Source organism: Novosphingobium sediminicola (assembly GCF_014196525.1).
GTDB lineage: Bacteria > Pseudomonadota > Alphaproteobacteria > Sphingomonadales > Sphingomonadaceae > Novosphingobium > Novosphingobium sediminicola.
In genome coordinates this window covers 230,687-274,954 of the sequence record NZ_JACIDX010000007.1, presented here as the reverse complement: position 1 = coordinate 274,954, position 44,268 = coordinate 230,687, and the positions used below count along the sequence as shown (strand labels likewise).

Annotated in this window: 41 protein-coding genes (1 of these 41 running past the window's edge); 20 read left to right on the top strand and 21 right to left on the bottom strand. The window is 63.7% G+C overall.

What is annotated here, in order from left to right; genetic code table 11:
- Positions 1 to 902, bottom strand: a 902-nt coding sequence (gene hisD, locus GGR38_RS11110) for a histidinol dehydrogenase (protein ID WP_183625447.1), incomplete at its 3' end; no start/stop codon positions are given.
- 33 nt (positions 903 to 935) lie between these two features.
- Positions 936 to 1,955, bottom strand: a complete 1,020-nt coding sequence (locus GGR38_RS11105) for a VOC family protein (protein ID WP_183625445.1) — start codon at positions 1,953 to 1,955, stop codon at positions 936 to 938.
- 235 nt (positions 1,956 to 2,190) lie between these two features.
- Here GGR38_RS11105 and GGR38_RS11100 point away from each other — a divergent pair, with 235 nt between their 5' ends.
- Positions 2,191 to 3,447 carry an MFS transporter gene (locus GGR38_RS11100; RefSeq protein WP_183625443.1) on the top strand — a complete coding sequence of 419 codons (1,257 nt, stop codon included), beginning with the start codon at positions 2,191 to 2,193 and terminating at the stop codon, positions 3,445 to 3,447.
- Between the two features lie 39 nt (positions 3,448 to 3,486).
- Here the strand turns inward: GGR38_RS11100 and GGR38_RS11095 are convergent, their stop codons facing one another.
- From GGR38_RS11095 to GGR38_RS11065, 7 genes are read right to left on the bottom strand one after another with little or no spacing between them, the layout of a single operon-like run.
- Positions 3,487 to 4,098, bottom strand: coding sequence for a nuclear transport factor 2 family protein (locus tag GGR38_RS11095; RefSeq protein WP_183625441.1), 612 nt, complete (start codon positions 4,096 to 4,098; stop codon positions 3,487 to 3,489).
- Complete coding sequence (locus GGR38_RS11090; protein WP_183625439.1) at positions 4,095 to 5,171, bottom strand: amidohydrolase family protein; 1,077 nt, start codon at positions 5,169 to 5,171, stop codon at positions 4,095 to 4,097. The genes GGR38_RS11095 and GGR38_RS11090 overlap by 4 nt, the downstream gene beginning before the upstream one ends.
- A gap of 5 nt (positions 5,172 to 5,176) precedes the next feature.
- Complete coding sequence (locus GGR38_RS11085; protein ID WP_183625436.1) at positions 5,177 to 6,016, bottom strand: acetoacetate decarboxylase family protein; 840 nt, start codon at positions 6,014 to 6,016, stop codon at positions 5,177 to 5,179.
- Between the two features lie 19 nt (positions 6,017 to 6,035).
- The gene (locus tag GGR38_RS11080) at positions 6,036 to 6,590 is read right to left on the bottom strand and encodes a cupin domain-containing protein (RefSeq protein ID WP_183625433.1); all 555 of its coding nucleotides are present in this window, start codon (positions 6,588 to 6,590) and stop codon (positions 6,036 to 6,038) included.
- A 12-nt stretch (positions 6,591 to 6,602) separates the two neighbouring features.
- Positions 6,603 to 7,454, bottom strand: coding sequence for an amidohydrolase family protein (locus tag GGR38_RS11075; protein WP_183625431.1), 852 nt, complete (start codon positions 7,452 to 7,454; stop codon positions 6,603 to 6,605).
- 4 nt (positions 7,455 to 7,458) lie between these two features.
- Positions 7,459 to 8,232 carry an SDR family NAD(P)-dependent oxidoreductase gene (locus GGR38_RS11070; RefSeq protein ID WP_183625430.1) on the bottom strand — a complete coding sequence of 258 codons (774 nt, stop codon included), beginning with the start codon at positions 8,230 to 8,232 and terminating at the stop codon, positions 7,459 to 7,461.
- Positions 8,233 to 8,245: 13 nt separating this feature from the next.
- Entirely contained in the window at positions 8,246 to 9,694 is a 1,449-nt protein-coding gene (locus tag GGR38_RS11065) for an NAD-dependent succinate-semialdehyde dehydrogenase (RefSeq protein ID WP_183625428.1), read from the bottom strand.
- Between the two features lie 191 nt (positions 9,695 to 9,885).
- Between GGR38_RS11065 and GGR38_RS11060 the strand changes: the two genes are divergently transcribed.
- Together GGR38_RS11060 and GGR38_RS11055 are read left to right on the top strand one after the other, a co-directional pair.
- The gene (locus GGR38_RS11060) at positions 9,886 to 10,857 is read left to right on the top strand and encodes a fumarylacetoacetate hydrolase family protein (protein WP_183625427.1); all 972 of its coding nucleotides are present in this window, start codon (positions 9,886 to 9,888) and stop codon (positions 10,855 to 10,857) included.
- A complete protein-coding gene (locus GGR38_RS11055; protein WP_183625425.1) occupies positions 10,854 to 11,396 on the top strand; it encodes a DUF4286 family protein in 543 nt (180 codons plus the stop codon). Before GGR38_RS11060 ends, GGR38_RS11055 begins: the two co-directional genes overlap by 4 nt.
- Here the strand turns inward: GGR38_RS11055 and GGR38_RS11050 are convergent.
- Positions 11,393 to 12,073 (bottom strand): hypothetical protein, encoded by a 681-nt coding sequence (locus GGR38_RS11050; protein ID WP_183625423.1) that lies wholly within the window; start codon positions 12,071 to 12,073, stop codon positions 11,393 to 11,395. The genes GGR38_RS11055 and GGR38_RS11050 overlap by 4 nt on opposite strands.
- Positions 12,074 to 12,155: 82 nt before the next feature.
- Between GGR38_RS11050 and GGR38_RS11045 the strand changes: the two genes are divergently transcribed.
- Positions 12,156 to 12,743, top strand: a complete 588-nt coding sequence (locus GGR38_RS11045; protein WP_221227071.1) for a carboxymuconolactone decarboxylase family protein — start codon at positions 12,156 to 12,158, stop codon at positions 12,741 to 12,743.
- A gap of 32 nt (positions 12,744 to 12,775) precedes the next feature.
- Here GGR38_RS11045 and GGR38_RS11040 read toward each other — a convergent pair whose 3' ends face one another.
- The 3 genes from GGR38_RS11040 to GGR38_RS11030 all read right to left on the bottom strand — a co-directional run bounded on the left by GGR38_RS11040 (position 12,776) and on the right by GGR38_RS11030 (position 15,441).
- A complete protein-coding gene (locus tag GGR38_RS11040) occupies positions 12,776 to 13,213 on the bottom strand; it encodes a VOC family protein (protein ID WP_183625421.1) in 438 nt (145 codons plus the stop codon).
- Entirely contained in the window at positions 13,213 to 14,334 is a 1,122-nt protein-coding gene (locus GGR38_RS11035; RefSeq protein WP_183625419.1) for an FAD-dependent monooxygenase, read from the bottom strand. Before GGR38_RS11035 ends, GGR38_RS11040 begins: the two co-directional genes overlap by 1 nt.
- 168 nt (positions 14,335 to 14,502) lie before the next feature.
- Positions 14,503 to 15,441 (bottom strand): LysR family transcriptional regulator, encoded by a 939-nt coding sequence (locus GGR38_RS11030; RefSeq protein ID WP_183625417.1) that lies wholly within the window; start codon positions 15,439 to 15,441, stop codon positions 14,503 to 14,505.
- 206 nt (positions 15,442 to 15,647) lie between these two features.
- Here GGR38_RS11030 and GGR38_RS11025 point away from each other — a divergent pair, with 206 nt between their 5' ends.
- The 6 genes from GGR38_RS11025 to GGR38_RS11000 all read left to right on the top strand — a co-directional run bounded on the left by GGR38_RS11025 (position 15,648) and on the right by GGR38_RS11000 (position 20,000).
- Positions 15,648 to 16,274 (top strand): cytochrome b/b6 domain-containing protein, encoded by a 627-nt coding sequence (locus tag GGR38_RS11025; RefSeq protein ID WP_183625415.1) that lies wholly within the window; start codon positions 15,648 to 15,650, stop codon positions 16,272 to 16,274.
- A 24-nt stretch (positions 16,275 to 16,298) separates the two neighbouring features.
- Positions 16,299 to 17,144 carry a dioxygenase family protein gene (locus GGR38_RS11020; RefSeq protein WP_183625413.1) on the top strand — a complete coding sequence of 282 codons (846 nt, stop codon included), beginning with the start codon at positions 16,299 to 16,301 and terminating at the stop codon, positions 17,142 to 17,144.
- 11 nt (positions 17,145 to 17,155) lie between these two features.
- Positions 17,156 to 18,052 carry an MBL fold metallo-hydrolase gene (locus GGR38_RS11015; RefSeq protein WP_183625411.1) on the top strand — a complete coding sequence of 299 codons (897 nt, stop codon included), beginning with the start codon at positions 17,156 to 17,158 and terminating at the stop codon, positions 18,050 to 18,052.
- A gap of 104 nt (positions 18,053 to 18,156) precedes the next feature.
- The gene (locus GGR38_RS11010) at positions 18,157 to 18,645 is read left to right on the top strand and encodes a hypothetical protein (protein ID WP_183625409.1); all 489 of its coding nucleotides are present in this window, start codon (positions 18,157 to 18,159) and stop codon (positions 18,643 to 18,645) included.
- 9 nt (positions 18,646 to 18,654) lie between these two features.
- Positions 18,655 to 19,143, top strand: coding sequence for a DUF6644 family protein (locus GGR38_RS11005; protein ID WP_183625407.1), 489 nt, complete (start codon positions 18,655 to 18,657; stop codon positions 19,141 to 19,143).
- Complete coding sequence (locus tag GGR38_RS11000; RefSeq protein WP_183625405.1) at positions 19,140 to 20,000, top strand: alpha/beta fold hydrolase; 861 nt, start codon at positions 19,140 to 19,142, stop codon at positions 19,998 to 20,000. The genes GGR38_RS11005 and GGR38_RS11000 overlap by 4 nt, the downstream gene beginning before the upstream one ends.
- 49 nt (positions 20,001 to 20,049) lie before the next feature.
- Here GGR38_RS11000 and GGR38_RS10995 read toward each other — a convergent pair whose 3' ends face one another.
- The 4 genes from GGR38_RS10995 to GGR38_RS10980 form a co-directional block, all read right to left on the bottom strand.
- Positions 20,050 to 20,724, bottom strand: coding sequence for a hypothetical protein (locus GGR38_RS10995; protein WP_183625403.1), 675 nt, complete (start codon positions 20,722 to 20,724; stop codon positions 20,050 to 20,052).
- The gene (locus GGR38_RS10990) at positions 20,721 to 21,509 is read right to left on the bottom strand and encodes a hypothetical protein (RefSeq protein ID WP_183625401.1); all 789 of its coding nucleotides are present in this window, start codon (positions 21,507 to 21,509) and stop codon (positions 20,721 to 20,723) included. The genes GGR38_RS10995 and GGR38_RS10990 overlap by 4 nt, the downstream gene beginning before the upstream one ends.
- 26 nt (positions 21,510 to 21,535) lie before the next feature.
- Positions 21,536 to 21,916: a DUF6152 family protein gene (locus tag GGR38_RS10985; protein ID WP_183625399.1), complete on the bottom strand. Its 381-nt coding sequence runs from the start codon at positions 21,914 to 21,916 to the stop codon at positions 21,536 to 21,538.
- A 96-nt stretch (positions 21,917 to 22,012) separates the two neighbouring features.
- Positions 22,013 to 22,807: a nuclear transport factor 2 family protein gene (locus GGR38_RS10980; RefSeq protein WP_183625397.1), complete on the bottom strand. Its 795-nt coding sequence runs from the start codon at positions 22,805 to 22,807 to the stop codon at positions 22,013 to 22,015.
- Positions 22,808 to 23,069: 262 nt separating this feature from the next.
- Between GGR38_RS10980 and GGR38_RS10975 the strand changes: the two genes are divergently transcribed.
- Both GGR38_RS10975 and GGR38_RS10970 read left to right on the top strand, forming a co-directional pair.
- Complete coding sequence (locus GGR38_RS10975) at positions 23,070 to 23,837, top strand: phosphatase PAP2 family protein (RefSeq protein WP_183625395.1); 768 nt, start codon at positions 23,070 to 23,072, stop codon at positions 23,835 to 23,837.
- Between the two features lie 142 nt (positions 23,838 to 23,979).
- On the top strand, positions 23,980 to 26,847 hold the full coding sequence (locus GGR38_RS10970) for a TonB-dependent receptor plug domain-containing protein (protein ID WP_183625393.1): 2,868 nt from the start codon (positions 23,980 to 23,982) through the stop codon (positions 26,845 to 26,847).
- Between the two features lie 69 nt (positions 26,848 to 26,916).
- Here the strand turns inward: GGR38_RS10970 and GGR38_RS10965 are convergent, their stop codons facing one another.
- Positions 26,917 to 27,276 carry a c-type cytochrome gene (locus GGR38_RS10965; protein ID WP_221227070.1) on the bottom strand — a complete coding sequence of 120 codons (360 nt, stop codon included), beginning with the start codon at positions 27,274 to 27,276 and terminating at the stop codon, positions 26,917 to 26,919.
- Between the two features lie 142 nt (positions 27,277 to 27,418).
- Here GGR38_RS10965 and GGR38_RS10960 point away from each other — a divergent pair, with 142 nt between their 5' ends.
- On the top strand, positions 27,419 to 28,918 hold the full coding sequence (locus tag GGR38_RS10960; protein WP_183625391.1) for an FAD-binding oxidoreductase: 1,500 nt from the start codon (positions 27,419 to 27,421) through the stop codon (positions 28,916 to 28,918).
- Positions 28,919 to 28,937: 19 nt separating this feature from the next.
- Here the strand turns inward: GGR38_RS10960 and GGR38_RS10955 are convergent, their stop codons facing one another.
- Together GGR38_RS10955 and GGR38_RS10950 are read right to left on the bottom strand one after the other, a co-directional pair.
- On the bottom strand, positions 28,938 to 30,140 hold the full coding sequence (locus GGR38_RS10955) for a multidrug effflux MFS transporter (protein ID WP_183625389.1): 1,203 nt from the start codon (positions 30,138 to 30,140) through the stop codon (positions 28,938 to 28,940).
- Positions 30,141 to 30,238: 98 nt separating this feature from the next.
- A complete protein-coding gene (locus GGR38_RS10950; RefSeq protein ID WP_183625387.1) occupies positions 30,239 to 32,635 on the bottom strand; it encodes a TonB-dependent receptor in 2,397 nt (798 codons plus the stop codon).
- A 294-nt stretch (positions 32,636 to 32,929) separates the two neighbouring features.
- Here GGR38_RS10950 and GGR38_RS10945 point away from each other — a divergent pair, with 294 nt between their 5' ends.
- Entirely contained in the window at positions 32,930 to 35,524 is a 2,595-nt protein-coding gene (locus tag GGR38_RS10945) for a TonB-dependent receptor (protein WP_183625385.1), read from the top strand.
- On the opposite strand, the gene GGR38_RS10940 is transcribed toward GGR38_RS10945, so the two are convergent.
- A complete protein-coding gene (locus GGR38_RS10940) occupies positions 35,525 to 36,403 on the bottom strand; it encodes a LysR substrate-binding domain-containing protein (RefSeq protein WP_183625383.1) in 879 nt (292 codons plus the stop codon).
- 75 nt (positions 36,404 to 36,478) lie between these two features.
- Between GGR38_RS10940 and GGR38_RS10935 the strand changes: the two genes are divergently transcribed.
- The 6 genes from GGR38_RS10935 to GGR38_RS10910 all read left to right on the top strand — a co-directional run.
- Positions 36,479 to 37,459, top strand: a complete 981-nt coding sequence (locus GGR38_RS10935) for a YeiH family protein (RefSeq protein ID WP_183625381.1) — start codon at positions 36,479 to 36,481, stop codon at positions 37,457 to 37,459.
- 48 nt (positions 37,460 to 37,507) lie between these two features.
- Complete coding sequence (locus GGR38_RS10930) at positions 37,508 to 38,185, top strand: response regulator transcription factor (RefSeq protein ID WP_183625379.1); 678 nt, start codon at positions 37,508 to 37,510, stop codon at positions 38,183 to 38,185.
- Positions 38,186 to 38,187: 2 nt separating this feature from the next.
- Positions 38,188 to 39,549 carry a sensor histidine kinase gene (locus tag GGR38_RS10925; protein ID WP_183625377.1) on the top strand — a complete coding sequence of 454 codons (1,362 nt, stop codon included), beginning with the start codon at positions 38,188 to 38,190 and terminating at the stop codon, positions 39,547 to 39,549.
- Between the two features lie 102 nt (positions 39,550 to 39,651).
- Positions 39,652 to 42,843 carry an efflux RND transporter permease subunit gene (locus tag GGR38_RS10920; RefSeq protein WP_183625375.1) on the top strand — a complete coding sequence of 1,064 codons (3,192 nt, stop codon included), beginning with the start codon at positions 39,652 to 39,654 and terminating at the stop codon, positions 42,841 to 42,843.
- A complete protein-coding gene (locus GGR38_RS10915) occupies positions 42,836 to 43,993 on the top strand; it encodes an efflux RND transporter periplasmic adaptor subunit (RefSeq protein WP_183625373.1) in 1,158 nt (385 codons plus the stop codon). The genes GGR38_RS10920 and GGR38_RS10915 overlap by 8 nt, the downstream gene beginning before the upstream one ends.
- Positions 43,977 to 44,268 carry the 5' portion of an efflux transporter outer membrane subunit gene (locus tag GGR38_RS10910; RefSeq protein WP_183625371.1) on the top strand. The gene runs 1,112 nt beyond the window's last position, so the window shows 292 of its 1,404 coding nt (coding positions 1-292); its start codon is at positions 43,977 to 43,979; its stop codon lies beyond the right edge, outside the window. The genes GGR38_RS10915 and GGR38_RS10910 overlap by 17 nt, the downstream gene beginning before the upstream one ends.

The following is a 44,268-nucleotide window of genomic DNA, read 5'->3' as shown; positions in this document are numbered from 1 at the left end:
ATCACCTCGCCAAACGTCTCCCACGCCTTGCGGGCATGGTCGGCGGTCGGCAGGATTTCCAGCAGGCGCTCGATTTCCTTCATCGTCGCGCGGGCAAAGGCTTCGCTGTTGGTCAGCAGCACGCCGGGGCTGTCCGGCCCATGCTCGACCTGACCCAGAATATCGGTCGCGGCCATTTCCGGGTCGCAGCCGATCTCGTCGGCGATGATCAGCGTTTCGGTCGGGCCGGCAAACAGGTCGATGCCCACGCGGCCAAACAATTGGCGCTTGGCCTCGGCTACGAAAGCATTGCCGGGCCCGACAAGAATATCAACCGGATCAATGGTCTGCGTGCCGATAGCCATGGCGCCGATCGCCTGAATGCCGCCCAGCGCATAGATCGCATCGGCACCCGCCAGAGCCTGGGCTGCGACAATCGCGCGCGCGGGCTTGCCCTGAAACGGCGGGGCACAGGTGATCACGCGCGGCACGCCCGCCACCTTGGCGGTGATCACGCTCATATGCGCGCTGGCCAGCAGCGGATATTTCCCGCCCGGCACATAGCAACCCGCATTCTGGATCGGCAGGTTCTTATGCCCCAGCACCACGCCGGGCATGGTTTCGACCTCAACGTCGGTCATGCTGGCGCGCTGGATCTGGGCGAAATTCTTGACCTGCGCTTGGGCAAATTCGATGTCCTTGCGCTCCTGCGGGCTCAGGCTCTCGACCGCCGCGTCGATCTCGGACTGCGACAGGCGATAATCTTCCCGGTCCCAGCCGTCGAACTTGATCGACATATCCCGCACCGCATCATCGCCGCGCTTCTCAATATCGCCCAGCGCCGCCTCGACAATATCACGAACCTTGCGATCCGCCTGCGCCTTCTCTTCCGCAGCCGCGCCGCGCTTCAGCCAGATGGCCATGATCTTTCCCCTAATAATTATTTTATGAATTAATTACTTACGATCCGCTTTTCCGAAATCGCGCCACGCCTCCAACGAGGCCTCTTCCGGGTCCAGCACCACATCCCATGTGATGCCGCGATCCCCGAAAAATCCGGGCGAATCCGTCTGCCACACCGCCGCGCCAAACATCATTTCCCACACGCGCGGGATCCAGCCATCGTCGAGATAATCGGTGTCGGCATGATATTCCGCGTCCCCGCCCGCCGGGCATGGGAAATAGTAATACATGGCCGAGGAAATCCGGTGCCGGTTGAGCGCAGGGGCAAAGGGCCGCTCATGTGCCCAGCCATGATCCGTCATGTAATTGGCGCCCACCATCACCTCGTCAATGTCCTCAAGGCCAAAAGCGATATGGGCATAGCCGCGCTTTCCCCGCGTGCCGGGATGCAGGGTGGTCAGCCAGAAGATCGTGTGATGTTCATAGGTGCCATCGGCGCGGGCAAAGATGCCGTTGGCCTTGGAATGATCGGTCATGCGGAAACCCAGACGGTCCCGATAGAACTCATAGGTCGACACGTAATCATCAGAAAAATAAACAATATGATTGATTGTGCGGGGCAAGGCACGCGCGCGCCACTTGCGATGCTGGTTCAATCGCAGGATGTTGTCGGGCGCGTTGACGGGATCGGGTCGACACATCACCGGCCGCTTGTTCCACACGCGCAGGCCCATCGGATTGCCATCGGGATCGAGAAAATGGGCGGTGCCATCGGCATCGCGGCGCACTTCGCGGTCAACGCCCACCTTGGCTACCAAACGCTCAAGCGCCTCTGACGTATCGACGCCGAGGAAACATTCGCGCACCCCCGAACCGGGGAAATAGGCAGGCGGCAGCGAGGGATCGTCGATGCCCCGCATAATCATCCGCGAGCCCGAAGGCAGCGTCCATTCGCTGGGCGCATCATCGGCGCCGTCATCGCTGCGGATCAGGCCATAATCGGCCCAGAAGCGGTTGCACAGCGCCAGATCCTCCACGCCATACACCACACTTTCGATGCCAAGGATCGGCATGTGCTTCATTCTCCCACTTGTCGACCGGCGGCATTGCGGGCGCGCCGGTTTCGTTGGCCATGTCATTGCGGCGGGTGGGCAGCTGCCTCAAGAACTAATTAGCGCTATTATGAATTAATCAGCTATACGATTTTCGGTGCTTGGCCCGGCGCCAAACCCGTGGCAGCACAGGCAAAGCTGGCGTAGGTTCAGCCATTAAAGCCCGCGCGCAAAAACAAACACTGGGGAAAAGAGAATGTCATCGGCCGATCCGGGCAAATCCGGCGAATTCACAAAGGCGGCAATACTGGCGGCGATGGGCGCATGGTTCGGCTTTCTGACCGGGCCCAATGTGATGGTGGCCGCCACCAACAGCAATTTCCTGCGCATCCTGCCCGAGGAACTGCACACCACCCGCACCAATATCTCGCTGGCGCTGGCCATTTCGCTCTGGCTCAACGCGATGCTGGTGCCGATCGGCGGGCGCATGGTGGACCGTTTCGGCCTGCGCAAAGTGGTGTTGCCGGGCATTCTGATCTTTGCCGCCACCTTTATGGCGATGAGCCGGATGCAGGTAGGCTGGCATTTTCTGGCGTTTCAGATCGTGATGGCCGTGCCCGTTTCGATGCACGCCTCGCCCGCCTATGCCAAGCTTGTCTCGCTGTGGTTTGACCGCAACCGGGGGCTGGTGCTGGGCCTGTGCGTGGCGCTGGGCGCGGGATTGGGGCAGACGATCATGCCCAAGCTGACGCAATGGATGATCGCCACCTATGGCTGGCGCGGGGCCTATGTTGGCGTGGGCGCGATCATTCTGGTGATCGGCTTTCCGATGGTGGCGCTGCTGGCCCATACGCCCAAGAGTCTGGCCGCCAAGAATAAGGATGCCGCCCCCAACCCCTTGGGCCAACAAGGCGTGACGCGGGCCGAGGCTTTGCGCAATCCGGTGTTCTATCTGGTGTTTTTCGCCATTGCCTTTGGCTCCATGTCGCTGCTGGCCACGATGCAACATGCCGTGCCGCTGCTGACCGAGCGCGGATTGCCGATCAACACGGCGACCACCGTGATGAGCTGCGCCTTTGCGGGCGTGATCGCGGGCCAGCTCAGCTCGGGCGTGATGGCCGACCGGTTCAATTCGCCGCGTGTGGTGCTGCCCTATTTCGTCTGCGCGCTGTTTGGCGTGCTGATCGTGCATTCGCAAAATGATCCGCGCATCCTGATCCCCGGCGCGCTGCTGATGGGTCTGGGCCTTGGCGGAGAGATCAGCCAGAACGCCTATCTCGTCTCGCGCTATTTCGGGCTGAAGGCCTTTGGCGCGATCTATGGCCTGACCTTTGCGGCCAGCGCGCTGGGCAATGGCACGGGGGTGATCCTGCTGGGCCATATCCGCGACCATTTCGGCACCTATGCGCCGGGCATCTGGCTGGTGGGCGGGGCGATGTCGGCCTCGGTGCTGTGCGTCGCGCTGATGCCGCGCTTTGTTTATGAAAGCCCGAATGCGGCCAAGAAGGGCTGATGGAAATGGGGCGCCCCGATCAACAGGGCGCCCCATCATTCACACCTTGGGCTTGGGCGTCGTATAGGCGTCCATGCCGATGAACAGGCGGGAAAAACGCCAGATCCCGCCCTCCTTACGCAGATCGGCGGTATAGATCACCGCCGCGCCCAGAATAAGCCCGCCATGCGCCGCCACCGAAACCAGCGCATAGGCCAGCACCCGTGCCTTATTCGCGCTGGCTTCCTCGACGATGATGTTGGTGAAGCAATGGCGGCGCTGATCGCCCTGCTGGCGAAAGCTGTTGGCGAAATTGGCCACCACCGCCTCGCGCCCGCGCACCACCTGAAAGGGCGCGCCATGGCCATCGGCCACCTCGACCACAGCATCCTGTGTGAACAAGCTGGCCAGCACCGGCCCCAGCCCTTCGTCATGCCCCATGCCGTATCGGGCAAAGCATTGCTGGATCATCAGCATGTCCAGCGCATCGGCCACGGGCGCGGCATTGGGGCCGATGTTCACGGCATTGTCCTTGGTGGCCCAAGCCTGGCGTGGAGTGTTTTGGGGGCCACTGTCTTCCGATGCAGAAACGGGGCCGACAACCGCCAGCCCCGCCAAACCTGCCACCGCGCCCAGAACAATACGGCGCCCTTCGCTTTCTATCTCCCTCATATCCTCTCCTTTATCCCCATCAACCGCATCAGATTACCCCCCAGCAACGCCGCCCGATCCGCATCGGACAGGCCCGGAATGGCCGCGATCAACCCGTGAATGTCGTAATGCCCCATATCGAAGGGGTAATCGGTGCCGATCACAACATTCCCGATCCCTGCCCGCTCGATCAGCAGCCCAAGATCGCGCGGATCGAACACCAGAGAGTCGAAATGCAGCCGTTTCAGATAGCTCGACGGCTTGTGGCAACAGGTGCAGGCATCCTCGCGCTGCGCCCAGGCATGATCGGCACGACCCAGATGCGTAGGCAGATAACCCCCGCCATGCGCCGCCACGATTTTCAGCCCGCTATGCCGGTCCAGCACCCCGCCAAAGATCAGATGGCTGAGCGCGACGGCATGTTCGACCGGCTGCCCCACAATGTTCGACAGATAGGCGAGCGCAAGGCGTTCATCGAGCGAACAGCCCATCGGGTGAATGAACACCACCGCACCCAATTCCTCCGCCGCCGCCCAGATGGGATCAAAGCGCCGGTCCGACAATTCGGCCCCGTCGATGGTCGAGCTGATCTCCACCCCCTTAAAGCCCAGATCGCGCACGCAATGGCGCATCTGCTCCACCGCCAGCGCGGGATGCTGCATGGCGATGGCGCCTAGTCCGACCAATCGCTCGGGCGCCTGCGTCACCAATTCGGCCAGAGCCTCGTTCTGGATGCCGACGATCTCCTGCGCCAGATCTTCGGGTGCCCAATAATGATACTGGTTGGGCGAAGGGCTGACGATCTGCATGTCGACGCCCATCACATCCATGTCATGCAGTCGCTGCTCGATGCGGGTCAGGCCCGGCATGGCAGCCGGGATCATCACATCGCGGTTATAGGCGATGGTCTGCGCGCCCATCGTGCGGATGCGAAATTCCGCCTCGCCCGCGCGTTCCGGGCGGCCTGCGGTCAGGCGCTCCACCTCTGGAAACATCGCATGGGCGTGAATGTCGATCGTGGTCAGCGGCCTGCCATCCCCGCCGATCAGGCGAGGATGGGGCGAAACCTTGGGCACATCGCCGGGACCGGGCATCGGCCTCAATCCAGCCGATAGGTGTCGTCACCCGACGCACCGCCAGTCATCCAGAAATAATAGGCCCCGCGATTTTCCACGATGGGGAACGACGCAAAGCCGTTCACAATCGTATATTGCGTCGGCAATTGTTCAAACGTGGGCCGCGCCCATTCCACGCCGCCCTTGCCCGCCAGATAGCGCGTGGTTTTCACCCCGCTCCATGCCGGGGGTGTCAGCGTGGCGTAATTGGCGTCCGCCTCCTCGCCCCATTTCTTGCCGGGGCGCGGCGTGGCGGGAATGTATTTCCATGACAGCAACCCGCGATTGGCCGGATTGCCCGCGGGCGCCTCCTGCTCAACCAGATCCTCGGCCCACAGCTTGGCAAAGGGAAAACCGCGCCAGCTCATGCTGGTGTGATAGCGGCCATTGAAATCGCTGACCTCGGGAATGTCGCAGAACAGCTTGTTATGGCCCAGTTCCTCGCGCCCCGTGGTGATCGGGTCGGACAGGCTTTCCCAGCGCGCCATCAGCAGCGTGCCATGCACATCGCCCTCGGTCTTGCTGGCGTAAATGATCGGCACTTTGACATCGAACATGTTGTAGCCGCCACCCGCCAGCCAGGAAAAGCCGGTCATATAGATCGCCTCAACCGTGACGATGGGTTCGCCCCACAGGCGGAAACCTTCAGGCAACACCGCCTCCAGCGCCTTGGCATCCGTCAGATAGCGCGTGCCCAGCGTCGAGCGCACAGGTTCGCGCGCAAAGTCCTGCACCACGCCTTCGGGCGTCCAGCGGGGACAGGGATTGGGGCCAAAGAAAACCGGCATGCGATAGAATTTGCCGGGCTCGCGAGGGAAGGACATGGAGCTAACCTTTCGTGGATCAGTTGGTGACGGCGCCGGTGCGGATTTCGAGATGCTGGGGCAGCGTCTCACGCAGCTCGGACGAGAACTCGCCGGAGATGAGGATGAAGGCCATGCGGCAGACCTTGTCGGAGCGGTTTTCCCACGCATGGTCGGTACCGCGCTGGATAACCACCGTGCCCGGCGTCAACAGAACCTCGCTGTCATCGAGGATCATCCAGATTTCGCCTTCCAGCACGATGCCATAGTCGATGCTCTTCGTGCGATGCATCATCTTGTGCCGCCCGTCGGCGCGCGGCGGCAGCCGGTCGATATGGCCGGGAAAGAAATCGTTGAAGCGGATCTTGGTGCCCCCCATCGGCGGCGGCGTAATCAGTTCGCCATCGGTGGGTTCGGGCTCGCTCGCGGTGATGATCGCGGGCACGGTGGGCGTGTTCCAGATCTCGATGAAATCGACCAGCGTGCCCTTGTCGCGGATATTGGGCGGCGTGCCATCGGACAGAACGATGGATTTGCCCTGGGCATCATGGCCCGTCACGACCCGGCGGGCGGGGCGTCTTTGCGTTTCAGACATGGTCTTGCCTCTTCAGGAAAACGAGTAAAGCCGCGCGGGATTGTCCACGAGGATGGCATGGCGCGCCGCCGAATCGGGCACGGCCAGCGCCAGCAGATCGATCAGATCGCCATCATCGGGCATCCAGCGAATATTCGGATGGGGCCAATCAGTGCCCCAAAGGATACGCAGCGGCGCAGCATCGGCCAGCGCCGCCATATACGGCAACGCGCGGGCCAGATCGCCATCGGCGCACATGCGGTCCGCCGCCGAAATCTTGACCCACACATGGGGCTGACGCGCCAGATCGAGCAGCACGGCAAAGCCATCGCCCCCCGCATCCAGCCGCGCCATATGGTCGATCACAACCGGCACGCCCAACCCCGCGATCCACTCCGCCTCGGCCAACAGCGCGGCATGATCGAGATGGAACACCAGATGCCAGCCCAGCAGGCCGACCCGCGCGGCGGTGCGCTCGATCATCGCGCGATCCGGGCGGACGCCCAAATGGCCCACGAAATTGAACCGCGCCCCGCGCAAGCCCCCGATATGCAGCGCCGTCAACGTCGCATCGCCCAGCGTATCATCGACAATCCCCACCCCCGCATAGGCCCCGTGGGCCCGCGCAATGGCATCCAGCATCACCGAATGATCCGCGCCATAGATCGCGGGCTGAACAAAGACCGCGCGGGTCAGGCCCAGCCGGTCGGCCATCTGGCGATAGCGCTCCAACGGGGTTTCCGCGGGCTGATAGCTGGCGCCAGCGGGGGTGGGAAAACGGTCGAACGGGCCAAAGATGTGGCAATGGGCATCACACGCCCCCGCCGGCACCACCAGCCGCCGGGGCGGATGGGGATCGGGGTGTGGAGGGGGCAGAATGCTCATAGCATCAGGCCGCCGTCACGCCGCCATCGACCGGGAAATTGGCCCCCGTCACCCATGTCGATTCATCGCTGGCCAGAAACACCGCCGCCCAGGCAATATCGTCGGGTACGCCAAGGCGCTTGATGACCAGACGTTGCAGAATGCGTTCGGCCACGGCCCCGCTGCTGGTGCCCGCGCTGGCCGTGGCGGCGGTCTGCACCATACCCGGCGCGATCGTGTTGCAGCGGATGCCATAGGGGCCGCCCTCGATGGCGATCTGGCGGCTCATGGCCAGAACGGCGGCCTTGCCCGCGCAATGGGCGATCATGCCGGTGTTGACCGATCCGCGCATGGCGTTGACGCTGGCGAAATTGATGATCGATCCGCCGCCGACCTTGACCATATGCGGCCATGCGGCCTTGACCGCCAGAAACACCAGATCGACCTCGCCCACCATGGTGGGCATCCATTCGCGCTCATAATCCATCGTGGCCACCGGGGCCATGTGGGGCGCGATCGCGGCGGCATTCACCAGAATGTCGATGTGGCCATAGGTCGCGCCCGCATGGTCGATAAAACTCTGAACATCATCGGGCTTGGTCAGATCGACCGGATGCACGCTGTCAATTGTCAGGCCCTCGGCTGCGGCCTGCTCCACCGTGGCCTCGGCCCATTGCGCCGAAATGTCGCAGCCCACCACAATGGCCCCCTCGCGGGCAAAGCGCAGGGCGATGCCCTGACCGATGCCTGCGCCAATGCCGGTGACAAGGGCGATCTTGCCCTGCAAACGTCCTGTCATGTCGATATCTCCCTTACAGGTCCATCTTGGTGATGAAACGGGTCTGGAGATAGGGCTCAATCGCTTCGGATCCGCCTTCAAAACCATAGCCGCTGTCCTTCATGCCGCCAAAGGGCGTTTCGGGATGGCCGAGGCCGAAATGGTTGAAGGAAATCATCGCGCTTTCAACGCGCTGCGTCACCTCATTGGCCGTGGCATTGCTGGCGGTGAAGGCATAGGCGGAAAGGCCATAGGGCAGCCGGTTCGCCTCGGCATAAAGCGCGTCGCGGTCGGACCAACGGTTGATCATGGCGATGGGGCCAAAGGGCTCCTCATTCATCAGCGCGGCATCGACGGGCACATCGGTGAAAACCGTGGGGGCGAAAAAGAAGCCCTTGTTGCCCACGCGCTGCCCGCCGCAATGCAGCTTCGCACCCTTGGCAAGAGCATCGGCGGTCAGACGCTCCATTGCCTCCACCCGGCGGATATTGGCCAGCGGGCCGGTGGTGGTGTCCGGATCGAGGCCGCCGCCCGGTTTCAACGCACTGGCCGCCGCGACAAAGGCCGCGGTGAAGGCGTCGAAAATGCTGTCCTCGACCAAAAAGCGCGTAGGGTTGACGCAGCTTTGCCCGGCATTGCGGAATTTGTTGCCCACCAGCGCCCGCGCCGTGGCCACCGGATCAGCGTCCGCAAATACCAGCACCGGCGCATGGCCGCCCAGTTCCATCGTGGTCAGCTTCATATGCTGACCCGCAAGGCTGGCCAGATGCTTGCCCACCACCGTCGATCCGGTGAAACTGATCTTGCGCACCAAAGGATGGGGCACCAGATATTCGGAAATTTCCGCAGGCGTGCCGTAAACCAGATTGACCACGCCCGCAGGCGCACCCGCGTCGACAAAGGCGCGCACCAGTTCGGCGCAGGAACCGGGCGCCTCCTCCGGCCCTTTGACCACCAGCGCGCAGCCCGCCGCCAGCGCGCCCGCCACCTTGCGCACGATCTGGTTGACCGGGAAGTTCCAGGGTGTGAAGGCAGCAACAATGCCCACCGGTTCACGCAGGACATGGTTGGTGATGTTGGCGGCGCGGCCCTCGATGATGCGGCCAGCGATGCGCATGGTTTCGCCCGCCATCCAATCGCAGGCCTCAGCGGCGCGCTCGACCTCGCCGCGCGCCTCGCCGATCATTTTGCCCTGTTCCAGCACCATTTGCGTGGCGATATCTTCATTGCGTTCCCGCAGCAGGCGGGCAGCCCCGTTCAACACCTTGGCCCGCGCCATAGCGGGCGTCTTGCGCCATAGGGCAAACCCGCGCTCGGCCGCTGCCAGCGCGCGGTCGAGATCGGCAATCCCGGCATGGGCGACCGTGCCAATCTGCTCTTCATTGGCCGGATTGATGACGGGCAAGGTGCGCCCATCGGCCGCAAGCGACCATGCGCCGTCGATAAAAAGCATTACGCTGCGATAGGTTGGCGCATTGGCCATCATAATTCTCCCGCGTCATTATCAAAGGCATCTGAGGCCCTGCTCGCTTGGCTCTTGAGATATTAGCGCCTTTGCGAATTGTCAAACGCCTCCCCTACCCCCATTTCGGTAATTCTCTTATGCATTCTGCATGAGAAGCGCCGGGGCATCAGGCGGCTTATGGCGGGTGGCAAATCCAAGGGAGAACACCCGTGAAGCTCGTGCTTTTCACCCAGAACAACGGCCCCGCCCATGCAGGCATCCTGACCGAGGCGGGCGTAATCGACGCCAGCGCGGTTGCGCCCGATGGCCATGATCCGCAGGCGACGATGGCCAATCTGATCGCGCGCTATGATGAAATCCGCCCCGCGCTATTGGCTCTGGAGGCCAGCGCGCCTGCCCTGCCGCTGGCCTCAGTGCGCCTGCTCGCGCCGCTGCCGCGACCGGGCAAGATCGTCAATTGCATCGCCAATTACTGGGAAAACGCCCAGCGCGAGGCGCGCCCGCTCAATATGTTCATCAAGAATGCCGATGCGGTGATCGGGCCTAATGACACGGTGGTCCTGCCCGAATTTACCGAACCCTACGCCTTCATGCATGAGGCCGAACTGGCGCTGGTGTTCAAAGGCCCATCCAAGATGGTGCGCCGCGAGGGCTGGCGCAGCGCGATCTTCGGCTACACCTGCCTGATCGACGTGACCGCACGCGAAAGCGGGCGCCGGACATGGCGCAACAACAGTTGGATGGGCAAAAGTTTCGACACTTTCGCCCCCATCGGCCCCTGCATCGTCACCGCCGACGAGATTGAGGATCCGAACGATCTGTGGGTGCAATTCTGGAACGATGACCAGTTGCGCCACAATTACAGCACCGACGATATGGAGCACACCGTGCCCGAAATCGTCGAATTCATCACCACGATCATGACGATGAACGATGGCGATGTCGTCGCCTGCGGCACCAATCACGAAGGTTTGGGCTTCATTCAGGATGGCGAGACATTGCGGATAAAAATCCATGGCATTGGCGAATTTTCAGTCGGCGTGCGCGATCCGTTGGGCCGCTCGTGGGAGCGCGGGGTCTATATGGGCGAGGGTTCGACCAACCATGAGGCGGTGCGCCGCAATCGGCCCGATGCGGTGCTGCGCGAGGCTTCGGTGCCCGGCGTGGAGACGCAGGCGTGAGTCTGGCCACATTCACCCGCTGGCCGGTGATCGCCGGGGCCACGGACGATGCGGCGCGCGCGCTGATCGGCACGGCCGATGGCTGGGCCCTGCGCTCGATGATCGAGGTAGAGGAAGCATGCCTCTATTGCCCCCCCGAAATCGGCGCGCTGACGCAGGCCCCGGCGGGCGCGGCGCATTACGAGCTTGATCTGGTCAGCGACACTGGGCCTGCGGACCGGCCTTGGGGCGTCATCATGCTGGTCGCCTTTGATGTGCCCAAGGAGATGACCGCCGAGGTTGAGCGCTGGTATGATGAGGAGCATATCGCATTGCTGATGCGCGCGCCGGGCTGGCTTCGCGCGCGGCGCTATCGGGTGCGCAGCCACACGGACGGGCCGCGCTGGACCAGCATGGCCTTTCACGAACTGGCCGATATTTCGGTGATGGATTCGCCGGAGCGCGCCTTGGCCCGGTCCACCCCATGGCGGGCCGAGCTGGAAAAAAGCGCTTGGTTTCAAGGGGCAGGGCGCGGGGTGTTCCGTCCGCTGGGGTGTTAATCGGTCTTTCTCACCCGCGCGCCATTGAGCACCAGATCGCAGACGAACGCCTTGTAAGCCTCACGCAGCTCCGCTTCGTCGAGGCTTACCCCGGCGGCGACCTCCAACTGGCGGCGGGCCGAAACGAAGAACTCGCTCATGCCCACCACCGCGACATAGAGCAGGCTGGGGTCCATGCCCCGAAACGCGCCCTCGCCCAGCCCCGCGCGCAGGATCGAGCCATAGGCCGCCGTGCCGCGATTGGTAAACTGGGTGATCATCGCGCGGGCGGCGGGGTCTTCGCTGCCCGCGATTTCGGTGGCGAACAATTGGTGAAAGAAGGGATAGGTGGAGTTCAGGTCGATCAGCGTCGAGATACGCGCGCAAAGCCGCTCCTCGGCGGTGCCCTCGCTCTGGGCCGAAGCCTCGAATTGCGCGGCGAAACGCTGCGTCAGCTTTTCGGCCACCGCCACCAGCAAGGTCGCGCGATTATGGAAATAATAGCGGATCAGCGAGGGATGCACCCCCGTGCTGCGCGCCACCACCACCGGCGTGATGGCCGAAGGCGGCATGGTCCTAAGCAGGTCGATGGTCGCATCGATCAGCGCGTCCTTGCCAACGGACGTGTCGATATCCTGCGCCCCGGCGCGCGGACGGCCACGGCTCCGCTTGGGTTCCTGATTCACCTGCTCGTTCATCCTATCCACCATATTATTGCCATGTACGCGGGATGGCTCCTGCGCAAGATTAATTCACACACCAACGAATTGGAAACCCACTTTGGCCAAGCCTGAATTTTCCCCCATCCTCTGGCCGCTCGGCCCCGACCGCCTGCCCAAACAGGACCCGGCCGATTACACGCCCGCACAGGCGCAGGCCGCCGCAGCGCTGATCGCATCGCCGCGCGGAGAGGTGCGCGGCCCCTTCGTGCCGCTGATGCGCAGCCCCGAACTGATGGACCTGTCGCAGCAATTGGGCGCATTTCTGCGCTATCGGTGCAGCGTTCCGGTGCGCCTGCGCGAATGGGCGATCTGCATCATCGCCCGCCTCTGGCGCCAGCCCTATGAATGGCACGCCCATGCAAGGCTTGCCCATGAGGCGGGCGTGGCGCGGGCGGCGCTGGCCGCGCTGCGCGATGGGGAGAGGCCCGATATGGCAGAGGACGAGGCGGTGATCTGGGACTTCATCACCCAGCTTCACCACGACCAATTCGTCTCGGACGCGACTTGGGCGCGCGCCACGGCGCTGCTGGGCGAAAGCGGGGCGGTCGAGCTGACCGGGCTTTGCGGCTATTACACATTGCTGGCCATGGTGCTGAACACCGCGCGCACCCCGGTGCCTGGCGAGGCTTTCGCCTTTCCCGAATGAGACAAGGCCGGGGCATCCCCCCGGCCCCGCCATCAGGCGATTTCCGCCCTCGGATCGGCCACTTTGGGCCATTGCACGAATTCGATCAGATTACCCTCATTGTCGCGGATGAAGCTGGCAGCGCGGCCATCGGGAAATTCCTTGAGCCAGACCACATCGACCCCGCGCGCGGCAATCGTGGCGATAAATCCGCGCACATCCTCGACGCTGAAGGCGACATGCTTGGTGCCATGGGTTTTCAGATCATCGTCGGGGATGCGCCTTTCGGCATCCGCAGCCCGCGCATCGGGGCGACACAGCAATTCGACATGCAGCGCCCCATTGCCCAGCACAGCCACTTCGGCCGGAATGCTTTCAATCACATAACGCCGCAATTGCACAAAACCCAAACAATCGCGCCACCACGCAATCGAGGCATCCATATCCGCCACGGAAACCCCGACATGGTGAAACCACAATTCCTGCCCCATCAGATCGGCTCCCGAATGGCCGCGCCAAGGCTGGCGCTCAAGGCGCGCTGGTCAGCAAAGGGCGCGTCATCCATCTCCATCTGCCCGATGGCCACCGAACCTTCAAGGATCGTGCGGCAACGCTCAAACCGCCTCTGCGTGAAATCGGTAAACAGCGCGGCGGTACCCTCATAACGCCCGACCATCTGGCCCAGCACCACCGCATCCTCGATGGCCATGCCCGCGCCATAGCCGATATGGGGCGTAGTGGCATGGGCCGCATCGCCCACGATCAGCACGCGCCCCTTGTGCCATGGCCGGGGCATCAGGATCGATTCCAGCGGGCGGTAATTAATCAGCGACTGCTCGCTCAATTCCTCGACAATCGCGCGGAAATGGCCGCCGAAACGCGACAGGCGTTCTTTGAGCAGAGGCAGCCAGTCGGCCGCGTCGATCCACGGATTGCCCGGCGCCGATTCCAGCAGGTAGAGATACATCAGATCCTGCGAGATCGGGTTGAAGCCCGCCTTGGCATATTGCGCGGAATAGACCCACGTGGCCGTCACATCGGCCGGACGCGACACCACCGCGCGCCAGCATCCCTGACCGGTAAAGGCCGGGCCGGGCAGATCGGGGAACAGCGCAGCGCGGGTGCGTGAAAACAGCCCATCGGCGGCCACGACAAAGCGATGCTCGGCGCTGGCCCCATCGCTGGCGGTCACACGGATATGGTCCTCGGCCTCGGCATAGCTTTCGGCGGAAAGGCCGGTGCGGACCTTGATCCCGGCCGCTTCAATCGCGCGGCGCATCACGCCATGCAGGCGCGGACGCAGGATGCCGCCCATATTGGGAATGCCCTCGCCAAACATCGGCGTGCTGGCCCCTTGCGAGAGGACATTGCCATCGGCATCGCACGCCCGCACCGGCCCCACCGAGGCGAACCCGGCCTCCAGCACCGGCTCCAGCATTCCCAGATCGGCAAAGGCCCGTAAGGCCCCGCCATTGAGCGTCAACCCCGCCCCCAGCGCGTTCCATGCGGGATCGCTCTCGATCAATTCCACGGCCTGACCGGCACGGTGCAGGGCCAGCGCGGCAGCCATGCCGCCGATGCCCCCACCCACCACAAGGATGGACCTCCCCATACATTCTCTTCCCGTCTGCTATGGGGTGCGTCCTTGAAACGACGCACCCGGACCCTATAAACTCAGGCAAATTCTAGCGGACAGGATTGAGAGGGCCAGTTGCGCTGGGCGTATATCAGCTTTCCACCGGGCCGCCCGAGAGGGAGCGGCGGCCCGGCGGCGCGATGCTTATTGCACCGTCAGCGGCACGAAGGAGGGGGATTCATCATCGCCGTAAACCTCCGGCAAACGGCGCACTTCCTCTGCCAGAAGGCGGGCGATCTTGCGGATGGCAAGGGTGGCGGGACGCTGGTTGGAACGCACCAGAACCAGCATCAGATCCATGCGCGGGTCGATGATGTCGGCGGCGGACAGCAGCCCCGCCGCCACATCCTCGCGCACCGCCATGCGGGTGGTAATGGTGTATCCCATGCCCTTGGCGATCACCTGTTTCTGCGTGGCCAGCGCGTCGATCTGCGGGCCATAGGTCAGGTTGACCCCGGCGCGGCGGGCGGCCTGTTCGATATGCATGCGCAAAACGTTTGGCGGCTTGGCCTGGATCAGCGGCAGGCCCTGCACCTGCGCCAAGGCGATCTCGCGCTGGCTGGTGATCGGATCGCCCGGAGGCCCCACCACGCAAAGCGGCAGCGTCACCAGCGCCTCATCGCTCGGGCTGAGCGCGCCGGGTTCGCGCAGCACCAGCGCCAGATCAATGCGCCCCATAGCCACCTGTTCGGCCAGTTGCCCGCCCGCCGCCTCGGTCAGATGCAGCGTGACTTGCGGAAATTTCTCAAGCGCCGCGCCCAAAAATTCCGAAGCGATCCGTACCGAAGGCAAGAGGCCCACCGAAACCGCACCGACCGGCACGCCCGCCTGCCCCTTGATATCCATCATGATCTGTTCGGATTCGCGCACCATCGTTTGCACGCGCGGTAGGATCGCCTCGCCCACCTCGGTCAGCGCCACGCCGCGCCCGGTGCGGTAAAACAGCGTGCATCCGCATTCGATCTCCAGCGCGTTGATATGGCGGCTGACCACGGGTTGCCGCCGCTTCATCACCACCGCGACTTTGGACAGGCTGCCCATTTCGGCCACCTTGAGGAACAGTTTCCACCGCTCAAAATCCATGTTCTTTCTCCCATTCCCCGCCCCCGGGCTTTGCCGGAAAGCAGCGGATGCCTGTTTTCAGGCTCCATTTATTCTTTATGACGCTAATATAATGCACCTGCCGAACCATAGCAAGCTGATATGCGCATAATGATGGATGCAGCCGGGATCGCCTTTGGCTATCATCGCGCAAGTCATTATCGGCCCGACACAAAAGAAGGCCAGATGTGAGGACCAAGATGGCGGCACCCTTCAACACAGCATCAGATCATGGGGCTTATTCGCGCCGCTATTCGCGTATCGCGATGGGCCTGCATTGGTTGATGGCCGCGATCCTGTTGGCCAATATCATCACAGGATGGACCTTCCCCGAGGCCATGCCGGGCCAGAAATATTCGCCAAAGCCGCTGCTGCCGTTGCATATATCGCTGGGGCTGTCGGCTCTGATATTGATCGTTCCGCGCATTGTGTGGCGGATCACCCATCGCCCGCCCCCGCACAATCCCGCCATGCCCACGTGGGAGCACATCGCCGCCTCGCTGGGCCATGTGGGGCTTTATGCGCTGATGGTCGCTGTGCCTTTTTCGGGCTGGCTCGTGCTGTCCGCGCATAAGATCCAGAAGGGCAAGCTGATGTTTTTCGGCCTTTTCGCCTTTCCCCATTTCCCGGTGTTCCCCTCGCTGCCCGCTGCCGATGTGCTGTGGTGGCATGACACGCTGGTGGCGGTGCACGGTGCGCTGGCGAGCTGGATCTTGCCCGCGCTGATCGCGCTGCATGTGGGGGCGGTGGTCAAGCATCATCTGGTCGACCGCGATCCGGTGCTGCGCCGCATGTGGCCGGGCCGAGACACCTAAACCTTTCTTTTCAGGAGTTCTTCCATGCCGACATCTTTGTCGCGCCGGGGCGTTATCGCCACCGGCATTATCGGCGCGGGCGCCGTATCCATGGCGCGCGCCGCGCCGACGCCGAAAAATGCTGCGCCTGATAATATTTGCCTGATCCACCCCGATACGGTCGATGGCCCCTATTACGAAGACAAACCCATCATCCGCCGCGACATCACCGAGGGCAGAAAGGGCATCCCGCTGGAACTGCGCGTGCGGGTGGTCGATGCGCAATGCCGCCCGGTCAAAGGCGCGCGGGTCGATGCATGGCAGGCCGACGCACAGGGCATCTATTCCGACTTTCCCAATCAGGGAGACGATCTCGACATTGCCACACCGGGCGAGACTTTCCTGCGCGGAACGCAGATGAGTGATGAGGCCGGATGGGTCACATTCAACACGATCTATCCGGGATGGTATCGCGGGCGCACCGCCCATATCCACTTCAAAATCTATATCGGCGGCCGCACCCGCCTAACCAGCCAGATCTTCTTTCCCGATGCGCTCAATGAGTGGATCTATTTGAATGTGCCGGACTATAAGCGGCCCCTGCTGCGCGACACGATCAATGTCACCGACTGGATCATGGCCGAGGCCACCCGCAATGCCGTGGCCCAGGTGAAAGAAGAAGCCGACCGCTATGTGGCGACCATGACCTTTGGCGTAAACCCTCTGGCCACGCCCGCGCCGGGGGAGAAAATGCCATGTCCGACCGATGGCAGCAAATGCGTGCCCGCCCCCGGCGTGCCGCCCAAGGGGGACGATCGCATTGCCGCGCTGGTGCCCTCGGCGGAAAACGGCCGCCGCCCGCGCGCGCAAAAACCCCCGCTTCCGCGTTGAAAGGATTGATGATGAAAGCAATCTATCTCTTGGCAGGCCTTGCGCTCGCCTCACCCGCCGCCGCGCAGAACCCCTTTATGGCCCCCATCAGGACCACGCCGATCACCGCCGATCTGGTGATGCTGAGTGCGGGATCGAATGCGGTGCTGGCCGTGGGCGACAAGAGCGCCATTCTGGTCGACACGCTGTTTTTCAACCCCGACAAACTGGCCGAGGCGGTCCGGGCCGTGACGCCCAAGCCGGTGGCCTTCGTGGTCAACACCCATGCGCATCGCGACCATACCGGGGCCAATGCGCTGTTTGCCGGCATGGGGGCCAAGGTCATCTCCACCTCCGCCGCCGCGCGCCGGATTGGCGAGCCATCGACCAATCCTCGCGGCGAGACGCAGCCACCGATCGACAAGGCGGGCTGGCCCACGATCACCTATGACAAGGCGAGCAAGGTCTCGGTTCCGGGGGAAAGTCTGGATTTTCTGCCGGTTGAGCCTTCGCATATGGATGGCGACGCGCTGATCTTCTTTCCGCGCCAGAACGTCTTGGTGATGGGCGATCTGCATCACAGCCACGAATATCCGGTCTATGATGGCGTGAGCGGGTGCAAATGCGGGTCGTATGAGGGCAATCTGCGGGTCTATCGACGCGCCATCGGCATGATTGATGGTGCCACCAAGGTCGTGCCCGGCCATGGCGGATTGACCAACCGGGCTGAGTTGATCGCCTATGTCGCCATGCTGGAAAAGGTGCGCGATGCGGTGAAGCGGGAAGTGGCCGCGGGCAAGAGCAAGCAGGAGGTGGTGGCGATGCGCCTGCTGGCCGATGATCGCTCGGTCCAGCCGGGCGGGCCGGATAATGCCGACGCCTTTGTGGCCACGCTTTATGAGGCGATAAAGACCGGAGTTGGTATCTGAGGCGTATTTCTCTTAAACGCTAATTGCGTCTTGTTCTCTCTCCTTTTTCCGGCGATCCCTTGCATCCAAGGCGTGTCAAACGCCGCCAGATAGAGGAGAGGTTCATGGACGCCATGCGCGCCCTTGTCGAAATTATCGCCGCCTCGCCAATCAGCATCACGATCCAGAGCATTTCCTGGCTGATCCCGATTGTGCAGAGCATCCATATCATCGCCATCGCCGCCGTCATGGCCAGCGCAGTGCTGCTCAACACGCGCATCGCCGGGCTGGCAAACAGCAGCGAGGGGTTCGACACCCTGCTTGGGCGCTATCTGCCATGGGTGTGGCGGGCGCTGCCGGTGCTGGCGATCAGCGGGATCATCCTGATCATCGGCGAACCGGAACGCGAATTGATGAGCTATGTCTTCTGGATCAAGATGGCGCTGCTGATCGTGGTCCTCTCGCTTTGCGCGATGATCGCGCGGGCTGCCTCGCCTCAGCCTCTGGCCGATCTTTCGCCTGAAACGCGCGGCCGCCTGCGGGTGCTGGCGCTGCTTTGCCTGACGGCTCTGGTGGGCATCATCGCCTGCGGACGCCTGATTGCCTATGCATAAGAGGACTTTATGGCTTTCCAAGAACTGTTTGAGGCCATCGAGGCCCTGCCCTTTGCCTCCGCGATTGCCGAATCCACATGGATGTTTCCCGCCATCGAGGTGATCCATGTGCTGGCGCTGGTGATGGTGCTGGGCACGATTGCGATGGTCGATCTGCGCCTGCTGGGCCTTGCCCGGCGCGACATGGGGGTTTTGACGCTAACGCGCGAAACGCTGACATGGACATGGGCCTGCTTTGTTGTGGCCGCGATCACGGGTGGGCTGATGTTCGCCTCGGCGGCGGTGCGCTATTCGGGCCTGTTTCCGTTTCAGGCCAAGATGGTGCTGCTGGCGCTGGCAGGGTTGAACATGGCGTGGTTCCATTCGACCGCCTATCGCAGCGTCGATCAATGGGACCGCCAATTGCCCCCGCCCGCCCCGGCGCGGATCGCGGGCGCGCTGTCGCTTTCGCTGTGGACCTCGATCATCATCGCCGGTCGCTGGATCGGTTTCCTGTGAGCGCGCTCCATCATACCACCCGCCGCACGGCCCTTATCGGGCTGGGCGGCGCGCTGCTGGTCGCCGCGATGCCCGCCATCGCCGCCCCGGCCATCATCGAACATATGGTCGATGCCCCCGGCGCGCGGCTTTATGTCACCGACACCGGCGGCAAAGGCCCGGTCATCCTGCTGGCCCATCCGGCCACGGGCAGCGCGCTGATCTGGGAGCATCAGCGAGTCGGTTTCGCCGCCGCAGGCTATCGCGTGGTGGCATGGTCGCGCCGCGAACATGCGCGCAGCGAAGTGACCGGCGCAGACCCCGGCACCAATGCTGACATCCTGACCATCACCAAGGCGCTGAACATCGGGCGGTTTCATTTCGTCGGCTCGGCGGCGGGGGGAGGCATCGCCATTCAGTTTGCCGCTGCCCATCCCGAAAGGCTGCTCTCGCTGACCATGGCCAACAGCATTTCGGGCATTGCCGAACCGGCGTTCAAGGCATGGGCCGAAGGGCTGCGCCCGCCCTCCTTCAACGCCATGCCCGCCGAGGTGCGCGAGCTTTCCCCCACCTATCGCGCCGCCAATCCGCAAGGGGCGGCGCGCTGGGTCGAACTGGAGCAGCATTCGCGCATCGCCCCGCTGGGCGCGCCGCCGCGCGCGGGGGTCTTGTGGGATGATGTCGCGCGCCTGCCCATGCCGATCCTGTGGCTGACGGGAGACGCGGACCTTTATGTGCCGCCGCCCCTGCAACGCGAGGCCGGCCGCCATGCGCGGCGCAGCCATTATGCCGTGATCCCCGGCACCGGCCATTCGGCCTATTGGGAGGCGCCCGATCTGTTCAACCGGGCGGTGCTGGCCTTTTTGAAACGGCCATAAAAAAGGGGGGCGGTGAGAGTTGATCTCACCGCCCCCTTTCTTTCGCGCCTTATTGTTTCAGCTTACCCGCCAGATTTTCGCGGTCGAGACAGATGTCCTCCTTCACGGTCAACCCCGGCAGGCGATCGAACACCACCCGTGCGGTCCAGGGGGCGCTATAGGTTTCCGGGTCATTGATGGTGATCGTCGCCTCCATCTGCTTGGGCCCAAGGCTGCGGAAACGCTCGGTCAGCCGCGCCCTCTCGCCGTGAGGCAATCCGCTGCGGTCCAGCCCCGTGTTGGGGTGCAGCGCCTGCACATCCACCACCAGCGTGTCGCCCTCCCAATGGCCAGCATTCTGGCCGAAATAGACCGGGCCGATCACCTCGCGCGGGGGCTCCATCTCGATCATGCGGACCAGCCGGTTCCACTGATAGGCGAATAGTACGCGCGGCTTGGTCACGATCACCGCAAAGGGCGTCTTGGGATCGCTCATCATGCGTGGCTCGCCCGGAGGCTTGCAGCGGCGCGAGAAGTCCACCTTGGGGTCGCCCGCCATGAACGCTGCCTTTTGCGCATTCCACGCCTTGGCGGCCTCGGGCTTCAGCGGGATCGGCTTGCCGTCGGCGGGCTTCAACATGCCGTCGCCGCGCGCCTGCCACACGCCTTCGATCCAGTCCTGCGCCGCAGCAGGGGCCGCCGCCCCCAGCAGGGCCAGCGCCATCATCATACCTTTTGCCATCATTGGTATCCGATCCCGAATGCTTCGCCAAAGTCCTCGCAAATGTCTTCGACATAATGGAGGTCGGGCCGCCAGCGCAGCGTGACCTTTTCCACCGGGGTCAGTTGCCCATCGGTTTCGCGAAAACGTTCAATGGCGACATTGCCATCGGCCTGCTTGGTCATGCGCTCGACATAATGGTCGGTGCCGGGCTTGCCGCGCGTGGCCACCTGCGTGGTGTCGATCACCAGCGTGTCACCATCCCAGCGTGCGATGGAATCGCCGGTAAAGGACGGTTTGGCCGCCGAATCATGCCGATCGGCAAAGGTGGCCCAGCGCAGCAGGTGGTTTTCCTCCATCAGGAACAGCACCTGGCGCGCATTGATGAGGATCGTAGTCGAATAGGAGGTCAGCCCGGCGAAAGTGTTGATGACGCAGGCCCCCGCGCCAACATTGCTGACCCGCGGCGAGGCCAATCCACCCGCAGGAGGCCCGCCCGGAGGTGGTCCGCCCGGCGCGCGCGGTGCGCCCCCCGGCCCTCCGGGCGCGCGCAGGAAATTATACATGCCGTTCAGATCGCGCGGGTCCTTGGAAGGCGGCGCGCCCTGAATGTTCTGGCGCGTCAGTTCCGATGCCTGCGGCTTGATCCTGCCGCCCGACAGCGCCTCCTTGAACTGGGGCGGCGCATCGACAATATCGTCCAGCGTGGCCGCCCCCACCTGCGCCATCGCGGGCATCGCCCACAATCCCACCGCCGCGGCGCAGGCGCAAAGCCCCGCCCGGCGATGGCTTCTCCATCGAGCCGACATCCCTCTCTCCTTATCTTGTTCTTAGGTCAGACGATGCCGAATTTCAGCACCGTGCCGTCAGCCTTCTTCACGGTCAGGAATTCGCCGCCCTTGCTGCCATCGCGATTGGGCGCGACCAGCAGGCGGACCTGCTCACCCGGCTTGACCGAATCCTTCTTCCACCCGTTGCGGGCCAGAATCGACACCGAAGGCCCCTCAAGGCGCCATTCCTCGCTGCCGCCCTTGCCGTCGGGCACGGTCACGGTCATCCACGTATGCGGATTGGCCCATTCGAATACCTTGAGCGTTCCGGCCACCACCAGCGGCTTGGACCGGTCAAAGGACGCGGCCGAATGATGGGCCATCGCCGCCCCCGGCACGCCCAGCGCCAAAGCCGCAGCAAGGACGCCAACCATGGAACTTTTCATCATCAATCTCCTGAATGCGCACATATCCCGTTGCATCCGGCCCCGCCCGCCTGCGCGCTAGAGGCCGGATGTGTATTTCAGGTATGCGCTAAATGCTTATTTGGCCGGGGCGGCGATCGTATAGGCCGTGGCCGCGTCAAAGTGGCAGTAGGCGACCGGGATGAACGGCCCCTGCGGCGTGGATTTGCCGTCATAGCGCCACAGCTTGGCGGGCATGGCATAGCCGGGACGGGCCTGCATCGGATTGGCCCCGGCGCGCGCCGAATCGCGGCCCGAAACACCGGCCACTTCCGGCGCAGGCTGGCGGGCGGCCATGTCGCGGGCGGTCTGGGTGATGGGGGTGGAAAACTTGGTGTTGAACACCGGGAAGACCTGAAGATGCCAGATCTTCCACTTGCCCTGCTCCTTCACGAAATCGACCGCATATTTGACCCACAGCCATGCGCCGATATCGTCCGGGCCGTTGATACTGGGGCCGAAACTGTCCCACACGCCCTTGGCGGTCTGGCCGTCGCCCGCCACCTCGATCACGGGCGAGAACATCGAATGCATGTGCAGGATACCGGGGCGGCGATCCTCGTCGGGGTCGGCAAAGCGGGCGCGCATGGCCTCCAGCCCCACCGGACCGCCCGGCGTCAGCCAGCTTACGCCCTCGGTGTTGAGCGCGAAGAGATCGGCCAGCGTGCCTTCGCCGCGCAGCGTGCCTTGATGGTCATAGCGGCCCATCAGGTTCTGGATCTCGTTCAGCGCCACCACCTTGTCGGCGGCGGGCATGACGCCGCAGGGGGCTGGCGCTTTGCCTGCCGCCATCACCGGCGCGCCCGTCAAAGCCAAAGCGACCGCGCCTGCTGCTGGCCCCATTGCCGCCATCCGGCCAAACCATGCTTTCATTCACTCTCTCCCTTGATGGGCGGCGGATCGCTGTCCGTGCCCGGCAAAATGTCGAGCCAAAGCATAGCCATAGTTTTGCGCGGCGAAATGGGTGGGTAGGCAGGGAGATGGACACAGATCAGTCACAAGTCTTTGTTTTTAATAATGGATTACAATGCCTATCGATCCTGGGCATAGCTGAAAATCCAATTCAGGGTGAGGCGCGCATGGCCTGCTCCTGCCTAAGCAGGGGCAAGGAAAATGATCCACAAAAGGGAGAAACATGCGCCACCCGATCCACTATGCCGCCCTTCTGGCGCTGTCCGCTCTGGCTTGGGGCGGCGCCACGCTGGCCCAACCCGGACCAGCTCTGCCGCCCGAATATCGCGCCTATCTGACGCCGCTGGGGATCAGCCGCGACGCCATCGCCCCGGCCCCCACGCATGGATCGCCGCGCGAAGCCTATGATCGCGCGGTCTTTGCCCAGACGCGTAAGCTCGAAGGATCGCCGCGCTGGGCGCTGGCGCAGGCGGACGCCGGGCGCGGGGTGATGAAGGCTTTCAGTTGCGCGGCGGGCCTCTCGCTGACCGACCGGGTGCCTGCGCTGACCAAGCTGCTCTCGCGCTATCGCACCGACCTTATCAACGCCACGCGCAGCGCCAGCCCCCGCCCCTATCAGCTTGAAAAGGGCGCGACCTGTCTGGGCGACAAGCCGTTGCAGACCGCCGGCGGCACGCCGATGATTCAGGCGGCATGGGGCTGGACCATCGCCACCATTCTGGCCGAGGCTCTCCCCGAACGCACCGACGCGCTGATGACCCGCGCCCGCGCCTTTGGCGAGAGCGCGGCGATCTGCGGCTTTGCCGGGGCCAGCGAGGTGCATGGCGGGCGCGATCTTGGCTCGGCCATGCTGGCCCGCGCCCGCGCCCTGCCCGAATTTGCCGGTGATCTGGCGCAGGCGCAGGCCGAATTGCGCGCTCTGGCCAAGGCCGGAACCCCCGCGCCCGAAGGCTGCGCCGCCGAGGCCGCGCTGAGTGCGCCCGCCTTTTGAAAGCCGCGCCGGGGAGTTCATCGCTTCCCCGGCTAACTGCTATTCTTCGACGCGCTAATATTTTCCTTCTATTGCCAATGCCGAAGTCGCAGCCGGGACACACCGGCATCAAGCGACCCAATTCCAAGGGGAGAGTTCCAAGATGCCCAAGCATCACACCATGCTGATGGTCACCACCACTCTGGCCGGGATCGGCCTGATGACCACATCGGCCCATGCGCAGGACACAGCGCCCGAAGCCGCAAAGGCCGCCGAAATCATCGTTACCGGATCACGCCTCGCCAATCCCAATTTTTCCTCGCCCACGCCCGTCCAGACCCTGAACGCCGAAGCCATCGCCCAGCGCGCGCCGGTGCAGATTTCCGATGTGGTCAATGAAATCCCCGCCGTGCGCACCAGCCGTTCGGCATCGGGCAGCGGCCGCGTAGCCGATCAGCAATCGGGCGTCCAGGCGCTGACCGACCTGCGCGGCCTTGGCGATGTGCGCACGCTCACGCTGGTCAATGGCCATCGCCATGTCGGCACGGTGGCCTCCGGCTCGTTCGACACCAACATGATGCCCGTGGGCTTGATCGACCGCGTGGATGTGGTCACGGGCGGCGCCTCGGCGGCCTATGGCTCGGACGCGGTGGCGGGCGTGGTCAACTTCGTGCTGAAAAATCAGATGCAGGGCATCACCGCCAGCGCGCAAGGCGGCGTCACCTCACGCGGGGATGGCCGCCAATATGCGATCAATCTGGCGGGCGGCACCAGCTTTGCCGATGGGCGCGGTCATATCATCGCCGGGCTGGATTGGGGCACGACGCTGGGCGCGGGCAATATCTATTCGCGCTATTCCGATGAACAGGGCCTGCTGTCCGTCTCGGCGGCCCAGCGCAGCTCGCTGGGCATGGCGGCGCAGGTGTTCACCACCGGGGTCGAACTGGCCAATGTCACGCCCTATGGCCTGATCACCACCAAGACCACCGGGGGCCTGCTCAACACGTTCGACGCCGCGGGCAATGCATCGGTGTTCACGCAGGGCACCGTGTTCGGTTCGGGCACCAGCGCGGTGATGACCGGCACCAATTCGAATTACGGCAACAGCCCCTATCGCTTCTTCCAGCTTCAGAACAAGAACTCGCGCCTCGTCGCCTATGGCCGCGCCGAGTTTGACATTACCGATGCGTGGAAAGTCTATGCCGAGCTGAACTATGCCCACACCAGCATGCCTGCGCAGTTGACCTCCTCCTATCTGGTCAGCTTTCAGGTTCCCGTCTCCAGCCTGCCCACCTCGGTCCAGTCGCAATATACCGGCACCAATGTTTCGGTGGGCCGCATCATGACCGAGAATGGCGGGGGCAATCTGACATGGCAGAACCTCGACATGCATGACATCGTGGTGGGCACCAAGGCCAGTTTCGGCAAGTGGAAGGCCGAGGCCTATTACCAGCATGGCTGGACCCATCAGGATTTCAACACCACCGGCCTTGTGCTCTCGGCGCTGTATAAGGCGGTCTATGGCTGCAACGGCACGGCCAGCAATCCGAACATGACCAGCAACCTGCTGACCCAGTTGAGCCTGTACGAGAGCGTCACCGGCAAGTCCTGCGTTGCGATCAATCCGTTTGGCGCGATCACCAATTCCTCCGCCCTCAATTACATCTACAACACCCAGCATCAGGACACCGTGATCCAGAAGGACGTAGTGTCCGCCAGCATTTCGGGTACGCCCTTTGCCCTGTGGGCGGGCGATGTTTCGGTGGCGGCGGGCGCGGAATGGCGTCAGGACAAGCTGTCGGTCACCAGCGATGCGCTGGGCAATGGCAATGTCTATTCGGTGGGCAATTTCACCACCTATGGCGGCAAGAACACGGTGAAGGAGGGCTTCCTCGAAGTCGGCCTGCCCTTGCTGAAAGACCTGCCCTTCGCGCGCTCGCTGGATGTGAACGGCGCGGTGCGGCGCACCGATTATGCCATTTCCGGCGCGGTGACGACGTGGAAGGGCGGCGCGGTGTGGCAACCGCTGGATGGCTTGCGCCTGCGCGCCACATGGTCGCGCGACATTCGCGCGCCCAATCTGAGCGACCTGTTCTTCATCGGCGGCGCCCTGCCCACCAGCACGACCAACAATATCCCCGGCACCTATGGCTATAACGTGACCGGCACCACCAACATCTATGCCAGCGGCAACACCAATCTGAAGCCGGAAAAGGCCGATACGTTCACCGGCGGCTTTACCTGGGCGGCCAAGGACGGGCCGCTGCGGGGGCTGCGCGTGGCGGTGGATTATTACAACATCCGCATCAATGGCGCGATCACCCGCCCCACTTCGGCCCAAACGCAGAGCATCTGCGCCGGGCTGCTGGCCAGCGGGGCGACGTCATGCCCCGGCATCGTGTTCAGCAATTCGGGCAATGGTCTGGTTTCGGCGGGCAATCTCTCGCTCAACCTCAACCAGTTGAAAGCCGAAGGTTTTGACATCGAGGTCGGCTACCGCGTGCCTGATCTGGGCATTCCGGGCCGGTTCGAACTGCGCGCCATGGCAAACCGGGCGCTGCATCTGCAACAGTTCCTTTCGCTGATCCGCCCCGAACCGTTCGAAACCGCAGGCTCCGCGCAGGGGGTGCCCGAATGGAGCGGGACGCTCACCCTCAGCTATATCCTCGGCAAATCGGGCGTAGATCTGCAACTGCGCGGCTTTACCGGCGTGAAATATGACACGCTCAGCGCCTATACGCTGACGGGCGGGGCGACCAATGGCGCGCAGGTGGTCGATCCCAGTGATGCCGGATACCTCAACACCAACGCCAACAGCATCAACAGCAACCGCCTGCCCGGCATGGTTTACACCAATATCTCGGGCCATGTGGAGCTGATCAAGGGGGTGCAGCTCTTTGCGGTCATCAACAATCTGTTCGACCGCCAGCCCCCGCAATATGCCGCCATCGCCGTCACGGCGGGCAGCCGCAACCTGAATTACGATCTGCTGGGCCGGTCGTATAAGCTGGGCGTGCGCGCGAACTTCTGATCGCGGCGCAGGCGCGAAAAAAAGGGCCGGTGGGAGGATGCTCCCACCGGCCCTTTTGCTTGAGCCCAATCAGGATTTTGGCGCGAGGGCCAGGATGGCGGCAATCAGCGCATCGGCCTTTTGCGGCGTCACCTGATGCTGGGCGGGCATCATGGCGGGCCCCCATTTGCCCTTGCTGCCCTTGGCGATGCTTTCCTTGATCGTGGCGGCCCCCTGCGCGCCCTGCCCGGCATAGACCATGGCCACATCCTTCATGGCGGGGCCCACGCGCGCATAATCGGCGCCATGGCAAAAATGGCAGCCATTGGCCACCAATTGCCGGTTCATCGCCAGATAGGGATCGCGGTCCTGACCCTTGGTGCCCTGCGCGGATGCCGCCCCGGCCCCGGCCAATAGTAACAGCCCCGCCCATTTGCGAATATCAGTCATGCCATCTCCCCTATGTCGCAGATATATGCGAGAATTATGGATCTGACATAGGCGATTTGGCTCTTTTCGTCCATGAAATTATCGCTACAGAGAATATATCGGAAGCGCGGGATGAACCGCGCCCGGATGGGAGATTTGTCGCATGAACACGCCTGCTACAGGCCCGCAACCCATTGGCCGACGCGGCGCGATCAAGGCGCTGGCCGGGGCCCTTTCCACCGGCATGCTGGCCGCCTGCAACGGCATGGGCCGCCCGCTCAGCGATGCGGAAAAGCTGTCGCTGAACCAGAGCGTTGAGGGCAAGGTCTATTGGCTGGGCGACGAAGCCTATGAGGTGGCGCGCGGTTCGACCTGCTATCGCGCCAACAAGCCCAAGCGCTATCCGCAGGTCATCGTCCAGCCTTTGTCCGACAAGGACGTGGTGGCCGCTGTCAAATTCGCCAAGGCGCATGGGCTGAAGGTCACCACGCGGTCGGGCGGGCATAGCTGGTCGGCCTCACACATCCGCGATCATTGCGTGTTGATCGACATGGCCCGGATGCAGGAGATCAGCATCGATCCGGCCACCCAGACGCTCTGGGTCAATCCCGGCATGATCGGATCGGTTATCAACCGGCATTTGGAACCCCATGGGCTCGTGGTGCCGACCGCGCATCACCCCTCGCCGGGTATTGGCGGTTTTTGCCTGAATGGCGGGTTTGGCTGGAATTCGCGGCTGTGGGGCAATGGCGCGCGCCATGTGCTGGCAGTCGATGTGGTCAATGCCGATGGCGAGCTGATCCGGGCCGATGCCACGCAGAACAGCGATTTCTGGTGGGCGGCGCGCGGCGGCGGGGCGGGGTTCTTCGGCGTGATCGTGCGGATGCATTTGCAGGCCCGCCCGCGCCCAAAATATTGGAAAGCCACGGTTTACAGCTTCGACAATGCCGCTGCCGTGTTCGACGATGTGATGACATGGGCCTGCAACATCGTGCCCCACGTGCCGCCCTATCTCGAACTGGTGATGTCCACCACGGCCAACAAGCGCGAGACGGGCGAGCCATGCCCGGCGCGCATCTCCATCGCGGCCCTCGCCATCACCGATGACGAGGCGCAGGCGGATGCGGCGCTGGCGCTGCTCGACAGCGTACCGCATCGCGAAAAGGCCAATTTCAAGGTGGAGAAGGTCCCCACCACGCTGGAGGAGCGCTATCAGAGCGGCTTCAAGGCCGACCCTGCAGGGATGCGTTTTGCCGCCGATAATATGTACACCGATGCGCCCACCGAAGTGCTGGTGCCGCGCCTGCGCAAAGTGTTCCTCGAACTCCCCACGCCCCATACGCATACGTTCTGGTTCGCATGGGGGCCGTGCAAGCCCTTCCCCAAGGACATGGCGCTTTCGATGCAGGGGCCGATCTTCCTTGGCACCTATACGCTGTGGGAGGATGAAGCGCAGGACACGATGATGGCCGCATGGCCGCCGATGCAGATGAAGGCTTTGTCCGACCTGTCGCTGGGCGGGCAGTTGAACGATGAGAACATGCTGCACCATCCGCAGCGCTATTACACCGACGAGGCATGGGCCAAATATGAGGCCCTGCGGCAAAAGCATGATCCGCAGGGGCGCTTCGAAGGCTTCCTTGGCAAACCGATGCCGCTGTAATACCGAAAGGCCCGCCCCCTCAGGCGGGCCTTTCCTCATGGGGCAACACCGCCAGGCACAACCGCCCCATCACCGCGCATCCCGCCACGCCCAACGCCATGGGCAGGGCCGTGCCGTTCTGAAACCATGCCACGCCGCTCGACGCGACAAAGCCCAGCCCGAATTGGATCACGCCCAGCAGCGACGAGCCGCTGCCCGCATCGCGGCGCAGGCTGCCGATGGCCAATGTCGCGCTGTTGGGCAGGATCAGCCCCAGCATCCCCACCGCCGCCCCCAAGGCCAGCGCCACGCTCCACCCCGGCCCGAAACCCGCCGCGCCCACCAGCGCCAGCCCCGACACGACATTGGCGGTCAAAGCAAACCGGAGCAGTTCAGGCGGGGAAAAATGCCGCACCAGCCGCCGATTGGCCTCGCCCCCCGCCATCATCGCGACGGTGATCGCGGTGAACACAAAGGTATATTGCGGCTTGGTATAGGCAAACTCGGTCATAAAGGCCTCGGCCGAACCGGTGATGAAGGAAAACAGCGTCCCCGCCGCCGATCCCGCCATCATAGCCAGCAGCGTGAAGCGCCGGCGCGTGATGATCCGGGCGAAATTGCCGATCACGCCGCCTATCGTGATTTCGGCGTGGCGCCGGTCAACCGGCAGGGTTTCGGGCAGGCCAAAGGCGATGGCGGCCATGGTGATGATGCCCATGCCCGTCATCACCGCAAAGATCGCCCGCCAACCGCCCAGCATGATGATCCCCACCCCCAGCGTCGGCGCGACCAAGGGTGTGATCATCCCGATAAGCGTGAGCGCGGCAAAGGCTTTGGCCAGTTCATCGGCATCATAGAGATCGCGCACCACCGCCCGCGCCAGCGTCAGCCCGCAGGCGCCCCCCAGCGATTGCACCAGCCGCAGCGCAACAAACGCCTCAATGCCCCGCGCAAAGCACGCCGCGAAAGCCGCCAGCGTGAACACCGCCGTGCCGATCATCAGCGGGACCTTGCGCCCGAAACGGTCGCTGATCGGGCCATAGATCAATTGCCCCGCCGCCATGCCAAAGAAGAACACCGACAGGCTGGCCGCCACGCCCGAAGCCGATCCGCCCAGATCGCCGCGCATATCGGGCAGAGCGGGCAGATAGGTGTCGGTGGCCAAGGGCCCAAAGGCGGTCAGCAGCGCCAGAATGGCAATCAGGCGCCGAGGGGGAATGGCAGTCGGGATAACTGGCGGCATCAGGCTCTCCATGTTTGGAGCGCCACCTTCAAGCAAAGGCGCGGGCCGCGATAGCAGCCCGCGCCGTAATTCACTTATGCATCAGACGTATAGGCCGCTTAGAACTTGCCCGTCAGGCGCAGGCCAAAGGTGCGCGGCGGGTCCAGCGTGGCCGAACGCGCGCCCGCCACATTGCTCGACGGACGAAAGAACGTGCCAAGCGCGGTCTGGCCGCTCGACCCCACGCCCACCACGGCCTTGTTGGTAAGGTTTTGAACATAGAGCTGCACGGTGAAGCGGTCCTTGGCATCATGCCAGGTCAGATCCGCGTCCAGCTTGGCATAGGCGTTGCGAATGTCGCCGGGCGTCAACAGCGCCGGGTCAATGATGCGCAGCACCGCGCGGCTTTCATAATGGGCGCGCCCGCCCGCCACCAATCGCCCGCCATTGGCCAGATGGAACGTATGCTCATAATTGCCCACAATCGTCCATTCCGGCAGATTGTTGCGGCCCAGATTATATTGCGACACCAGCGCCGAAGTGTTCACCGTGGCCACCGGCGGGGTGCTGTCATACTTGCCCTTGGTCCACAGCGCATCGATGCCGATGCGGTCATTGGGCGTGACAAAGGCCTGAAGATCAACCTCTGCGCCATAGAGGTTGCCGTTGAAGTTCGAGGGATAGGAGGTCTGGCCGATGGCGATGCCGTTCAGGTAATAGAGCTGAAGTTGGCTGACCTGCTGGTCCTTGTACTGCCAGTAGAAGGCCGAGGCATTGAGTTGCAGCTTGCCCCCCATGAAGCGGTTTTTCGAGCCGATTTCATAGGCGGTCAGATGTTCGGGGCGATAGTTGTTCTGCGTGCCGACGGTAAAGCCGCCCGCGCGAAAACCGGTGCGGGCCGTGGCATAGAGCAGCGAGCCGGGGCGCGGATCAAATTCCACGCCGACCTTCCAACTGGTGTTGCCATCACGATACTGGCCGCCATTGGGGACAACGCAGTAATTGGTCGGAAAATAGAACTGACCGTCGAACAGGGTCGGAGCCGATGGCGTACCCCCGCTGGTGCAGGTGCCGCCCGCCGCCGCAATCGTGGTCACATCGCTGGTTGAAAGGCCGCTGGCCACGGTATAGCCGTTCTGGCTCTTGCCGTCGCGCGTATAGCGGATGCCTGCGTTGATCCGCAGATTGGGCGTCAACGCATAGGTCGTATCGCCAAACACGGCCACGTTATGATTGTTCAGCTTGGGCGTGCGCAGGATGGCATAGCCGGTGCTTTGCAGATTGTTGAGCGTGGCGTCCTGATCCTCGTTGAACAGGAAAGCGCCCAGCGTCCAGCGCAGCGGGCCATTGCCGGTCGAGGACAGGCGCGCCTCCAGCGAGAGCTGATCGGCATAGGTCAGATTCCAGAATTTCAGACCATTGGAATAGGTCATGAAATCAATCTTGGTATGCACATAAGAGGGCTGAACCGTCAGCGTGGCCCATGGCATCGCATAGGTGATTTCGGTCGACAGGATCAACTGGTCGGCATTGTTGCGCCCATCCTGACCATAGACCGAGGTGGCGCCATAGCCGGTGGGGCCGGTGTTGGTGAACCCTTGCGGATTGGACACCGCATTGACGCCGCCCACGCTGGTAGAGGCGAAGGAGGGGCACAGGAGCTGGTTCGAACAGGTGCCCGCCGCGCCAAGGCCGAACCACGGGTTGGCCGGGTCGATCCATTCCTGCGTGCCGTTCATGTAATAGCGCCACGTGCTGTAAGGCCCGCGCGAACGGTTGAAATAGGCATCGGCAAACAGCAGCACAGAGAGCTTCTCGCTCGGCTTCCACAACAGGCTGCCGCGCAGGCCATAGTTGTTGGCGTCATCCAGCCCATTGGTGAAATAGCCATCGTGGCGCGTGGTCTGAAACGCCACGCGGCCCACCAGATTTTCGGTGATCGGCGTGTTGATGTAACCGCTGGTGTTGAGCGTGTTGTAATTGCCCAGCGTGATCGAACCGCCGCCCGCCAGCTCATCCTTGGGCCGCGCCGGGATCAGGTTGATCGCGCCCACCGTGGCGTTGCGGCCATAGAGCGTGCCTTGCGGGCCTTTGAGGATTTCGACGCGCTCAAGGTCGTAATAGGCGCTGTTGGCCGAAATCTGGCGCGCCAGCGGTACGCCGCCATAGTTGAAGGCCATGATCGTATCGGCATATTGCGTGCCCGCGCCGCTGGCCAGACCATAGAGACCGATATAGGCGTTGGGATTGGCCACGCTCAGCTTGAGCCCCGGCACGCTGTCGAGCATGGTGCGGCTGTCGCGGACGCCACTTGACGCCAGTTGCTCGGCCCCCAGCGCGGTGATGTTAAGCGCGGTCTTCTGCGTGCTGCTGACGCGGCGTTCGGCGGTGACGACGATGTCCTGAATGGCCGAAACTTCCGGCGCGCCTGCCGGCGGCGCATCAGCGGCCAGAGCCGGCGCCCCGATCAAGGCAAGCATAGTGGATCCCAGCAGGGCAAAGCGCTGCATACTCATTTTTCTCTCCCCAGTCCTTCACCCCGATACCGGCTGTTTATTCGCCCCGAGGCATCGGGGCCTCGGCCATGCTTATGGCAGGCGGGTTTGCGCTCCACTACTACCGCCGGGTGAATATCAGGCCTCCGGTAAAACCGAGGCTTCGGGCAATCCCGTTCTGCATGTAACGGCATAGCTGGTATTGAACCCCCGCGCCTATTGTCAAACCCATCTTGCGCCTAGGTTTCATCCGCCAAGATCAAATGCATCCGCGCGTCAGAAATCAGCGGAGCATGATTGGGAGGAGACATAATAATGAAGTCAGCATATCTGGGCTGCGCGATGAGCGCGGTGGCGGCAGCATTGTGCATGGCGCCCACAGTTCAGGCGCAAACGCAGAACCCGCCTTTCGAAGACAGTGCCCAGACCGAGGATAATGGTCGCGTCAGCCTGCATGACATTATCGTCACCGCGCAAAAGGCGCGCACATCGCTGCAACATACCGTCGGCTCGATCATCGCGGTGGACGGCGACCGCGCGGCCAAGGAAGGCAAGACCACGCTTTCGCAAGTTCTGCGCGACAGCGCGGGCGTACAGTTGATGGGGACGGGCGCCTCGGGTCAGGGCTTCTTCGTCTCGATCCGCGGCGTGGGCTTTGCCCCGGTCTTCGGTCAGGATTCCCCTGTCACCGTCAGCCTGAACGGCGTGTTTCAGCAACGCGCCCAATCCACCCGCGCGCTGTTTTACGACATCGCCCGCGTCGAGGTGGTCAAGGGGCCGGATTCCACGCTCAATGGCCGCAACGCGCTGGGCGGCTCGGTCACGATCATCGCCAATGATCCCTCGCACCGGCTGGAGGCATCGGGCACCGCCGAAATCGGCAATTACGGGCTGCTGGCGGGTCAGGCGATGGTCAACATCCCCATCGGCGACAAGCTGGCCCTGCGCGGCGCGATTTCCAGCGAGGGGCGCAACGGATATCTCTCCAACGGCGGCAGCGACAGCCATGTGACCGGCATGCGCCTGCGCGGATTGTGGGAGCCGAGCAGCAAGTTCAAGATCATCCTGACCGCCGACCATGCGGTGCAGAACGGTCTGGGCCAGCAGCAGTCCTCGACCGGGCTGATCGACCTGACCCAGCCGATCAAATTTCCCACCGGATACTGGACCTCGAACAACCCCTCCTCAGGCTATCGCCGGTTCATCAATGACAATTACTATGCCGACATTACCGCTGATCTCGGCTTTGCCCAATTGTTCGTCCAGCCGACCTATAACCGTTCGCGCTACAGCCTTGAATCGAACACCTTCAGCCTGCTGACCTATCAGACCCGCCTGTCGCAGGCGCTGGCCTCATCCCACCCCGACCCGACCGGCATCGCCGGCGCGCTGGCCAGCACCAACGGCAAGGAAATCTCGCGGCAGGACCAGAAAACGCTGGAGGTGCGCCTGTCGTCGCAGCCGGGCGCGCGGATCAAATGGCTGCTGGGCGGCTATTACCTGAACAACACCGAGGACACCGGCGTCAACCAGCAGGGCGGCACCGGCTATACCACATCGGCGCGCACGACGACGCTGGCCACCACATCGGTTCCGGCCACCGCCGTGGTCGATCCCGGCATCGCCCCACCCGCCTTCTACAGCAGCTATAGCCCGCATCGCGAGGTGCGCAATCTGGCCGGTTTTGGCCAGATCACCTATCCCGTCACCGACCGTTTCCGCGTCACGGCGGGCCTGCGCTACACCGCCGAGCGGAAATTGCGCAACGAACAGGTGGGCAATCTGTGCGTGGCCAATTCGATCCAGACCAGCACCTGCGCCACATCGGGCAACAGCAGCCTGAACGGCACGCCGATCAACACCACCTTGTTCTATCTGCTCGACAATGGCGCGGCGGGCACGACCACCAACAATGGATTGTGGAGCGCCAGCAACCCCACCGGCAACCGCGTGTTCTTCTCGGTCCCGGCCGGGCAACTCAATTCAAACCGGCTCGATTACAAGATCTCGGCGCAATATGACCTCTCGCCCACCTCGAATGTCTATGCGCTGGTCTCCACCGGCTTCAAGAGCGGCGGCTTCATCAACATTCCCCCGCCCAGCAGCGGCTTGCTCAACCCTGGCTTTACCAGCACCTTCGACCCCGAAACCATGACATCCTATGAAATCGGGACCAAGAACGATCTGCTCAACCATCGCTGGCGTCTGAATTTCAGCGCCTTCATCTATGACTATCGCAATTATCAGTTCAGCTATGCCGCACAGGTGTTCAGCCCGACCGCCAATCTTGGCTATACCGCGCGCACCATCGACCCGGATTACACCACCACCATCACCGCCAATGCCGCCCGCGCGCGGACCTTCGGCATGGAGCTGGAAAGCACGGTGATCCTCTCGCCCCATGATCGTTTCACGCTCAACATCTCCTATCTCGACGCCAAGTTCCGCACCGTCAATCTGGCAGGCGGCACGGCGGCCACGGTGGCTTTCGGCCAATCGCTCAGCGGTTTTGCCCTGCCCCGTTCGCCCAAATTCGCTATCTCGCCGGGCTATTCGCATGTGTTCGATGTGGGCCATGCGGGCACGTTGGTCGCCTCGATGGACGGGCGGTTTGAAACGGAAAGCAATCTGGCGATCCCCTCCAATGCGGCGGCCCTTGCGGCGGGATGGTATCGCCAGCCTTCCTTCATGAAGCTCAACGCCACGCTGGCCTTCAATCCGGCCAAGGGCAATTGGGGCGTCACCGCCTATATCCGCAATATCGGCAATGTGGGCACACTGCAAAGCATCAGCCTGCCCACATCCTATACCAATACGGTGCCGGTGTTCGGCGCTCTCAATCAAACCGCGATTGGGTTTGAGGCCGCCGATCCGCGCACCTATGGTGTGACCATCACGGCCAAGTTCTGATTATGAACCGGCCAGCGAGGCGACAAAGGCCTCGCTGGCCGCGCTCAAACGCCGCGCGCGATGAGACAGCATGGCAAAGCCGCGCGGCGCAAAGGGCCAGTCGAGCCGCACCACGCGCCCCGCCGCCACCCGCGAAGCCGCCGCATATTCCGACACCGCCGTAATCAGATCCCCCGCCGCCAAGGCCTCCAGCACCGCGCCATTGGCGGGCAGTTCGAGCCGAATATCCAGATCGCCCCAATCCAGCCCCGCCTGCGCCAAGGCCAGCCCCAGATGCGCCCGCGTCCCCGACCCCATCTCGCGCAGCACCCACGCCGCCCCGCGCAACGCATCATGGTCCAGCGCCCGCCCGGCCAGAGGATGATCGGCCCGCGCATACAGCCCCAGCCTATCCTCGCCCACCGGCATGACGCGCAGCAGATCACCCTGCGCCTCACCCTCGACAAAGGCCAGATCGGCCTCGCCCGCCAGCACGGCCTCGGCACTCTCCTGCGTGTTGCCAAGGGCGAGATCCAGCGCGATGCCCGGATGGCGCGCGGCGAACCGGGCCATGCGCGCGGGCAGCCAATAGGTCGCCACGGTCTGGCTGGCCGCAATACGCAAAGAGCCGCGCCGCAATCCGGCCAGATCATCGAGCGCCTGCGCCGCCTCCCGCGCCCGCGCCAACACCCCGCGCGCCTCGGGCAGAAAGGCGCGCCCCGCCTCGGACAATTCGATCGAGCGCCCCACCCGGTCAAACAGCCGCAGCCCGTGCCGCCCCTCCAGCGCGGCCATCGCGGCGCTGACCGAGGGCTGAGTCAGGTTCAGCTCCTGCGCCGCGCGGGTCATGTTCAGGCTTTGCGCAACGGCGACAAAGATGCGGAGTTGTTCGAGAGTCATTTGATAGATTTACCCTATCATAAATATAGATTCAATTGATTGGATCATTGAATGGTGCAGGCGCAAAAGCCCCCCATGCAAACGCGCTCCCTCCTCCCCGGCCTCATCCTCGCCGCCGCCATTGCCCTTGCCGCCTTCGCGCTGGAGCAAGTCCAGCATTGGCTGCTGGGCAAGGTCTGGCTCGATGCGCTGGTGCTGGCGATCCTGCTGGGCGCCTGCGCGCGCAGCCTTCGGCCTGTGCCCCAAGCCTGCACGCGCGGCATCGCCTTTGCCGCCAAGCCGGTGATGGAATGGGCCGTCGCGCTGATGGGCGCCACGGTCGGTCTGGGCGCGCTGGCAGGCATGGGCGCCGGGCTCGTGGGGGCGATTGTCGCGCTGATCGCGCTGACCATCGCGGTCGGCTATGCGCTTGGCCGCTGGCTGGGGCTGAGCGGACGGATGGCGATGCTGGTGGCCTGCGGCAATGCGATCTGCGGCAATTCGGCCATCGCTGCCGTGGCCCCCGCCATTGATGCCGATGGCGACGATGTGGCCGCCTCCATCGGGTTTACTGCGGTGCTGGGCATTGCGGTGGTGCTGATCGTGCCAGTGCTGGCCGGGGCCTTGCATCTCGATGCCGTGCGCGGAGGGATGCTGGCGGGGCTGACGGTCTATGCCGTGCCGCAGGTGCTGGCCGCCGCCCATCCGCTGGGGCCGGTCGCGGTGCAGGTGGGCGCGCTGGTCAAACTGGTGCGCGTGCTGATGCTGGGGCCGGTGGTGACGGTGCTTTCGCTGACCCATGGCGGCGGCGCGGCCAAGGGGCGTTTCTTTCCGCTCTTCATCCTCGGCTTTCTGGCGCTGGCCGTCGCGCATACCGCAGGCTTGATCCCGCCCGCCCTGTCGGACGCCGCCCATCGCGCCAGCCTGCTGCTGACCGTGCTGGCCATGGCCGGGCTTGGCCTCAGCGTCGATCTGGCGCTGGTGGCCCGTGCCGGGCTGCGGGTCAGCGCCAGTGCTGTGCTGTGCCTGATGGTACTGTTTGCCGTGGCGGTGCTGATCGTGCGCATGCTGGGCTAAACTGCATTTCACTTGCCCGCCCCCGCGCCAAGGCATTAGGGGACAGGCATGGTCCAGATAATGGTGGTGGAAGACGATGCCGAAGTGGCGCAGGTGATCGCTGATCGTCTGCGCGCGCAAGGCTATGACGTGCTGCGCGCCACCACCGGGCGCGAGGCGCTGGCCCATACCCATACCACCCGTTTCGATGCGATCACACTGGACCGGATGCTGCCCGATATGGACGGGCTGGCGCTGGTGGCGCGGCTGCGCGCCGAACAGGTGATGACGCCGGTGCTGATGATTTCCTCGCTGGGCGATGTCGATCAACGCATTGCGGGCCTGCGCGCGGGCGGCGATGATTACATGGTCAAACCCTTTGCCCCCGACGAGGTGGCGATGCGGGTCGAGGTCTTGCTGCGGCGCGGGCGCGATTATCCGGCCGAGGGGCGGATCGTGGTCGGCCCGCTGGAAATGGACCTGATCAAGCGCAAGGTCTGGCTGCATGGCGAGCCGGTGGCCTTGCTGCAAAAGGAGTTCCGCCTGCTCGAATTCCTCGCCCGCCATCCGGGCCAGATCCTGAGCCGCCAGATGATATTTGAGCAGGTCTGGGGCTATTTCTTTGATCCGGCGGACAATCTCATCAATGTCCATATCGGCAAATTGCGGCGCAAGCTGGAACAGCCCGGCCATGCCCCCATCATCGAAACGGTGAAGGGCGAAGGCTATCGGCTGGTGGTGGGCTGATCTTGCGCATCCCCCGCCCCCACCCTTCGCTGCGCTGGGCCGAATTACAGCGGACATCCACCTTTCGGCTGATGCTGGCGCTGGGGGCGGTGTTTCTGGTGGCGGTGGCCTTGCTGCTGGGCATCACCTATCGGCTGACCCAACGCGAGCTGATTAACCGATCCGACCTCATCCTCGCCTCGGAAACCGCGCGGCTGGGCAGCGGGACGGCCGACGAACGCGCAAACCGGGTGCAGGCCGCGATTGCCGCCAGCACCTCCGGCCTCAATTATTTCGCGCTGATCGACGCACAGGGGCACGAGATCGCGGGCAATCTGCACTGGTCCGGCCCGCCACCCGCCGAGACCATGAAGGAATGGCACGCCGGAACGCTGGCCCCCAGCCCATTACTGACCATGACCACGCGCCTGCCCGACGGGCAAAGCCTGATCGTGGCGCGCGACATTACGCCTGCGGTCGAATTTCGCGCGCGCATCCTGGCGCTGTCGCTGACCACCGGGACGGTGGTGGTGCTATCAGCCGTGGTGGCGGCCGTGGCGCTGGGGCTTGGCCCGCTGCGCCGCATCGGGCAATTGCGAACCGACGCCAAACGCATCTCGGCGGGCGAATTTTCGCACCGTATGCCCGTGTCGCCCCGGCGCGACGAACTCGATCTGGTGGCCACCACGATGAACGGCATGGTCGAGGAAATCGAGCGGCTGATGGTGCAGGTCAAAGGCGCCACCGATGCCATCGCCCATGATCTGCGCAGCCCGCTGGCCCGGCTGCGGATGCGTCTGGCGATGATCGAGCCAAGGCCCGAGAGCGTCGATCAGGCGGTTGAGGATATTGACGCGCTGCTGGCGCGCTTTGACGCGCTGTTGCGCATTGCCGAGCTGGAGGCGGCCAATCGCCGTGCCGGTTTCGGCCCGCTTGACCCGATGATGCTGATGACCAGCGCCGCCGAACTCTATGAGCCACTGGCCGAGGAGCGCGAGATCGAAATCGCACTGAGCGGCAGCTATGGCCATCAAATCATTGGCGATGAGGCGCTCTTGGTCGAGGCGGTCGGCAACCTGCTGGACAATGCGATCAAATTTGCGCCCCATGGCGGCAAGATCCGCCTGTGCCTGATCCGGCGGGGCGAGGAAATGGCGATAGAACTGGCCGACAACGGGCCGGGCATCGCACGATCCGAACGCGATGCGGTGCTGCGCCGTTTCTATCGCGGCGCGGCCAGCCGCCAGACACCAGGCTCGGGGTTGGGCCTCAATCTGGTGGCCGCGATTGTCCATCTCCACGGCTTCGGGCTGGAGTTGGACGATGCCGCGCCGGGTCTGATCGTGCGGATCCGCGCGCCCGAATTTCGCACCGGTCCGGCATAAACCCAACCTAAAATCCAATTCATTTGAAACCAGCCCCGCGTGAGACGAAACGCATGATCGCAACCGGCGCATCCCCCAACGCGTCGTCAAGATCGGGTATTCATGCTCCAACTCGTCAAAATCGCCCTAGGCAAGCCATACACATTCGTGGTCATGGCCATCCTTATCGTGCTGGGCGGCTCCATCGCCTGGCTGCGTTCGCCCACCGATATTTTCCCCGACATCAAGATGCCGGTGATTGCAGCGGTATGGACCTACAAGGGTCTGCCCCCCGAAGACATGGCCGGGCGCGTGGTCTATTATTACGAGCGCCAGCTCTCCACCACCGTCAACGATATCGACCATGTTGAGAGCCAGTCCTATGCGGGCGTCGGCGTGGTCAAGATCTTCTTTCACCCCGGCGTCGACATCCGCACCGCCACCGCGCAGGTGACCGCGATTTCGCAGACCGTGCTGAAACAAATGCCCCCGGGCATGACCCCGCCGCTGGTGATGAATTACAACGCCTCGACCGTGCCGATCCTGCAACTGGCGCTGTCCTCGCCTTCGCTTGGCGAACAGAAGGTGTTCGACTATGGCATCAACGCCATCCGCCCCGGCCTTGCCCAGGTCGAAGGCGCCGCCGTCCCCACCCCCTATGGCGGGCGCGAGCGTCAGATCCAGATCGACATCGACCCCGCCGCGCTTCAGGCGCACCACCTCTCGGCCACCGATGTGGGCACGGCCCTTGCTGCGCAGAACCAGATCGTGCCGCCCGGCAGCGCGCGCATCGGCACCTATGAATATAACGTCCATCTCAACAACAGCCCCAGCGCCATCGACGATCTCAACAAGCTGCCGATCCGCACGGTTGGCGGCACGACGATCACGATCGGCGATGTGGCCCATGTGCATGACGGTTCGCCGCCCCAGCAGAATGTCGTGCGCGTTGACGGCACCCGCGCGGTGCTGATGACCATCCTGAAGGCAGGGTCAGCATCGACCGTGGCGATTGTCGACGGGGTCAGGAACATCGTGCCGCAACTGGCCGTGACGCTGCCCTCCGATCTCAAGATCTCCTACCTTTCCGACCAGTCGATCTTTGTAAAAGGCGCGGTGTCGGGCGTGATCCGCGAAGGCGTGATCGCCGCCGTGCTGACCAGCCTGATGATCCTGCTCTTCCTCGGTTCGTGGCGCTCGACGGTCATCATTGCCGCCTCGATCCCCTTGGCCGTGCTGGCCGCCGTCATGGGCCTTGCGGTCACGGGCGAGACGCTCAACATCATGACGCTGGGCGGCCTCAGCCTTGCGGTGGGCATTCTGGTGGATGACGCCACCGTCACGATCGAAAACATCAACTGGCACCTTGAACAGGGCAAGGGCGTGCAGGAGGCCATCCTCGACGGCGCGCAGCAGATCGTCCAGCCCGCTCTGGTCAGCCTGCTTTGCATCTGCATCGCCTTTGTGCCGATGTTCTTTCTGCCGGGCGTTGCGGGCTTCCTCTTTGCGCCCATGGCCAAGGCGGTGGTCTTCGCCATGATCGCCTCGTTCATCCTCAGCCGCACGCTGGTGCCCACCATGGGCAATTTCCTGCTGCGCGCCCACGCCCCCGAACATATCGGCGAGCAGATGCGCGAGCATGACGCCACCGTGGGCCATGCCAACACGCATAACCCCTTGCGCCGTTTCCAGCATGGTTTCGAGGTCCGCTTCGAAAAGGCGCGCAGTTGGTATGTCGGCGTGCTCAGCCTCGCTCTGGCGCAGCGCAAACAGGTGGTGGTTGGCTTTGCCGTGATCGTCGCACTTTCGCTGGTGCTGGTGCCTTTCCTTGGGCGCAATTTCTTCCCCTCGGTGGATACCGGCCAGATCGGCATTCACGTGCGTGCGCCCGTCGGCACCCGCATCGAGGAAACCGCCGCCCAGTTCGACCGCATCGAGGCCCGCGTGCGCGCCGATCTGCCCAAGGGCGAGATCGCCAGCGTGACCGACAATATCGGCCCGCCGGTTTCGGGCATCAACCGCGCCTATTCAAACACCGGCGGCATCGGCCCACAGGATGGCGACATCCTGATCTCGCTGAAGGAAGATCACGCCCCCACCGACGAGCATCTGCGCAAGCTGCGCGCCGATCTGCCGCGCGCCTTTCCGGGCACGGTGTTCTCGTTCCTGCCGGTTGATATCGTCAGCCAGATCCTGAACTTTGGCGCGCCCGCCCCCATCGACGTGATGATCACCGGCCCCGACGCCAAGGCCAATGAAGCCTATGCCCATAATGTCGCCGCCAAGATGGCGCGGCTGGGCGGCGTGGTCGATGTTCGCCTGCAACAGGCGTCGAACTATCCCCAGATCGGCGTCAACATCGACCGTGCGCAGGCCGACCGTCTGGGCATCACCGAAAATGACGTGACGCGCTCGCTCTCGGTGGGCCTGTCGGGTTCCAGTCAGGTGGCCCCCACCTTCTGGCTCAATCCCAAGAACGGCGTGTCCTACCCCATCGTGGTTCAGGCGCCGCTGTGGCACACCGACTCCATCTCCGCCCTGCAAAACACGCCCGTAAGCGGCAGCACCGGCGCCTTCCAGACGCTCTCGGCGCTGGGCACATTGCAGCGCGGCCCCAGCCCGGCGGTGATTTCCCACTATTCGATCAAGCCTGCCTTCGACATCTATGCCGCCACGCAAGGGCGCGATCTGGGCGCGGTTTCGGCCGATATCCAAAAGATCCTGGACGCCACCAAGGGCGATCTGCCCAAGGGCGCCCAAGTGGCACTGCGCGGCCAGACCCAAACGATGAACACCGCCTTTGTCGGCCTGATTGCCGGTCTGGCGGGCGCCATCGTGCTGATCTACCTGCTTATCGTGGTCAATTTCCAGAGCTGGGCCGATCCGGCCGCCATTGTCTCGGCCCTGCCCGCGGCGCTGGCGGGGATTGCGTGGATCCTGTTTGCCACGGGCACCACGCTTTCGGTGCCTGCGCTGACGGGCGCGATCCTGTGCATGGGCGTGGCCACGGCCAACTCGGTGCTGGTGGTCAGCTTTGCCCGCGAAAGGCTGGCGGCCTGCGGCGATGCGCTTGCCGCCGCGCTGGAGGCCGGCTCCACCCGTTTCCGTCCCGTTCTGATGACGGCGCTGGCGATGATCATCGGCATGGGCCCGATGGCGCTGGGCATGGGCGAAGGGGGCGAACAAAACGCCCCGCTTGGCCGCGCCGTCATCGGCGGCCTCATCTTTGCCACCATGGCCACGCTGGTTTTCGTGCCCGTGGTGTTCAGCCTGATCCATCGCGGCGATCAGAAGGAGCTTTCCCACAATGACTGACTTTTCCTCAACGCAGGCCACCCCTCCCCCCCCCCGGGGCCTGCGGTCGGCGGGCATCACGGCTGGCATCGTCGCGATCGCCGTGGTGCTCGCCGGCACCTATTGGCGCATGCATGAAAGTGCGCAGGCGCATGAATGGGCCGAAACGCAAAGCACGCCCACGGTCCGCCTGATCACCCCCAAGCCCAGCGGGGCCAGCGACGAGCTGGTCCAGCCCGGCACGATCGAGGCATGGACATCGGCGCGCCTCTTTGCCCGCGTGCCCGGCTATGTGCGCGCATGGTATGCCGACATCGGCGCGCATGTGGCGGCGGGCGCTCCTTTGGGCGCCATCGACACGCCCGAACTGGACCAGCAGATCATTCAGGCCCGCGCCACCCTTGTCCGCGTCAAGGCCGAGGCCACGCTGGCCCGCACCACGGCGGCGCGCTGGACCGATCTGCTCAAATCCCATTCGGTTTCGCAGCAGGAAACCGATGAAAAGAACGCCAATGCCGCCACCCATGTCGCCGCCGTGGCCGAGGCGCAGGCCAATCTGGGCCGGTTGCTGGCGATGAAGGCCTATGCCACGATCCGCGCGCCTTTTGCCGGAACCGTGACGCTGCGTAATGCCGATATCGGCGATCTGGTCGGGCCGGGTTCGACCAACCAAAACCCGATGTTCGCCATGGCCGACGGCCACCGGTTGCGCGTCTATGTCAGCGTGCCGCAGCAATATGCGCCGCTGATGCATTCGGGCCTTTCGGCGCGGCTGACGGCGCCCGCATGGCCGGGGCGCAATTTTGAGGCAAAGCTGGTCGATCAATCGGGCGCGATCAATCCGCAGACCGGCGCGCTGCAAGTGCAATTGGTAATGGACAATGCCGATGGCGCGCTGCGCCCCGGCGGTTTTGCGCAGGTGCATTTCGATGTGCCGGTGCCCGCCGGTCGCCTCAATGTGCCGTCCAGCGCGCTGATACTGCGCGGCGGCGGGGTCAAGGTAGCCACCGTGGACGCCTCGGGCAAGGTCCATTTCGCCACCGTCACCATCGCGCAGGATCAGGGCAATTCGGTCGAGATCAGCTCGGGCCTCAAGCCGGGCGAAAAGGTGATCGACAGCCCGCCCGATTCGCTGCTGGAAGGGGAAACGGTGCATGTTGCGCATGGATAAACGCTGGATCGGGCTTCTGCCCTTGCTGGCGGCGGCATGCAGTCAGGCCCCCGCCTATCGCCCGCCCGCAGCCCCTCTGCCCGCCAAATTCGCCGATGCCGACAAGGTTTGGGGCGAGGCCCAGCCCGCCGCGCCCGCCACGGATAAGGCCTGGTGGCGCGCTTTGGGCGATCCGGCGCTCGATGCGATGGAGGACCGGCTGGAGCAGGACAATCCCAGCCTTGCCGCCATCCTTGCCAAGCACCGTCTGGCCATGGCGGCGCTGCGCCAAAGCA

Excerpts from the sequence above, each read along its gene's own strand:
- GGR38_RS11105 (WP_183625445.1), bottom strand. The coding sequence starts at position 1,955 with ATGCCGATCCTTGGCATCGAAAGTGTGGTGTATGGCGTGGAGGATCTG.
- GGR38_RS11100 (WP_183625443.1), top strand. The coding sequence starts at position 2,191 with ATGTCATCGGCCGATCCGGGCAAATCCGGCGAATTCACAAAGGCGGCA.
- GGR38_RS11095 (WP_183625441.1), bottom strand. The coding sequence starts at position 4,098 with ATGAGGGAGATAGAAAGCGAAGGGCGCCGTATTGTTCTGGGCGCGGTG.
- GGR38_RS11090 (WP_183625439.1), bottom strand. The coding sequence starts at position 5,171 with ATGCCCGGTCCCGGCGATGTGCCCAAGGTTTCGCCCCATCCTCGCCTG.
- GGR38_RS11085 (WP_183625436.1), bottom strand. The coding sequence starts at position 6,016 with ATGTCCTTCCCTCGCGAGCCCGGCAAATTCTATCGCATGCCGGTTTTC.
- GGR38_RS11080 (WP_183625433.1), bottom strand. The coding sequence starts at position 6,590 with ATGTCTGAAACGCAAAGACGCCCCGCCCGCCGGGTCGTGACGGGCCAT.
- GGR38_RS11075 (WP_183625431.1), bottom strand. The coding sequence starts at position 7,454 with ATGAGCATTCTGCCCCCTCCACACCCCGATCCCCATCCGCCCCGGCGG.
- GGR38_RS11070 (WP_183625430.1), bottom strand. The coding sequence starts at position 8,232 with ATGACAGGACGTTTGCAGGGCAAGATCGCCCTTGTCACCGGCATTGGC.
- GGR38_RS11065 (WP_183625428.1), bottom strand. The coding sequence starts at position 9,694 with ATGGCCAATGCGCCAACCTATCGCAGCGTAATGCTTTTTATCGACGGC.
- GGR38_RS11050 (WP_183625423.1), bottom strand. The coding sequence starts at position 12,073 with ATGAACGAGCAGGTGAATCAGGAACCCAAGCGGAGCCGTGGCCGTCCG.
- GGR38_RS11040 (WP_183625421.1), bottom strand. The coding sequence starts at position 13,213 with ATGGGGCAGGAATTGTGGTTTCACCATGTCGGGGTTTCCGTGGCGGAT.
- GGR38_RS11035 (WP_183625419.1), bottom strand. The coding sequence starts at position 14,334 with ATGGGGAGGTCCATCCTTGTGGTGGGTGGGGGCATCGGCGGCATGGCT.
- GGR38_RS11030 (WP_183625417.1), bottom strand. The coding sequence starts at position 15,441 with ATGGATTTTGAGCGGTGGAAACTGTTCCTCAAGGTGGCCGAAATGGGC.
- GGR38_RS11020 (WP_183625413.1), top strand. The coding sequence starts at position 16,299 with ATGCCGACATCTTTGTCGCGCCGGGGCGTTATCGCCACCGGCATTATC.
- GGR38_RS11015 (WP_183625411.1), top strand. The coding sequence starts at position 17,156 with ATGAAAGCAATCTATCTCTTGGCAGGCCTTGCGCTCGCCTCACCCGCC.
- GGR38_RS11010 (WP_183625409.1), top strand. The coding sequence starts at position 18,157 with ATGGACGCCATGCGCGCCCTTGTCGAAATTATCGCCGCCTCGCCAATC.
- GGR38_RS11005 (WP_183625407.1), top strand. The coding sequence starts at position 18,655 with ATGGCTTTCCAAGAACTGTTTGAGGCCATCGAGGCCCTGCCCTTTGCC.
- GGR38_RS10995 (WP_183625403.1), bottom strand. The coding sequence starts at position 20,724 with ATGATGGCAAAAGGTATGATGATGGCGCTGGCCCTGCTGGGGGCGGCG.
- GGR38_RS10990 (WP_183625401.1), bottom strand. The coding sequence starts at position 21,509 with ATGTCGGCTCGATGGAGAAGCCATCGCCGGGCGGGGCTTTGCGCCTGC.
- GGR38_RS10985 (WP_183625399.1), bottom strand. The coding sequence starts at position 21,916 with ATGAAAAGTTCCATGGTTGGCGTCCTTGCTGCGGCTTTGGCGCTGGGC.
- GGR38_RS10980 (WP_183625397.1), bottom strand. The coding sequence starts at position 22,807 with ATGAAAGCATGGTTTGGCCGGATGGCGGCAATGGGGCCAGCAGCAGGC.
- GGR38_RS10975 (WP_183625395.1), top strand. The coding sequence starts at position 23,070 with ATGCGCCACCCGATCCACTATGCCGCCCTTCTGGCGCTGTCCGCTCTG.
- GGR38_RS10970 (WP_183625393.1), top strand. The coding sequence starts at position 23,980 with ATGCCCAAGCATCACACCATGCTGATGGTCACCACCACTCTGGCCGGG.
- GGR38_RS10965 (WP_221227070.1), bottom strand. The coding sequence starts at position 27,276 with ATGACTGATATTCGCAAATGGGCGGGGCTGTTACTATTGGCCGGGGCC.
- GGR38_RS10960 (WP_183625391.1), top strand. The coding sequence starts at position 27,419 with ATGAACACGCCTGCTACAGGCCCGCAACCCATTGGCCGACGCGGCGCG.
- GGR38_RS10955 (WP_183625389.1), bottom strand. The coding sequence starts at position 30,140 with ATGCCGCCAGTTATCCCGACTGCCATTCCCCCTCGGCGCCTGATTGCC.
- GGR38_RS10950 (WP_183625387.1), bottom strand. The coding sequence starts at position 32,635 with ATGAGTATGCAGCGCTTTGCCCTGCTGGGATCCACTATGCTTGCCTTG.
- GGR38_RS10945 (WP_183625385.1), top strand. The coding sequence starts at position 32,930 with ATGAAGTCAGCATATCTGGGCTGCGCGATGAGCGCGGTGGCGGCAGCA.
- GGR38_RS10940 (WP_183625383.1), bottom strand. The coding sequence starts at position 36,403 with ATGACTCTCGAACAACTCCGCATCTTTGTCGCCGTTGCGCAAAGCCTG.
- GGR38_RS10935 (WP_183625381.1), top strand. The coding sequence starts at position 36,479 with ATGCAAACGCGCTCCCTCCTCCCCGGCCTCATCCTCGCCGCCGCCATT.
- GGR38_RS10930 (WP_183625379.1), top strand. The coding sequence starts at position 37,508 with ATGGTCCAGATAATGGTGGTGGAAGACGATGCCGAAGTGGCGCAGGTG.
- GGR38_RS10920 (WP_183625375.1), top strand. The coding sequence starts at position 39,652 with ATGCTCCAACTCGTCAAAATCGCCCTAGGCAAGCCATACACATTCGTG.
- GGR38_RS10915 (WP_183625373.1), top strand. The coding sequence starts at position 42,836 with ATGACTGACTTTTCCTCAACGCAGGCCACCCCTCCCCCCCCCCGGGGC.